We start from the raw sequence: 54,821 nt of genomic DNA, 5'->3' as shown, positions 1-54,821 counted from the left end.
TACAAGGCCGGGACCAACCCGATGCCGCGCGGGGCCGCCTGAGCGCTCGGACTCACCGCTTGCGCTTGCTCCACAGCCAGCCCTTGCGGTGGAACCAATAGGTCAGCGACAGCGCCAGTATCCCCATCAGCGCCATGGCAATGGGATAGCTCCATTTCCAGTGCAGTTCGGGCATGTAATCGAAATTCATCCCGTAGACGCCGACGATGAACGTCAGCGGAATGAATATCGTGGCGATCAGGGTCAGAACCTGCATCACCTCGTTCGACTTGTTCGACTGGCTCGACAGCAGCAGATCGACAAGGCCGGTGGCGATTTCGCGGTAAGTCTGGATCGTTTCGATCAGCTGCACCGTGTGATCCTGCACGTCGCGCAGATACAGGCGGGTATTGTCGGAAAAGCGCTGGATCTCTTCGCGCTGCAGCGTCGCCACCACGTCGCGCATCGGCCAGACGGCGCTGCGCACGCTCATCAATTCGCGTTTATGGGCGTGGATCTGCCCCATCTCGACCTCGCCCGTCTCGAAGACGATGTCATCTTCGAGCGCCTCAAGCTGGTCGCCCAGATGCTCGATCACCGGAAAATAGGCGTCGATCAGTGCGTCGATCAGCGCGTAACACAGGTAATCGGCACCCCGTTTGCGCATCTGCCCCACGGGGTTGCGAAGCCGCGCGCGCACCGGGTCGAACACGTCGCCGGGCTTTTCCTGAAAGGTGATGACATAGCCATCGCCCAGAAAGATCGCCACCTGTTCGGTTGTCAGCTGACCCGTGCCCCGGTCCGGCATGCGCAGAACGATGAAGTGATGCGCCTCGTATTCTTCGGCCTTGGGGCGCTGGTGGACGCTGACGACGTCCTCCATCGCCAGCGGATGCAGACCGAAGGTCGCGGCGATATGGCTCAGCGTCTTGTGGTCGCCCAGACCGTCCACGTTGAGCCACAGCACGCTGTCCTCTTCGGCGGCGAGGATATCGTCCTTCTCTTCCACGTTCTCGGCCGAGAAGCGGAACGAATGGACTCGGGTGGCGCGCGCGCCGGGATCGACGGACAGAGTGCCCGGGGGTGCGCCCGGGGGCGTACGACTGCGGCGGGAGTAACGCGGTTCCTTGCTCATGGCGGGTCAGATAGGCCGGGACGGCGCTTTGGAAAGTTGCACGGCAAGGATCCCGGCCATGATGATCGCAACGCCGATCACGTCGGTCAGGCCCAGCCCCTCGCCCAGCAGCGCCGCCGCGATGGCCACGCCGAAAAACGGGTTGAGAAAGTGAAAGGTCGCGCCCCGCACCGCACCGATCCGCTGTACCAGCATGAACCAGACCCAGGTCGCGGCCAGACCGGGCACCAGCGTGGTATAGAGGAAGGCAAGGATCAGCCGCGGCGTCCAGTGGACCTCGAAGGTCTCGAAAGCCAGCGCGGGGCCGATCAGCGCGACGGCGCCGACCAGCATCTGAAGCCCCACCACCATCATCACGTTTCCGCCCGACGATGCGCCGCGCAGGGCGAGCGTGGCAATCGTCAGCGCCATGGCCGCCAGCACGCACAGCGCCACGCCGAACGGGTCCAGCCCGCCGCCGAAGCGCGCGCCCATGATCAGGATCACGCCGCCGAACCCGGCAACCAGCCCCGCCACCGCGACGGGCTTGAGCTTGTCGCCCATGAACAGGAACCCGGCCGCAGCCACCATCAACGGCAGGGTCGAAGCGATGATCGCGGCGGCCGAGGCCTCGATCCACTGCATGGCGATGAAGTTGAGCCCCAGATAGGCCGCGTTCTGGCAGATGCCGAAAATGATCGTCGCGCGCCACTGGCCCCGCGTCAGGTTCCACGTCTCGCCCAGCATGCGGGCGATGGTGACGCCGATCAGGCCCGAAATCAGGAAGCGGAACGACAGCGAATAAAGGGGCGGCGCATCGGCGACGATCATCCGCGCCGAGGTGAAGGCCGAGGACCACATGAAGGCGAAGGCGAGGCCCATGAAGAGCGCTTTGAAATCCATGGGGACCCCTTGTTTCATTGGCCGGTTTCCCGGGGACCGGCGCGCCCCGACCGTTTGGATAACGGGGAAAAGCAGGCAGGGAAAGGGGTGTCCCGCGATGGCACGACGATGCCGGGAAAGGGATTTCAAAGGGTTCGCGGGATGGTGCCCGGGCCGGTCGAGCCGATTTCCGCCCGCTATCAGAATACCCGGCGCGAAGAATGCCGGACGGGCGGGTCGTCGTCGCCTGCCTGCGCGCTGTCAGCCAAGCTCTGCGCGCGCGGCGCTTCGGGCCAGCGTGGCGATCAGATCGGTGCGCGTGACAATGCCGATGATCCGGTCCCGATCGAGCACCGGAACCGCATCGGTGTCCCCATCGGCCATCATCGGCAGCAAGGCACCTACGGGCGTGTCGGCGTCAGCGCGAGGCCCCGCGACGCTCATGATATCGGCCGCCGTCATCGGCCCAGCCTGCCCCCTGCGCAACCAGTGGCGGACACTGCCTGTAAAGCCGCGATGGGCGGAAAGGGCGCTGGCGCGGGTTTCGCTGATAAGGTGGATTTGAAAGATAACCCCCTGAAACCCCTGATCTGCCCCGACGACGGGCAGGGACGTGAAGCGATGGTGCCGAAACAGATCGGCGATCTCGCTCAACGGTGTCTCAGGCCCGATGGTGACAAGGTTGCGCGACATGATATCCGCCGCGACTACCCGGCCCCCGGATTGCGCTGCGGCCTGAAGCTCGGCGGCGCCGATCAGCCGCGCCAGATCTTCGACACCGATGTTGAAAGACTGCCGATAGCGGTCGAGGATCGCGGTCAGGTCGTCCTCGGACAGCCCCAGCCGCTCGGTCGGGTTCCGATCTTCGGTGCCGTGCTTGCCGGGTGCGTCGAATTGCCGGAACGGATAGCGGCGCCCCGTCAGCCGGGCATAGAGGGCCGCGATCAGAACCAGCAAAGCCGTGCCCAGCGCGATGGGTGTCAGGGCGAACCAGAACCCCAGATCGGCGATCGCATCCGGGGACATCGCCGCGGTCATGGCGACCGCGCCCGCCGGCGGATGGATCGCGCGGCACAGAATGGTGGCGGTGATCGCAAGACCCACGGCCAGAGCGATGCGCAGGACGGGGTCGGTCACCAAAAGACACACCGCAACCGCGACAAGGGCCGCGACGGTATTGCCGACGATGGCCGACCACGGCTGCGCCAAGGGGCTGTTGGGAAGAGCGAACAGCAGGACCGACGTCGCCCCGAACGGCGCGACGAGATACAGGCCCAGATCCGCATCGACCGTCGGGGACAGCACGAACAGGCCTGTCAGCCCCAATCCGATCAGGGCACCAAGCCCAGCGCGCAGGGCCTCAATGCCCGAAACACGAGCAACCGCCGGGCCGATTGATCCTAGTCTGTGCACGATGGGGCCTTTGCGTGAGATCGTGCTGAAAATTCCACCAGCGGGGCGAAAGATCAACCGGATGATTGCGCGGCGTTGCCGGGGTCGGTCGGTCAAAGATTTCGGCTGGCCCGTCGTTTGCCGCGACCGCTACATCCTGCGTGTCAGGCCCAGGGGTTCGTTGCAGGACCCGTTCGAAGCGCGCGGGCGCGACAACGCGGACTCGACGCCCTGTTCCGGCTACGCAATGATGACGGCACCGCCAAGAGCAACCGCCAGAGCCGGGGACAGCAGAGCCGCATGGAAACCTCGCGCAGCGATCGCCTGAAGACCGTCATCCTGCTTTGGGCCGCAGCCGGGCTGACATCGGGGCTTGCGTTCTACTTCGCAGGCCGCACCGGCGTCGCCGATCTTCTGTGGGTGGCCGGTGTCGTTCCCGCGCTTGTCGCGCTCGGGGTCGAGATCCTGCGCAGCCTGCGTTCGGGCGAGGTCGGGCTGGATATCGTCGCCGCGCTTTCGATGGCGGCAGCGCTGGTATTCGGCGAGACGCTGGCGGCGGCGGTCGTCGCGCTGATGTATTCGGGCGGCACCTTCCTTGAAGCCTTTGCCGAGGGACGCGCCCGGCGCTCGATGCGGGACCTGCTTTCGCGCGTACCGCGCACCGCGACCCGGCACCGCGACGGCGGGCTTGAGGACGTGCCGCTCGACGACCTTGCCCCCGGCGACCGGCTGCTGATCCGGCAGGGCGATGTGGTACCGGTCGATGGCACGGTGGCGTCCGAGACCGCCTTTCTGGACACCTCGGCATTGACGGGCGAATCCCTGCCCGTGCGGCTGGCGCGCGGGGCCGAGGCGATGAGCGGCTCGACCAATGCGGGCGAGGCCTTCGAACTGACAGCAACGCACGAGGCCAAGGACAGCACCTATGCCGGGATCGTCCGGCTGGTCGAAACGGCGCAGGCATCAAAGGCGCCGATGTCGCGGCTGGCGGATCGCTGGTCGCTGGGGTTTCTTCTGGTCACGCTCGGCATCGCCTTGGCCGCGTGGTGGATCACCGGAGATCCGATCCGCGCGGTCGCCGTGCTGGTCGTGGCCACGCCCTGCCCGCTTATCCTTGCCGTGCCGGTCGCTCTGGTTGCCGGTCTGTCGCGCGCCACGCATTTTGGCGTGCTGATCAAGGGGGCCGGGCCGCTTGAGACGATGGCACGCATCCACACGCTGATCCTCGACAAGACCGGCACGCTGACCGATGGCCGCCCGCAGATCGTGTCGATCAACAGCCAGAATGGGATGGCCGAGGACGACATCCTGCGCCTTGCCGCCTCGCTCGATCAGGCCTCGAAACACCCGGTAGCGCAGGCCATCGTCGAGGCGGCAAAGGCGCGCGGCCTCGCGCTGCCCGTGCCGTCAGAGGTGGCGGAATTTCCGGGCGAAGGCCTTGTCGGCCATGTCGAGGGCCGCGACGTGGTTGTCGGCGGCGACGACTTCGTTGCGGCGCGGGTGGGGCGGCGCCCCGGCGACCGCACCAGCATCGCGGCGGGGTCGGTCCTTGTTGCTGTGGCAATCGATGGCCGCATGGCCGGGTATCTCGTCATGTCCGATCCGCTGCGCGAGGGCGCGAGCGCCATGCTCGACGGGCTGCGTCGCGAGGGGATCGCGCGCATCCTGCTGGCCACCGGCGATCGCGCGGATGTGGCCGAACGGGTGACCGAAGGGCTTGGCCTTGACGGTGTGCGGGCGGGCCTGACGCCGGATCAGAAGGTTCTGCTTGTGTTGACCGAGCACAAGCACGGACCCGTCATGATGGTGGGCGACGGCGTCAACGACGCGCCCGCGCTTGCGGCGGCCGATGTGGGCGTGGCGATGGGCGCACGCGGCGCGGCGGCCTCGGCCGAGGCGGCGGATGTCGTGTTGCTGGTCGACCGGATCGACCGGCTGGGTCCGGGGATCGAGATCGCGCGGTCCGCGCGCCGGATCGCCGTCGAAAGCGTGGTCGCGGGGATCGGGCTTTCGGTGCTGGGCATGATCGCCGCCGCCTATGGCTACCTGACGCCGGTCGAGGGCGCGCTGCTGCAGGAAGTCATCGACGTCGCCGTGATCCTGAACGCCCTGCGCGCCCTGCGCATCACGCCGCGCGAGACGGCGACGACCGCCGGGGCCGCGTAAGAGCCGCGCTCTCAGAACAAGGCCAGCGTCAGCACGGGGAACGCCGCGATCAGCGCGACCACGAGTATGGTCAGAGCGACGAAGGGTGTGATGTCCCGCACGATCGTCATCATCGGCAGCCCCGAGATCGCCGCCGAGATATACAGCCCCAGCCCCACCGGCGGGGTCAGCAGGCCGATGGCGAAGGTCATGCAGACGACGACGCCGAAATGCACCGGGTTCACGCCATAGACCCCGGTCGCCACCGGCAACAGGATCGGCACAAGAATGATCATCGCCGCGATCCCGTCGAGGAAAGCGCCCACCACTAGACAGAACGCAAAGACCAGCAACATGAACAGCGTGGGATCGGTGGTCATCATCTGCAGCGCCCCGGCGATCGCCTGCGGGACGTGGTAATAGGTCAGCACCCAGCCGAAGACCTTGGCCGCCGCGATCAGGATCAGCACCAGCGCCGATCCCTGTGCGGTGCGGCTCAGCATCTGCGGGAAGTCGCGCCATGACAGGTCGCGAAAGATCAGCCCGCCCACAACCAGCGCGATCGCCACCGCCAGAACGGCGGATTCGGTGGGCGTGACGATGCCGAAGGTGATGCCGATCACGATCACCGCCGGGATGCTCAGCGCCGCCAGCGCTTCGAGAAGAACGCGCATAGCGGGCACAGCCGGATCGCGCGCTGCCGCCTGCAAAGCCTTCAGATCCGCGTCGCGACGGGGGCGGCGCAGGGTAATCAGCAGAGCCAGCCCGGCGAACAGCAAGATGCCGGGCAGGATGCCCGCAAGGAACATGTCCGCCACCGAAACCTGCGCGATCACGCCATACAGGATGAAGGGCATCGAGGGCGGGATGATCGGCCCCAGAATCCCCGCCGCCGCCGTCAGCGCCACCGAGAAGCCCTTGGGATAACCGTCGCGCTCCATCTCGCCGACCATGGTCTTGGTCATGATCGCGATCTGCGCGGTGGCCGAGCCGACGATCGAGGCCAGCATCAGGTTCGCCGTCAGGCAGACATAGGCCAGCGCGTTGGGGATGCGGCCCAGAAGCAGGCGCGCGGCGTCGATCAGTTTCCGGGTGATGCTGCCCGCGTTCATGATCTCTCCCAGCAGGATGAAGAGCGGGATCGCCAGCAGGTCGAAGACCTCGAGCCCCGAGAACATGACGCCGGGCAGCACCGCCAGAACGCGGAAATTGCTTTCGAACAGCATGAAGGCGAAGGTCGCACCGATCAGCACGAAGGCGACCGGCATGGCCATGGCGATCAGGATCGCGAAACTCAGCCCGGTTTTCATTGCGAGACTCCGAGATTGGATGCGCCGGGTTCCGGCTCGCCGCGCAGCAACCGCAGCGCGCCAAGAAACGCATGGGCAAGCGCGTGCAGGCTTACGAGCGCGAAAAAGATCGCCATGATCGCGTAGAAGGGCCGCTTGGGCAGACCCAGTGTCAGGGCAAGGTCAAAGGCCGTGCCGGGCGCGTTCAGCCAGTTGATCGTCGCGTCGAGCAACACCACGCACATCGCCGCGATCAACAGGTTCACGACGATCTTCAGCACCTGCTGCAAACGAAGCGGCAGCTTGTCGGTCAGGATCGTCAGCGCGACCATATCGCCCCGCGCAATGGCGGCGGCGGCCGCCAGATAGGTCATCCAGATCAGCATGTAGACCGCAGTTTCCTCGGCATAATAGAGCGGCGCCGAGAACGCGTAGCGCAAGGTGACATTCACCAGGAGCAACAGCGCGAAACCGGCGACCAGAAACTGGCACACCAGCAGCTCGATCCATGCCAGTGCGCGGTTCACGCGTTCGACCTGCCGTCCCGTTCGCTCCAACATCGCCAAGGCTCGTCTCCATCCGCGGATCAGGAAGGGGGCGGCACGCTTTGCGCCGCCCCGGGTTTGTGTCAGCGTCCGGTCTGGGTGCGCAGCGCCTGCAGCAGCGGAAGCGCGCCGAATTCGGCCTCGTAGGCGTCGTTCGCCGGGGCGAAGATCTCGCGCGCATTGTCCAGCCGGGTGATGGCGATCTGGTCTTCAAGCGCGGCGAGGTTCGCGGCCTCGGCCTCGACCTGCAGGGCGTTACCCCAGTCGAAGCTTTCTTCGAAGACGGTGGTGATCGCCTCTTGCTGTTCGGGCGTCAGGCCGTTCCACGCGCTGTCGGACATGACCACCACACCCGGAAACGCGATATGGTTGGTTAGGATCAGATGCTCGGCCGCCTGCTGCATCGAAAACCCGACCAGCGCGTCGAGATCAATATCGACCCCGTCCAGCAGACCCGAGCTGAGCGCCTGATACACATCACCCAGAGCAACGGGTGTCGGCACCGCACCCGCCGCGCGCCACCATGTCAGCGCCGCCGGGAAGGGCAGGATGCGGATCTTCTGGTTGGCGAGATCCTCGAGCGAGGTAACGTCGCGGTCGGCCATCAGGATGTGGCGCATACCCGCAAAGATATAGCCCATGCCGCGCATCCCCTGCGGCGCGAGAGCGTCGAGCATCTCTTGCGCGGCCTCGGTATCGGCGGCGGCGATGGCCTCGGACACATCGTCAAAGGCGAAGGGGTCCTGCCACGCCGCGAAATTGGGCTCACGCAGGCTCATGGTGCCGGCGGTCATGATGCCCATTTCCAGCACGCCGGCGGCGAGTTGCTGCAGCATCTCGGCCTCGTTGCCCAGCTGACCGGCGGGGAAGACCGACACGGTGATCTCGCCCCCGGTCGCCTCGGCCACGCCTTCGGCGAAATGGTTGGCGAACTGCGTCCAGACATGCGAAGGCGGGGTCACCATCGCGAAGCGCATTTCCTGCGACTGGGCCATGATAGGCGTCGCGCCCAGAGCCAGCAGACCGGCTGCCGTTGCGGCCTTGAGATGCCTCGAAATCATCATGTCGTTCTTCCTTCTCTGTTGGATGTCAGTTTTGCCGGTCGGCGTAGACCGGGCGTTCCAGTTCGAACATCTGCGGCGCATGGGCGTACCAGCCCGCACCGTGCATCCGGGCGATCAGCTTGAGCGCGGGCGTATCGACATGGCCGCGCTCAGTGTTGAGCAGACAGGAATCGGCGATATGGATCGCCTTGACCTCGCCGATGATCAGGTGCTGCGCGGGGCCGGTATCCACGACCTGCTGCAACACGCATTCGATCGACACCGGCGCCGGAGCGATCCGAGGGGCCGCGACATGCACGCCGGGAAGGGTTTCGAGCCCGGCCAGATCGATCTCGCTCACCCCGGGCGGCGCGTCGATGCAGGTCAGGTTCATCGCCTCGGCCAGATCGCGGCTGACAAGGTTGACCACGAAGTCGCGCGTTTCCCGAATGTTGCGCGCGGTGTCCTTGGGCGCGCCGTCGGGCTTGCCCATGATCCCCAGCGCGACCACCGGCGGGGCGTCTCCCATCACGTTGAAGAAGCTGTAGGGCGCGGCGTTGACGATGCCGTCGGACGACACGCTGGTCACCCACGCGATGGGCCGGGGCGTCACCGTCGCGGTCAGCAGCTTGTATCCCATCGCGCGGGTATCGGGCGTCAGATCATACCGCATCGTCACGCTCCCCCCACGGCGTCGCCGTCACGGCCTTCTGCGCAGCGATATTGACCCGCAGGGCGAAGACATCGGGGCGGGCGTAATGGCCTGTGACGTCGAAATCGAACTTCCCGCGCGCCACTTCGGCGGGGTTCACCTGCGCGTAAAGCACCGTCTCGCCGTCGAAATCCGGCCCCGCCAGAACCTCGCCCAAGGGCGAGACGATGGCCGATCCGCCCCGCATCATCACCGTTTCGGGTGCGTCGCCGAGAGCGCTTTCATGCGCCTCGCCATAGGCGGCGCGGGTGATGTGCTGGCAGGCGGTCAGCACGTAGCAGCGGCCTTCGAGCGCGATGTGGCGCATCGAGGAAAGCCACGTGTCGCGGTCATCGGCCGTCGGCGCGCAATAGAGCGTGACGCCCTGATCGAACATGTGCATCCGAAGCGCGGGCATGTAGTTTTCCCAGCAGATCACCGCGCCCACGACGCCCAGATCGGTCGTCACGGCCTCAAGCGTCGAGCCGTCGCCAAAGCCCCAGATCAGCCGCTCGCCCGCCGTCGGCATCAGCTTGCGATGCTTGCCGACGATCCCCTTGGCGCCGTCGAGATAGACGACCGTGCAATAAAGCGTCGCGCCGCCGCGTTCGATGATCCCCACCACCGCGACCATCCCGGTTTCCGCGCAGGCATCGATCAGCGGGTCCAGCGCGTCGCCCGCCAGATCCACCGAGGCCGCGTAATACTGCGCGAAGGCGTCGCGACCCTCGGGTTTACGAACACCGATCGGCGCACCAAAGCTGGCGCCCTTGGGATAGCCGCCGATCACCGCCTCGGGAAAGACGATGAGGCGCGCCCCCTCGGCAGCCGCTTCGCGCACCGTGTCCGCCACCTTGCGAATGCTCGCCCCGGTATCCGTGGGGACCGAGGCGATCTGCGCCACTGCCACGGTGAAGGGGGCAGTTCCTGTCGCGCTCATGGTGTGATCTCCCTGATCGCTGCGGCCATCGCCCGGGTCAGCGCCCCGTCGGGGTCGGCGAGCGTGCCGGTGATGTCGAAATGGTTGTGCCCGGGCATTGCGACAGGCTGAACGTCATGCCCCGCTGCGGCGAGCGCGGTTTCGAACCGCGCGGTCTGATCGCGGAAAGCATCGGTCTCTTTGCCGCCGACCGACAGCAGGATCGGAGCCCCCGGCGCGGCGGGCAGATGATGGATCGGCGACAGATCCCGTGCGTTGTCGGCGGTCAGGCCGAGCCACCCGTTCACCTTGGTGTGTAAGAGCGGCTCAAGGTCATAGAGCCCGCTCAGGGCCAGCACCGCCCCCAGCCGCCCGGCATCGAGACCGGCTTCGGTCTGCCAGCCCGTGGACAGCGTCATCGCCGCCAGATGTCCGCCCGCCGATGAACCGCCGACATGGATGCGCCGGGTGTCGAGCCCTTGCGCCGCGCCGTTCTGTGCAAGCCAGACCACGGCCTGTCGGACCTGCCGCACGATTTCAGAGAGGGGGACGTCGGGCGACAGGGAATAATCCATCACCGCCACCGCGACCCCGTGCGCCACCAGCCCCGGCGCGGCAAAGCCGTTATCGGCCTTGTTCCCTGCCCGCCAGTACCCGCCATGGATCCACAACATGACCGGCCGTCCCGGCGCCGCGCCGTAAAGGTCTAGCGCCATCCCCGAGGATGGATCGAACACCAGATCGCGCAGCACCGGGATGTCGCGGCGCGCGGCCTCGCTCAATCTGACGAGCGAAGCGTATTCGTCCTCGAACGAGGCCACCGAACCGCGCGCATCGTAGTCGCGATCAAGATGCGGATCGACCTTTGGGGCGGGCGTCGCGCTCATCTCAGGAACCCGACGGGGTGCTGTCGACGACAGGATGGCGCAGGGTGCCCACACCTTCGACACAGGCCACGATAACATCGCCCGGCCACATCCATTCCTGCGGATCGCGGCCCGCGCCGACGCCCTCGGGCGTGCCGGTGGCGATGATGTCACCGGGCTCAAGCGTGATGCCGCGGCTGATATCGGCGATCAGTTCATCGACCTTGAACAGCATCTTCGCGGTGCTCGACCGCTGCTTTTCGACGCCATTCACGGTCAGCCACAGATCCAGCGCATGAGGATCAGGGATTTCGTCGGCGGTGACGATGCAGGGCCCGAAGGGCGCATAGCTGTCCATGCCCTTGGAAAAGATCCACTGCCCGGCCCGGCGGTTGTCACGCGCCGAAACGTCGATCATCACCGAATAGCCGAAGACATGCTGCAGCGCCTCGGCCCGGCTCACGCGCTTGGCGCGGGTGCCGATGATCGCGGCCAGCTCGACCTCCCAGTCCAGTTGCTTGGTCATGCTGCTGTCGTGCAGGATCGGCTCGCCCGGGCCGATCACGCTGGTCGGAGGTTTGGAAAACACCACCGGCTCGCGCGGAAGGTCGGGATTGGTGTCGAGCGTCTTGGCGCTTTCGGCCACGTGTTCGGTATAGTTCAGGCCGATGCCGAACACGTTCTTGCGTGGGCGCGGGATCGGCGCCAGCAGGGTGACATTGGCCAGCGCGGTGGCAGTGCCGGCGGGCAAGGCGTCGCCCACGCGAGCCATCAGAGCCCGCAGCGCGTTCAGCCCCGCCTGTCCGGCGTCGATCAGCCCCAGCATCGTGTCGGGCAGGCTTTCCCCCTGCGCTTCGGCCAGCGCGGCCACGTCGATCACCTGATCCCCTTGGCACAGCCCCAGCCGCGCCGCGGCTTCGACACCGCTGCGATACGTTACGAGTTTCATTAGTCTTTCCTTGAAGTAAGCGCGTCAGAGGATGGGCTGATGGCCGTCATTCTCGCCAAAAGCCTGTTCGCGATAGAGGCCCATGGCCCGCATGACCGGCAGGTCGTTCAGGCAGAACAGCACCGCGTCGTCGCGATCCGAGGCATTGGCATGTTCGTGCCATGCCCAAGACGGGACGCAGAAGATGTCGTGCTCGTTCCAGTCGAACCGCTTGCCGTTGATGATCGAATGGCCGCTGCCCTTGGCGACGTGGTACAGATAGCTGCCGGTGTGCCGGTGGGCCTTGGTCCGTTCGCCCGGACGCAGCATCTGCATGCTGGCGCCCAGCGTTTGCATCACCGGCCCATTGGTGACCGGGTTGACGTAATCCATCAGGATCCCGTCGAAGGGCGATCCGTCCGAGCAGCTGGCGAGCTTCGACAGTGCCTCGTAGGTCGGCGCCCATTCGTATTTGAACATCGGGCTGTAGCCCTTGGCCCAGTCGCCGCCGCGCGGGGTCAGGCCCGGATTGCCCCAGGTCTTCGTCATGTCATCAACCGGATAAGCGACGGCCTGCGTCAGGTCCGGATGAACCTCGTAGAAATTCGCCTCCATCGCGTTGACGAAGGGGATATCCAGCCCGTCCTGCCAGATACAGGGCGAGCCGTCCGACGACACCGCATGCTCGTGCCAGGTACCGTTCGGCGTCAGCACGAAATCATTGTGGCCCAGCGTCATCTTGTGGCCGTCGACCACGGTATAGGCGCCCGTGCCCTCCATGATGAAACGGATCGCGCTGGCGGAATGACGGTGCGCGCTGGCCTGCTCGCCGGGATGCATCACCTGCAGGCCCGCATAGATCCAGCCGACCGCCGCTGCGACATCGGTGCGCCCGGGATTGTTCAGATAGATCACCCGCCGCCCTGCCTTTTCGGGCGTCACCAGATCGACCGAGCGCAGCACGTGATCGCGCAGATCCTTGAACCGCCACAAGACCGGCTGCGAGCTGCTCTGCGGCTCCCACGGTTCGATCTTGTTGGCCACCGTCCAGAGCGCGCCCGCGTCATAGCTTTCAAGCTCGTCGTAATAGGCGAGAAGCTCGGGCGTATCCTCGACATTCGCGCGTCCGGCAACGTCTTCGCGGTAGCTGTCTCTTGGCTTGCTCATCGGATCCTCCAATCGCGTCCTGTCATGGACCATACCCACGCCTCATACAAAATCAACAGATTTTCGAAAATTTGTCATTCTTGCTATTTTTCTCTGAAGCGGCGAAAATATGGGCATCTTTCCGCGTTGACCGTTAGAATGCGGGCGTTGCGCAGGACCGAGCAGAGGGGGCCCATCGTGGTCAGAACGGCGAGTAAGTCTTCCAAGTCGCTGGGCGAGCAGGCCTATTCCATGCTGCGGCACGAGATCATCAGCGGCGTTTACGCGCCCGAACAGCCATTGCGGCTGGCTCAGCTGCAAGAGCGTAGCGGCATCGGGTTTTCCCCGCTGCGCGAGGCTTTGACGCGGCTCACGGCCGAAGGCCTCGTCACATCCGAATCAATGCGGGGGTTTCGCGTGGCGCCGCTGTCGCTGGACGATCTGCGCGACACGATGGAGACGCGGATCTTCGTCGAGACCGAGGCCCTGCGCCGCTCGATCGAGCGGGGAGACGACGATTGGGAAGCGCGCATCGTCTCGAGCCTGCATGCGCTGGGCCGCCAGAACGAGCGCAGCCATCCCGATGATCCCGATAGTCTCGCCGCGCTTGAAGATCGCCACCGCGATTTCCACGTAGCGCTGATCTCGGCCAGCGGTTCGCGTCGGCTCGAACAGATCGTCGATAACCTGTATCTCGGTTCCGTGCGCTACCGAATGCCCAGCCTGAGCAACCTTTCCTCGACGCCCGCGCGCGACCTGATGAACGAACATGGCGCAATCGCGGATGCCGCACTGGCGCGCGATGCATCGCGCGCGGTCGAGCTTCTGACCGCGCATTACCGCCTGACCGCAGATCTTCTGAGCCTCGCCCATTCCGACCGGATGGCCCGCTCCGCCGACGGCGCTGGGCGCTGGGCGCTGAGAACCCCGCCTTCGGCCGAACCCTAAAACGACAAAAGCCCCGCATTTGCGGGGCTTTTGTTTTGTCGATTTCCATGGATTGTTTGGTTGCGGGGGTAGAATTTGAACCTACGACCTTCAGGTTATGAGCCAAAATCGCAGCGATTCCAATTGCTTAGAAAATTCAACAACTTACGCAGTAAGCCTCTGATTTCGCCAGTTTTCCTTGATCGGATCGGTCTACTTTCAGCGAAATTGGGCAGCAAACTCGGTGCGAAACAGGCACTCGCGGGTTGATGTGACGTTGATGTAAGCCAATCAACAGGTTCATGAACTTAATCGCTTCCGGCCCAGATCTGTCGTTCACCTCATCCGGGATCACGGCTATGCCGCTTCACCAAAACGGCCATCCCTGCATCGTGCAGCATTCCCACCCATAGTATGACCGCAGTGCGTGTCTTCCTGCCGTTCGGCTACTCAGCGGTTAGCAACATGGAGAATCTTCAGTCTGGCGGCGTAGGAGCAACGACGCTCACCAATCGGGGGCTAGCAATCCTGTCGCCAACACTTCACCCCGACCCTTCCGGGCCCGCCGAACAAAGGCTAGATCGGCGTTCGCCCAGTCTAGAAGATGATCGGGGCGTTGATCGAGACTTCGCTCGACACCGATATCCCCGTCGCGACGCGGCTTTTGACTTCGCTCAATTTCATCAGCAATTGGCCTACCCAGCGGCGGTCGCCTACGATTGCTCGAAGGTGTACATTGAGACCTATTATTGACGGTCGATGAGCGCAGTCATCCCAACTGCTCGTAATTGGCGAACACCTCACCAGTCCCGTCATAGTTGATGAGGAGCACTTCGTAGGCTTCGCGCTCCTCTTCCGGCCCCATCCCGGGTGACCCATACGGCATTCCTGGCACGGCAAGCCCAATGACATCGGGGCGCTCCTCGAGCAGGCGGCGGATCTCCGTAGCTGGGACGTGCCCTTCGAGCACATAGCCATCGACCATGCCGGTATGGCAGGAAATCATCCGTGGCGGAACGCCGACTTCGGATTTGAAGGCCGTCAAAAGAGCGCCGTAGCGTTCCTCGTCGGTGACGCTGAATCCTTCTTCGCGCAGATAGGCGACCCAGGCGTTGCAGCATCCGCATCCGGTTCCCTTGACGACATGGATTGCAGGAACCTGAGCCCAACCGGGCGCGGCCGAGGCTGCCAGCATGGCAAGGCTGGACGACATCATGGATCTGCGGGAAAGCTTGTATGCGTGTGTCATGACTTTTTCCTGTTCACGTGTTTTCGGTGATATTTTGTTCGGTTACGGTCAAATCATCAGCCTATCGCTCTACGAATCTTCGGCACCGCGAAACGCCGGTCCTCATGATAATCGATGATGCTCGCAAACTCACCGTCCGACCGGAAAAGAAAAACCCCGGCCGTGTGGTTCATGGTGTAGTCGTCATCGCGGGCCAACTTTTCGAACCGGGCGCGAAAGCCTGATGCCGCGCGTTCAATCTCGTCCAGAGTGCCGGTAAGGCCGATAATGCGGGGATCGAAAGGCGACAGGTAGTCGCCAAGCACCTCCGGCGCGTCTCGCTCTGGATCGACGGTGATCATCGCAACATTCAGCCGGTCGGCATCGGTGCCAAGCTCTTCCAGCCAGCCAGAGATATCGCTCAACGTGGTCGGGCATACGTCCGGGCACCAGGTAAAACCAAAGAACACCATCGTCGGCCGCCCGATCCAGTCCTCCGGGCGCACCATGTTGCCGCGTTGGTCGGTCAAACTGAAAGACATATCTGCAATGGGCAATGGCAACAGATCTGCGCCCGACTGGCTGCGGTTGCGGGTTCGCCACCAACCAAGGCCGAGCGTGAACGCTATTGCGCCCGCCACGCCGCCAAGGCCAAGGATTACTGCCCGTCGGTTTCGCAATCTGGCCCCTCCGCTCGGATAGACAGCACCTCGACATTGATCGTGACGTCGCCGGCGTTCTGAAACGTCAGGGTCATGGGGAAATTGCCGCCTACTTTCAGCGCCTCCGTCAGACCCATCAGCATCCCATGGTAGCCACCGGGCGCGAGTTGAACAGACTGACCTGCGGCAATGGGAATGGACATGGCATGCGGCATAGAGGCTATGCCTTCGTTAACCACGGTTTGGTGCAGCATCGGCATGCTGGCCGCGGGGGTCGCGATCCCGATAAGGGCGTCATCGGAACTCCCGGCATTGGTAATCGCCACATAGAACACAGCGGGGCGGTTGGCGCCGATTGTCGCGCGAGACCAAGCGTTTTCGATGGCCATCTCGCCGGATGTGACGGTCTCGCATGCCAAGGTAGGCGACGCCAAAGTCAGAATTAGCGCAGTAAAGACTAGTAGTTTCATGGGTTTCACAATCTCGATTGTAGGTCGTCAAGGATTTCTGCAGCGGGGGTTCCGTACGTGAACTGGCGCAGCCAGTCGCCGTCCGGACCGATCAGGTAGAGCGCGGGACTGTGAGACATGGAATAGCCGTCCGGCGCTGTGACGTCGTCCTCACGTTCGAAAAATATGTGGAAGCTGTTGGCCGCCGCACGTGTCTGCGCGCCTTCCCCGGCCAATCCGATGATGGACGGATGGAATGCCGCAGTGAATTCGGCAAGGCCAAGCGCCCGGTCCCGTTCAGGATCAATTGAGATGAACAAAGGTTGCACCTCAACGGATTGAGCACCCAAGTCGTCCATGATCTGTGCGACTTCGGCAAGCGTCGTCGGGCACACGTCCGGGCAATTGGTGAAGCCGAAGAACACCAAAAGATATTTGCCCGCAAAGTCGGCAGGCGTTCGCATTTGCCCTTCCGCGTCCGGAAGGGCAAAGGTTGGGCGGAAGGGCGCTTCATCGACGCCCGATGGCGCGCGGGCGCCCGCAAACTGCCAAGCCCCAAAAGCCAGCGAGGCCAATGCGGCGGCAGCCCAGAGGATTTTCTGCAAATATGTCAGTCGCATTCGATTGTACATTCCAAGTATCTTGTTCGGCCTAAACCCTCTAGCAGCTTTAGCTTCAAGCCCATCATTTCGAATTCACGAAAGAATGAGCCACTTGGCTGCCCAAATAGGGGCAGCGAAAATCTTGGTCTCTCCGTAGACGCGCAGGCCGATTTCTGGTGCCGGTCGACCGCCCCCTAAGTCCGAGACAACCGACCTCCGGCTCAAATCTTGATCAATGCTGCCGTGGCGTACATGAAAGCGACCCCACCCAAGAACCCTCCAAGGACGGCCGGTGACATCAACGTCGCCTGCCTGTCAGCGTTCTGTCGCACAAGATAGGCGCTGACTTCGACCATGACTTGCAAGATTGCACCTGCCCCGACGGCCAGCGCCAGCGCGGACCATTGCGGTGCGTAGGCAAGGCTGCCCGCCCACATTCCAAGGATCGCCGGGCCACCGGCGAGCAGAGTCAGGGCCGCGAAGGTCCAGAGCGCAGGCCGGGCCCGAAGCATCGGGGCGGCGATGCCGATGCCCTCGGTGACATTGTGCAGGGCAAAGCCGAGGACAAGGAAGGTGCCAAGCCCGGCCGATCCGGCGGCGAATGCACCGCCAATCGCCAACCCTTCGCCAAAGTTGTGAAGCCCGATGCCGAGGGCGATGTAGAACGCAAGTGCGATGCCTTCCGGATTGCCGCGCCAACGCCCTATCGCCATCAGCAAGAGAAAGCTTGCCAGCGCCGCCAGCCAGACCATTGCGGAGCCCTGGAAAATCGCAGCCGCTTCTGTAGAAAGCTCCAGCGCCTCGGAAATAGTGTCTATCAGTAGGAAAGCCAGCAACCCGACCGTCAGAGCCAGCAGAAAGTTCATCCCGCGCCGACCGACTCCCTTCATGGCTGGATAGAACATCAAGCCAAGCGCCACTGGCAGAAGGCCGACGATCGCCCCGATCACCGCCTGGAGCCGAAGTTGCCCCCAGGTGGCACTTGGCGTCGACACAGCGACCTCGATCTCGTGCCCGAAGGTCGCACCGGAGTTGGACAACAAGTTGACATGATGGGCCTCGCCAAGAACCCACGGATAGGGAATTCGCAACCAGACTGCGTCGCCCCGGGCTATCGGCCCCGCCGGTTCCTGCGTGAAGCTCCAATAGGCATCATCCACGGCAACCTGCGCGACCACCATTGCATCCGATCCGCCAGCACGCACTTTGAGCGATATTCCCGACCCGTCTAGGATCGCCCGTTCGACCGTCAACGCCTCGACCGGCGGAGCGCCGTTGTTAAAACCGCGCAGGGGATCGAGCGAGGCAATCCAGACAAAGGCACCCAGCATGGCGGCCAGTGGCACGAGAACCAGAAGCAGCCGGATCAGTGGCGGGCGGCGGGTTTGGCTTTGGTCGGTCATGCCCCCGCCTCCTGGACGTCGAAAAAGCCCATCCAACCAAGTTCGGTAAACTCGGCCTGGTGGGCATGGAACATGTACAGCCCATCCTCGTGGTCGGCGAAGCTGAACTCGAGGATGCCGCGTTGCGCCTGACATTGCATGATCACATCGACCGTACGCAGGGTGGGCGTAAGTTGGGTGCCAGTGTCGTAATAGTCGAAGAAATTACCGTGCAGGTGGAACGAGTTGATCGGGTCGAACTCGGTCGCGTTCATGAGATAGATGCGTACCGGGCGCGACTTGTCGATCCGGATCGGCTCGTTCATGTAAGCTTGACCGACCGTGTTGACGGCATAGACCTCGTTGGCGCCATCGAAATTGGTGTCGAAGCCATTCATCACCATTGCCAGTTCCTGCCACTCGGCGTTTTCTGGACTGCCGAGAACGCGCGACGCCGCAATAGACGCGTGTTCGGGGTGGCGGGCCGGATCGGGGTCGACCACGAACAGGCCGTACATGCCCTTGTGCATATGCCGTTTCAGCGGCAGTGCGTGGCAATGATAAAGATGACAGCCGAAGGGCTTGGCATCGAATTCGTAGACAAACTCCTCGCCCGGGTCGATCAATCCAGCGCCTTGAATTCCGTCCATTCTCGCCGAATGAATGCCGTGAAAGTGCATGGAATGTGGGTGTGAACCGAGGTTACGAAAGATGATCCGCAGCCGCTCACCTTCCTTTGCGCGCAGCGCGGGGCCGGGCACGCGACCGTTGAACGTCCAGGCGGGAAAGAACACGCCGGGAGCGATCTCGATTTCCATGTCGATGGCTTCGACCTCGAAGGTACGCAACGTGCGGCCATCCGGAAGGATTTCGGTGCGGCCAGTATCCCAATCGGTCAACATGGAAATCGGGTCGAACCCGTTCCGGTCGTGATCGACGCGGCCGACCATCGTCATATTGCCGTGCGCCATGCCACTGCTATGGGCCGAATACGGATCGGGCGCCCCGCCGGACATGGCATGCCCCGCCATTGGGCCCTGCGTCGCCTGTGGTTGTGCGCGGCTCGCGGCCACGGCTGCCCCGCTGGCAGCCGCCAAACCGCCGACCAACAGCGCACGTCGCGACGCCGAAACTGGCTCCGCACCTATGACAGGTGGCGCTGTGGGTCGCGTTTTCTCCACGGCGGGCGATGTATCGCGCGCCCACTTCCCGGTATCGATTGACATAGGCGTGGTCCCTTCAGGTGAAACGCAGGCCAAAGCCCTGGTGCAAAAAGTTAGCTTAGGCTAATAATCAAGGCTAAGACTTTACGAGTCAATCCCGATCATGCGAGGGTGACGACATGACGAATGATCAGAACCTTGAAACAGCACCACAAGAAGTCGAGGCACGTGCCGTTGAAGCCCGCGTAGAGGCATTCATCGGCGTGCGCGAGGCGCGTCGCAGCGAAGTGGCGGAAGACTATGTCGAACTGATCGCCGAACTGATCCACGACAACGGCGAGGCCAGGCCGGTCGATATCGCGACCCGAATGGGTGTGACCGCGCCGACGGTCGCGAAAACTCTTGGCCGTCTGGCCCGGGACGGCCTGATAACCCGCGCCAAATACCGCTCAGTCTTTTTGACCGAGGAAGGCCGGGCGCTCGCCAAGGAATGCAGGCACCGCCACGAGATTGTCCTGCGGTTTCTCCTGAGCCTCGGACTTGACCCAGAGACGGCGGAACGCGATGCCGAAGGCATCGAGCACCACGTCAGCGAACGGACGCTTGCCCTATTCGCTGACTTTGCAGACCGGTCCTAAGCGCCGATCAGGCGTTTTCGACCGCGAGACGGACTTCGGCGATCAAGCTGTCGCGACTCAAATTCTCGATCCGCCGTCCGTCGAGGTAGAACGTTGGTGTCTGGCGAATTCCCAATGCTTCGACATCGGCTGTGTCTTGATTGATTGTCCCAGTGATTCCCGGAAAGAGCCGATCGTTTTGCGCGCGCTGGAGAACAAGGCCAGCAGCCCCCGCGATGTTCCAAGCCACATCCATCCTCGGCGTGCCATGCACGGCCCAGTTCGGCTGTTGCTCCAGCAAGGCATCCAGAACGGGTTCAAAAACGTCCTGCATCCGCGCGGCCTCGAGGATGCGTACCGCCTCATCCGACCCCTCGTGGAATATGGTATAGCGCAATACAACCCGTACTTGCGTCGGGAACTGTCGCCGGATTCCTTGGACAACCGGATGATAAGCGCGGCAGGCTTCACAGGACGGATCGAAAAACTCCACCAGCGTGACCGGTGCATCCACCGGTCCAAAACTCGGCGAATAGGCGCGAATCAAAAGCGCCGGGTCAGCACGGGGGATGGCCGCAGCAGCGGCCTCAGCTTCGGCCTCGCGTCGGCGAGACAAGAATACATAGCCGCCACCAAAGGCTGCTGCCCCAATTGCCGACGCCCCCAACAACACAGTACGACGATTCATGTCTGATTTCCTTTCGGTACAAGTAAGCAAGTAAGAATCGCGGCAAAAGCAGCCAACGACAGATAAGGGATGGGTAGCCCGAATATCATCTGCGACGGGCCACTGCAGGATGGTCCATCTGTTGTGCAGGGAACGATCGCCTCGGGCACGATCCCGAGATAAAGACCCGCGTGCCACCCCGCCAATGCAAGACCTGCGAGCGTCATCGGTACGGCGTAAGGTCGTGCTACGCCGTCGCCGCGCCACATCGACAAACCAAGGATCGGCACAAGTGGAAACATCGCGATGCGCTGATACCAGCACAGGGTACAGGGCATCTGGCCCATCACCTCGCCAATGAACAGCGCACCCAGTGTGGCTGCAAGCGCGATCAGAAACGCGGCAAGGAGGAGAATGTCTTCGCATGAAAGTGCCTGTGATTCAGGTTTGGCCATCGGCGGATCCCTTTCGGCTGCGTAAGGGGACGGCCGTTGCGATGATGCACATTGCGCCCAGAAAAATTGCGATATCTGCAAGGTTGAACGTCGGCCAGTGCCAGTCTCGCCAATAGAAATCAAGGAAGTCGGTCACTGCCCCCTGTCGCACCCGGTCAATGATATTGCCAAGCGACCCGCCGACGATCAGCGCAAAACCCGCGCGCTCCAAGGGATGCCGCGACCGAAACGCCACAACAGCCAAACCCAGCGTCAACACGCCCGTCAGTCCGGCCATGACCAAGGGCTTGCCAGACATGACGCCCGACAACATGCCGAAGCTCGCTCCTTCGTTGAAGCTAAGCGTGAGGTTGAAGCCGGGTAGAATCGAAAAGGGCATGCCAGCCGAAAGCAGCGACAATGCAAGAGCCTTAGTCACCTGATCGGCAACCGCAGCGACGGCGATCACAAACAGCATCAGGGGCGTTTTCATGATGCCTCCTTTCGGGGCAGCCCGATCCATCGCGGTACGGACCTCATATAGGCATCGTATTCGGACCCGATCGCCGCGCGCAGTGCGGTTTCTTCGGATCGGACCTGTGCAGAGGCCAACCGGATAAAGAGCAGCGGTGCCACGGCCGTTGGCAGTGATGGGATAGCCAAGGCAACACCGATTAGCAGTAAGAATTGTCCGACAAAGGTCGGGTTGCGGCTGAACTTGAAGATACCACCTGACACGAGATCTCCGGTTGCACCTTCTTTGACACCCACACGCCAAGAGGCACCCATCGAAAGCTGTGCCACCACAGCAATCAGGCCACCGCTACCCGCGAGAGTGATACCCAGAGTGCCGAGCACAGGAAAGCGGCCTTCCGTCCAAAGCGGGTCTAGTCTTTGCAACAGAGGTAGGGTCATCCAGACGAGCGGTCCAAAGAGGGCCATGGAGAAGGCAGCACGGTAACCCAGAGCGGCTAGTCGGTCGTGACCACCAGACTGTCCGATGAGCCAGACCGGCTTTCCAGCGGCCTTGGCTGCGCGATAAGTGCCCCAGTAGAAAAGCGCAAGATATGCGAGCAGAACAGCAAGCGCCGCCCAGCCAAACCAAGTGTTCATGTCAGGATCCTTGTCTTTCGTCCACGCGCGGCCATCCGAGAAAACGCGCGGTTCTTAATTTATAGGCGGCGAATTCGGCGCCGTGGCTGCGCTCGAGAGCGCGCTCCTCGAGAAAAACAGCGAAAATGTAAAACCCGGCCCAGACGGCGAGGGCCGCCATAATCGGGGCTTTGGGCAACAAGATTGCCCAACCGGCGAGACCCATCCAGGTAGCGACATAGACGGGGTTACGACTGAACCGAAACCAACCGCCTTCTTGCAATGCCCCGTCCTGGCCAAAGGCTACGCTCCAGCCAAGTTGCAGAGTCGCATGCACCGCGATCCCAAATCCGAGGATCAGCAGGACAATACCGATCCAGAAGCCTGGCATGCCGGGGCTAGGCGCGACCTCTGGAATGACCAGCAGCGAGACAACGATCAGGCCCCAAAACAAGATCCTGAACGGCCAGATGAACTTCGCGTATACAGGGCCATTGCGGTTCTTTGGGGGCCACAATTGCGCGGTGGGATCAAGCATTGCGCGAACCGAACGCACCAGCAAATAGGCGCCTGCAACGAAGGGAATCCATTCCAGTTCCGTTGGCAATTGCAGCATCTCTTAACTCTCGCCTTCCGGATTGAAACGCAAGAGCCGCAAGGCGTTCAGCGTGACAAGAACCGTTGCGCCGGTATCGGCCATGATCGCCAGCCATAGGCCGGTGAGGCCAAAGACCGAAGTCACAAGGAACACGGCTTTCAGCCCTAGCGCGATGGTCACGTTCTGGCGGATATTGGCCATCGCCCCACGGGCCAACCGGATCGTGGCGGGGATGTCCGTTACCTTGTCGCGCAGGATCGCTGCGTCAGCGGTTTCCAGCGCCACGTCAGTGCCCGATCCCATCGCCACGCCGACGCTGGCCTGTTTCAGTGCCGGGGCATCGTTGATGCCGTCGCCAATCATCATCACGCCGCCATTGGCGCTCATGGTTTTGATCGCGTCCAGCTTGTCCTCGGGCATCATGTCGGCTTTGAACTCCATGCCCAGCCCACCCGCGATGGCGGCGGCGGTCCGCGCGTTGTCGCCCGTCAGCATGACCGAGGTGACGCCAAGCCGCTTCAACTGCGCAACCGCCACGCTGGCATCCGCGCGCGGTTCATCGCGCATGGCAATCAGGCCCAATGGCTTGTGCTCACGGAACACCGCAACAGCCGTCTTGCCTTCGGTCTCAAAAACCGCTGCCTGCTGGACGCCCTTGTCATCCAGTCCACCGTTTTCCGAAGCATGGCGCGGCGACGCAACCCAGGCAAGTGCACCGTCCACCTCGGCCGAGACGCCCTTGCCGATCAACACCCTCGCGTCTTTGGACGGCAGCAGGGCAATGCCTTCATCCTGCGCCTTGTTTAGGATCGCCATGGCAAGCGGGTGGCTGGACCCAGCTTCGACACCGGCGGCGACGGCCAGAAGCTCGGCCTCGGAGGTCGTCCCAAAGGGGACCACATCTGTTACCACGGGCCGCCCGTGGGTTAGCGTACCGGTCTTATCAAAGGCCACCTGCTTTACGCTGGCCGCTGCCTCGATCACCGCGCCGCCCTTCATCAAAAGCCCGCGCCTTGCACCCGTTGACAGCGCCGAGGCGATGGACGCCGGGACCGAGATTACCAGCGCACAAGGGCATCCGATCAGCAATAGCGCCAAGCCACGATAGACCCAGGTATCCCATGGCTGACCGAACGCCAGCGGTGGCACCAACACTACCAGCGCGGCGACTAAGACGATGGCGGGCATGTACCAGCGACTAAACCGGTCAATGAACCGCTCGGTTGGGGCGCGTGCCTCTTCGGCGTCCTCGACCAATCGGATGATGCGGGCGATGGTGTTGTCCTCGGCTGCCTTGGTCACGGTTACCCGCAACGCGGCCTCGGTGTTGATGGATCCGGCAAACACGCTATCGCCGGGGCCTTTGGTGACTGGCACGCTTTCGCCGGTGACCGGGCTGTCGTCGACGCCCGAGATTCCTTCGGCGATCTCGCCATCCGCCGGAACGCGGTCACCAGGGCGCACCAGCACCGTCTGACCAACGCTCAAGCTGGCGGCAGGCACTTCGCGTGTCACGCCGTCGACCTCAAGCAGCGCTGTCTTGGGCACCAGATTGGCCAGCGCCCGAATGCCGTCGCGCGCCTTGCCAGCGGCGACGCCTTCCAGAACCTCGCCTACCGCAAAGAGGAACACGACAAGCGCCGCTTCCTCGGCCGCACCGATGAATAGCGCACCAATCGCAGCCACGGTCATCAAGCTTTCAATGCTGAAAGGCTGGCCAAGTCGCAGCGCGGCGAAAGCGCGTCTGGCTACGGGTGCGACACCGATCAGGCAGGCCGCGATGAAAGGCCAAGCCCCAAGCGCCGGGGTCAAGAACTCTACGATCCAAGCCAGCCCCAGAAGCATCGCCGTGAAGATCACCAGCCTGCCCTTGCCTGTCTGATACCAGCTTTTTCCCTTATCGGCAGGATCATCATGAACATGGCCGGGACTGCCGTGGCCGGAATCGGATTTGACAGACGACTTGGGCGAGTGATCATGTTCGTGATCATGAGACTCCTCGGACCCGGCACCCGGCAGAACGAATTCCTTCTTCGCTCCGGCAGTGCGTGTCGCGATCCCGTAGCCAAGAGACTTTACAACACCCTCGATCTTGTCACGACCGGTCTTCGTTTCGTCCAGCCTCAGGCGCAGGCGTTCAGACATCAGGCCCACCTCGACATCGCTGACACCGGGTAGCCGTCCGACAGCGTCCTTGACCTTGCTGGCACAGGATCCGCAATCCATCCCAGAGACCGTCCAGTCGCAGGTTGCTTCGTTCTCAGGGTTTGTCATCGCAGTCCTCTTAAACGGGTCATTGCCTTCATCGAATCAGATATCTAATGTCTCTAGTAACTATAGCTTCAAGGGGAAATTGATGCTGACCATCGGAAAGTTGGGTGCAAAGGCCGGGGTGAAGGTTCCGACCATCCGTTACTATGAACAGATCGAGCTCTTACCAGAGGCGGAACGCAGTTCGGGCAATCAGCGGCTTTATGGCCAGAAGGCATTGGAACGGCTGGCCTTCATCCGACACGCGCGTGACCTCGGCTTCACGCTCGAGGCAATCCGTGACCTGCTCAGCCTGTCGGACAATCCCGACCAGCCCTGCGCCGCCGCAGATGCCATCGCCAAGGCGCAATTGCTCGAGGTGGAAAGCCGCCTTGCACGTTTGACGGCCCTGAAGGGGGAGTTGGAGCGCATGATTGTGCAATGCGCGGGCGGGCGGATCGCCGATTGCCGGGTCATTGAGATCCTTGGCGACCATTCCTTGTGTGCGACCGACCATCGCCATCCAAGAGGCGATGAGACGTCATGACGTTGCCAGGAACCCTCGCAGTCTACGCTGCCGCTGCACTGACCGAAATCGCCGGTTGCTTCGCGGTGTGGAGCTGGATGCGGCTCGGCGCAAGCGCGCTGTGGCTCATTCCCGGTCTGGCCAGTCTTGCAGCCTTCGCCTGGCTCCTGACGCTTGCCCCTTCGGATCTCGCCGGACGTGCCTATGCCGCTTATGGTGGCGTCTACATCGCCGCCTCACTGCTCTGGCTCTGGACCGTGGAAGGCCGTCGCCCGGATACATGGGACCTAACTGGAGGCGTGATCTGCCTGATCGGCGCTGCGATTATCCTGTTCGCGCCACGGACTTTTGGGCACTAAAGAACAAGCGAGCGGCGAAGATGAGGGGCATCCCGCAATAGCTTTGAGGCTGGCGCGGCTGTTCCGACCTCGTGAATTGTCCTTTTGAGAGTGGAGGAAGGTCGACCCGAGCATCGTCGCCTTCATGGCTCGGTTCGAAGGAAAAGTTTCCATGGCTCTCGTGTCAGCATGTGGAGGATCAGACCTATATGTTGGCTCGGCCAGTGCGCTATTTGTTTACATTGTGTACTCTGCGTGCAGTCGGGCCAGAAAACCAGAATGCCAGAAAGTGCAGTGGCGCAATCCTCGTAGCCGCCAACCGTACGGTAGGAAGGCCGGTACAGGGGACACAGACAACGAGCGTAGCAAGCGACCATTCCCGCCCGATGCGACATCAGTCAGCGTGATCATCTCCCAGTTGCTCGACCGCGCCACCAGATTCATCTTCACTTGTCCACAGGATCGTGAGCGGCCCTCTCTTGCCTCGAATCGGAACCCGATGCAGTTTGCACGCAAGAGGCGAGCAGGCTTCAACCAAAAGCGAATCAGGTCTACCGGAACATCAGTTTAGGCGACGAGAGGCGTTTCAACGCCCGATTCGTCGCTGTGTCCGATCACTTACCCCGCACCGTCAAGGCGCGGGCCGCAAGCGGTTTGAACACAGAAAATCCTCGCTTCTTTTGAGGATGTTTCAGCCATGGCATTGCCCCCCCGAGTCTATTTTACCCTTCACGAAGCCTCCGCGCGTTGGGGCTGCAACATCGCCGACGTCGCCGGTTGGGCAGATATCGGCAAGTTCCGGATCCTGACCGGCATCACAGCCGTACGCTGCGGCGACGAGATTGTCGCGGGCAAGGTCGTTCTACCCCCTATGGAACTGCTCCCGCTATTCCGCAGGTGTGGGACGGGTCCCACTGAGGGGATCATACGAAGGATCCAGCCGCTGAACCGACAAGACTGGCTCCTGATTACCGATCCCGCAGGCGGCATCCCAGTAGCCATCGCAGACATGCTGATCCTGGCCGACGAGGTTCATGCCTTCGAGGACGAGCATGACATGGTGCGGCGGGTCGCAACGGGGCCCGGCGTTTCGTCTCCCTACGATTGGGAAGGAATGAACGTCGCCTTGATACAGCGCATCCATGACAGCGGATTGCCCGCCACGCAGTCAGAACTGGTCGCCGAGATGCAGGACTGGTTCGACGAACGCTCAGATGGTGCCAAGATCCCCGACAGCCGCACCATCCGGCGACGGATCACGCCGGTGTGGAAGGCGCTGCGACGGGAAGAGACGTGACAAACAAAGCCCGCGCTGGGCCCTAGGCTGCTCGCAACGCGCTGGGCCGGATCATGCGGAATACCTGTCGCCCCGCGCATCTGCATCATGAACCAGCCTGGGCTTGGGTCGGAACGCGCTGGCCACAGCGTCAACACCCGCCCGCAATGGCGAGTCCATCAAGTGTGCGTAACGCAAAGTGGTCTGTGTCTGGCTGTGGCCCAGCAGCTTGCCGATCATTTCCAGCGACGCCCCGCCACTGACCAGCAGCGATGCAAACGTATGGCGCAGATCGTGGATGTGCACGTCCAGCAAGCCCGTCTGCTTTTGGATCTGCGCCCAGAACCGGCGCACTTCCTGAACCGGCTGGCCCGGCGTGTCACCCGGGAAGAGCCACGGCGTGCCGCTCGGCACTAAAAGCTGGCGCTGACGCACAATGGCGGCAGTCTCATCAGAGATCGGCACACGATGCACGCGCCGCTGTTTGGTCATGGTCGGCGGCTTCGACCAACTCAGGTGCTCGAGGTTGAACTGCTCGAACCGGGCCTGCCGCGCCTCGCCCAGCCGCGCGCCCGTCAACATACACACCCGAATGATATCGGCAGCGCGCCGATCCTCGGCGGCATCCAGCGCGGCGGCAAGGCTGGCGATTTCCGCCTTGGACAGAAACCTCTCACGCGGGGTTTCAATGCGGCGGTGGAAGCGCTGGGCAGGGTTGTCCTCGCACCAGCCCCACTCCATCGCCAGCGTAAACATCTTGCGCAAGATTTCCCCGATGCGGTTGGCCCGCACCGGCGTGGCCTTCGCCCCCTGCAATTTGCGCGCCCGGTTGTTGGGCTTTTCCTTATGGGGCCGCGCCCGGCCCTCAGCCACTTTGGTCAGCAGCTTGTCGACATCAGTCGGCGTGATCTCCGTTACCAGCTTTCGGCCCCAGACTGGGGCCACCATCTTTGCCAGCGCGGATCGTTGATCGGCGGCATTGCGTTCGGCCAGTTTCGGCAGGTGCTGGGCACAGTAGCGCTCAATGAGGTCGTCGACGCGCGGTGCCTCGCGCATTGTCCCCCGCTCCGCCAGAGGGTCACCTCCGGCGTCAATCTCGCGGCGCAGTTCCTTGGCGCGCTCCCGTGCTGCCGCGACCGACCAGTCCGGCCAGCGGCCGAAAGTCATCCGGCGCTGGCGGCCGGCATGACGGTAGTCGAGCGTGAAGGCGCGGCCACCGCCGCGGTAGATGCAGACGGCGAACCCGCGCAGGTCCGTGTCAAAAATCTGGTAGTCTCGCCCGGCAACGGGTTCGACCTCGCGGAGCAGTTTCTCGGTCAGCTTTTGGCGCTCGGGCATGGTTTCCGTCCTGTCTTGCATCCGACATGAGGCGTGGTTTCGCCTGGACTGCAAGGCAAGCATGGGGACGTGGGTGGCGGGGAGGCAGAGAGTGGCGCAAAGGTCGCGGCCTTTGTGCCACCCCTTGTTTTACAGGCGTTCCCGCGCGGGGCGAAGTGGACGCGGGCGACAGCCAACTCGATTCCTGGTCCCGATTTCTCGAGACTCAGTGCCGAAATTTCCGGAACCAGCGCGCCTGACCGCACCCGGTTTGTAAATTCCCAATAAATTCAAGGGGTGGCGCGGTGGCGTGCCGGGTGCCACCCCCTCTTTGCCCGCCAATGCAGGCCAATCACGTGTAAATCCGGCTGTTCGCAGGTGTTTGCCGTTTTGGCGCAAAAGTCGACCACAGGACCGCGCCCTGCGCATTATCCGCCGCCTCCCTTTCTGATGCCAAATTCCCAATAAACTATGGGGTGGCACAAAGGTGGCGTCCTTTGCGCCACCCTCCGCCTTCCCGCCACCCCTGCGCCTCTGCGCTCACTGGTCTCTGCAAACGCCCCCCGACACCAACCGTCACGGGGCCAGGACAGGGAGACCCACATGCTGCATCTCGGATCGATGCCAGACCCGCAAGAAAAACCCCGCACGCTTCTGGTCGGCTGGATCAGCCGCATAGACCTTGCGCTGGAATTCGGCCTGTCGGTCGACACATTGCGTCGCTGGGAGGCCCAGCGGACGGGCCCGCCCTGCATCCGTGCCGGGCGCAAAGTCTATTATCGCCGCACTGCGGTCGAGCAATGGCTGGAAGAGCAGGAGTTGAATGCGCCGCGACGCCGCCGTGCAGGAGGCCGCCGTTGATGCGCGCCCTGCCCCATCAAGCCGCCTGGCCCGCCGACCGTCTGGCCGAGGCCCGTGCCATCATCGCCGACGCCGCCAATCATTCTGATCACCTGATCCGGCTTGCTTGCCATGTCCTCATCACGCATGGCGAAACGTCCGCCGAGCGCAAACAGGCTCGCATTCTCCTGGTGGTGATCGACGCGCGGCGGCCGCTGCGCCAAGCCCAGCGCCAGAATGACGATGGGAGGGCCAAGCTATGAACAGGCGCGGCACTCCTGAGGCGGATCTGCAGCGCGTCGTGGTGCAGGCCTTGCGCCTCGCCCTGCCCCGCACGGCAATCATTCATCACTGCGCCAACGAGGTGACTGAGCCTGGTCCCCGCGGCGCAAAACGCCAGGCGATCCTCGTCGGCATGGGCATCCATCCGGGCTTTGCCGATCTGATGGTCCTCTGCGAGGGGCGAATTCTGTTCCTCGAGCTGAAGGCCCCGAAAGGGCGTCTGCGCCCGACGCAGGAGGCGTTTCGCGATGCCGTACTGGCGCAAGGTTTTGGTTGGGCCCTGGTGCGCAGCCTCGACGAGGCGCTGGGCGCCCTGGCCGATCACGGGTTCACCACGCGTATTGTGCCGCCCGTGCGGAGGTCCTTGTCATGAGCCATGACGCCACCAACTGGGCCATCAAACAGCGCGGGTTGAAGCCGACCACCAAGATCGTGCTCTGGCACCTCTGCGACCGGTTCAACCCGGATTACGGCTGCTTCCCCTCACAGCTGCGGCTGGCGCATGATTGTGAGATCAGCCGCTCGACGCTGAACAACCACATCGGCCAACTAGAAGCCGCAGGCCTTCTGCGTCGCATCCCGCGCATCGACCCGGTGACCAAACGACAGCTGCCCACCCGCTACATCTTGGGCTTCGAGCCGGGCTTCACACCCGCTGATGCGGTTCCATGTCCGGAAATAGGACACAGGGGTTCGGCACTCGGCGTTGATGCTGAAGCGGCCCCTGAAATCGACCACACAACCACCTTACCGGTCGAGCCGTGTCCGGAATTCACACACGGGATCGACGCGAAAGCCGTGTCCGGATTTTGCCCTGACCCGTGTCCGGAAAATGGCCAAAGCCGTGTCCGAAATCCGGACACTAACCTTGTAAGAGAACCTTTAAGGAAACCAGTAAAGGAGGAGGAGGACGCGCAAGCGCGCGAGATCGACTTTGATCGATTTTTCGCAGAGCTGCTCTCGGCGCTGGGCCTCAAAGCCAACGCCACCCTGCCCGCTTGGTGGCAGGGCTGGCCAGCGCGGAAGCACGTGCGCCGTTGGGTCAATGACCTCGGGTTGTCTGAGGATCGGATCCTTGAGGTTGCGGCCGAGAGCCGGGCCGATCATCCCAACCCGCCCGATGGGCCCAAGGCGCTGGATCGTTTCATGGAACGCGCTGCTGGGCGCGATGCGCAATCGATTGCGGCCGATGCCAGCAGAGCGAAAGCCAAGCGGCAGCGCAAGGGCGATATTGGCCCGCAGCCGAGCAAGGATGAGTTGGCAGCCTTCTACGCCGCCAAGGTGAACTCCGACGCCTACCTGCCCCAGAACATGATCAGCACCGCCATGTGCGGATTGATGCTAGCGCGCGGCCTTGTCACACCCGAACGCCTCCGGATGCGAGGTGTGCGATGACCTTTCAAAGACCGATCAACATTCGCGGCGGACGCACAAAACGTGCGCTGGGCGTGCAGGCGGCGCTGGAATGGGCATTCCGGATCGAGAAGGCGCATTTGGAACTGCCGCCTCGCATGGACGTGCCGGAGGAAGGCTTCGGATTCGGGCTCGAATATGTCCTGCTGCAACGGGCAGCGCTGGGCTGCAAGATCGACGGCGGCCAGCACAAGTTGGGCAGTTACACCCATGCAGATGCGGAGGTTATCGCTGCCACCGTTGCCGGGATACCAGACAGCCTCGGCGGCTTTCGTATGGCGATCAGCGTGGCCGAACTTGCCCGCGCGGGGCTAACGCCCGACTGGATGCCCGGCGTGGTACCCCGCTGTGTGCCGGTAGAGACCAAGCGCAATCAGCACGGCGAGCGGGCGACCACGGTGGTGGTCGGCACCGAACGCGTGCTGACCCGGGGCAAATGGCGAACGGTGGAGGTGTTGGCCTGCCCCGTCACCTGGCGGCCGCATCCAGAGCAGATCGCATCCGCCCGACGCGGTTATGAGGATTGGTGGCAGGCCTTGGACTGGTTGCGGGATGGGTTGGTGGCGGGCGAGATGCTGCGGGAGGTGGAGGTGACGACGGCGATGCCTAAGGTGCGGCCGTGGGAAGTCAAGTGATAACGTCGTACTGGACGGGAAACGGCCGGAAGAAGCCGCGACATCGCGCCCTCGTATTCAGTTGAAGCAGCCGTTCCGGGCAAGTCTCTCGAAAATGATCGGGCACCCTAAGCTGCTGTTGACGTACTTAAATGGGTAGATTACCCATTTGCTATGGAACCTGTCCAATTCTCTGATGCACTGCGCCTGACTGAGCTGTCTGAAAGCCAGCTTCGCGAATGGTGTGGCAAGCGTAGTCTTTTTCAGCCCACTGTTCCGGCACGTGGGCCGGGTCGGGTTGCCCTGTACTCATGGCAGGACTTAATCGCTCTTCGCGTTTTCCGCGATATACTTCAAGATTTTGGCGGAAAAGCTAGCAGTTGGTCAGTAGGCATTGCCGAGTTCAGGGTGTGCTTGTCGGGTCAATTCTTCCCTAATCTGTGGGGTCGAAGTGCCGTGTTTCCCAACCAGCATTCGGCATATCTCGGTTCAATCTCGACGTTGCCTGCGGTCGGGGCCGCCCTCTTCGTGCCCTTGAGCCCGCATCTAGAGGTTATTGCCAATCTGGCTACCCCTGAAGAAATGCAGGGTCAGTTGCCTCTGGTTACGCAAGTGGGGGCATCGCGATGACGGATGTCTCAATGGGCAAGGTGTGGAGTGAGCGCTTCGGGCTCGCAAGGTCGCCGATGTTTGAAGGCGAACAAGATGGTGCCGAGGGGCAACACGAAGTGCTTCTCGATGGCGGCAATGGCTCATTCGGCCTCTCAATAGTGGATGAGTTGAGTGCCCCAACCAAGGCAGCAGGCTGGGCGTGGTCGAGCGACCTACCTCACCATGTCGCGATCACGAAAAAGGAAGTTCAGGTTGTACGTTGGGACGCCGTCCAGGCCGCGCAAGTCTACTCTTTAGAATCCGTGTCCCGCGATCTCGACGGCTTTTACAAATTCTCTGCCGAGATCGTCTGCGCTCAAACAGGACCGTTGTCCAACATCTGATCAATCTGTTTGGCCGAGTGAGAGCACTGGTTGCCTACGCGCGCTTGCCGGATGAGCGATCAATCGATGCATTTGTCACGGTTCTGGCCGACCTAATCGCCGGAGATGACGGCCCCGCCCAGCCAGACGCTTTTGGGCTTCCCCAGGATGCATCCGATCTGCGACGATCACTCGCTGGTGCTTCGCTTGACGAAGCACCAGCGATATCCGCACGGCGCCAACGACCCTTTCCGCTTTGACCCTGCATCCAAACCTTGCGATCCGTCATGCAGGTGGACAGCTCTTTCAAGAAGCCCACTTTGATCTGGTGCGGGCGCCCGCTCCGGACCTGTTCGGCTTCGTCGAGCCCGCGACTTTGAATCGCGTCACACGTGGAGGTACGCACTTTACACCACCTGCCCTGGCCCGCAGCATAGTAGACTATACGCTTGCTCAATTCAGTGATCTCTACGGCCGTCCGACGTTAGTGCTGAGCGATCCGGCATGCGGTTCGGCCGCATTTCTTCACGAGGCGCTACGTGGCTTGCGCAGAGCGAATTTCGACGGTGCCCTTAAAATCGTCGGGCGAGATATCTCGGCTTCAGCAATTGCAATGGCCCGATTCACGCTCAAGCTGGCTTTGAGGGACTGGACCCCGAAGGGGGGTGCGGAACTCGACCTCGCCATCGCTGATTCTATGGCCGACCCAGAATTTCCTAGATCTGACGTTACGGTCATGAACCCACCTTTTATCTCGGTGATCGCCCAAACACCGGAGCCGCATGTCAATCGGCCTGCAAAACTGACCCCGTATCGGCGTCCAATTTTGACCCCCTGCGGTGTCGCGAAGAGGGCCTGAGCCGACGGAACCGATCACAGAGTGGAGGCGGCTCAGGCCCTCTTCGCCATTTTTCCAGACGGATCAGGCGCGGTTCTTGAAGCGCCAGGACTCGTTTCCGGTCTCGATGATTTCGCAGTGGTGGGTGAGGCGGTCGAGCAGCGCAGTGGTCATTTTGGCGTCGCCGAAGATTGTGGGCCATTCGCCGAAGGCGAGGTTGGTGGTTACGACGACCGAGGTGCGCTCGTAGAGGCGGCTGATCAGATGGAACAGCAACTGGCCGCCGGATTGCGCGAAGGGCAAATAGCCGAGTTCGTCGAGGATGACGAAGTCCAGTCGCGTGAGATACTCGGCCATCCGGCCCTGCTTGCCGCCGCGGATCTCGGTTTCCAGGCGGTTCACCAGATCGACGACGTTGAAGAAGCGCCCGCGAGCGCCGTTGCGAATGAGCGCCCGCGCGATGGCGATGGCCAGGTGGGTCTTTCCAGTCCCGGTGCCGCCGACCAGAACGACGTTGCGCTGATCGGCCACGAAGCTGCCGGTGACCAGATCTTTGACCAGACCTTCGTTGATCGGCGTGCCAGCAAAGTCGAACTCTTCGATGTCCTTTGCCAAAGGCAGCTTGGCGATTGTCATCTGGTACCGGATGGACCGCGCCTGTTTCTCGGCAATCTCAGACTGCAGCAGATCGCCCACGATGCGCGGGGGTTCGTGCTGGCGCTTGATGCCAGCGGCCATGATCTCGTCATAGGAGCTGCGCATTCCGTAGAGCTTGAGTGTTCCCATCAGGTCGAGGATTTGAGTGCGTTCCATGTGAGTTAGTTCTCCTGAGACTGTCGTAGCGCGCGCAGTCGGCCACGGGTTCGTGGGTCAGGCGCAGAGCGATAGGGGTCAGTAGGAAGGGCGGTGGCGTCGGATCGCGACGTCGGGCGAGGATGTTGATGATGACAGAAGCAGAATGGACGCCCTGATCGAGGGCTTCGCGGCAGGCCGCCTCGAGCGCCTGAAGTCCGTCATCGCGGACGCAGCTCAGGATCTGGACCATCCATTGCCCGGCAGGGCATTGCGGCACGCAATGTCCCGAGAGGAGGCCGGTCGCCGTCATCGCTGCCCTTCAGCTTGCGCCGGATTGCGGCCATGGCTGGTGGCAGCACCCAGTCCTTGAACGGCGCCCCGTTCCGCAAGGCTCCGGGTTTGCGGGCCAGAACAGGCACATAGTGCCAAGGATCATAGATGGTCTGGCCGCGGCCGAAGGCACGCGCATGCTCGCCGACGATCACCCCGTCCTGCCGGATGACGATCCGCTCGGCATAGGCATGCACATCGACGGGTCGGCCGACTGCCGTGGCCAGCACCGAGTATTTGTTGTTGTCGAAACGCACAGTGCAGGTCTTCGATACCGAGGCCGGCACGCTGTGGAAGCCGTCGAAGGGACCGATATAGGGGATGAGCTGCGGCCGCTCGGCCTCGAACATCTCCCAGATCGTCTTGTCGCTTTCTTCCGGGTGACGATGCGCCTTGGCATAGGCCACGCATTTGTCGAGCAGCCAGGCGTTGAGTTCGTCGAGGCTTTTGACCCGCAGCCGCGGCGTGAAGAATCGTTCCCGCACCAGCCCAACTTGGTTCTCGACCTGGCCCTTCTCCCAGCCTGATGCCGGGGTACATGCCACCGGCTGCACCAGATAGTGACTGCACATCTGCAGGAAGCGGCGGTTGTAATGCCGCTCCTTGCCGATGAAGATCGCCTCGACCGCCGTCTTCATATTGTCGTAGATCCCGCGGGTGCAGATGCCCCTGAAGAAGGCGAAGGCCCGATCGTGCGCGTCGAAGACCATCTCCTGGCTCTCGCGCATGTAGGCTCGGGCAAACATCATCCGGCTGTGGCAAAGCCGCACATGCGCGACCTTCACAGTCAAAGTGACTCCACTGATCACGATGATCTCGTGGCTCCAGTCGAACTGATAGGCTTCGCCGGGCGCATAGTAGAGCGGGACATAGGCCTCAGCGGTGACCCCGCCGCGGTTCTGCGACCATGACTTGGCAAACCGGCGCACCGCATCGTAACCGCCCTCATAGCCGAGACCGCGCAGCTCCTCGAAGATGCGGATCAGCGTCAGCCGTTCCCGCGACGGCTTGTCCGCATTCGATGACAGCAACTGCTCGAGCTGATCTTGCCACGGCCCGATCCGAGGCTGGGGCTGGCGGCTCCGTTCATAGCTGAAATCCGTCTCGCCTGTTCGCAGGATCTTTCGCACGGTGTTCCGCGACACGTGCAACTCCCGGACGATCTTCTTCATCGACCAGCCCTGAACGTGAAAGGCCCGTCGCACCCGCGCAATCGTATCCACCCGTTTCAACTCCCCCTCCGTTCGCTGTCTCGCAACGAACGGTCTGACAGAACAACTGGGGGGTCAAAATTGCACGCCGATCGACCCGCCTAGGGGGTCAAAATTGCACGCCGGAACACAGCAGAAGGCGCAACTCCGTTCAGTGGTCGGCGAAAAGGCGGGCAGCCGCGGCGATTACAGCATGGCGTTTGTCACCCGCGCATTGGAAGCGTTGAAAAATGGTGGAGCCATGGGGGCGCTGTTTCCCGCAAATTTGCTTACCCATGAATCTGCCACGCCGTGGCGCGAAAGTCTCGCCGCCGCGGGAGATGTCCGTTTGATCGCCAGAATTGGCGACTTTGGCCTTTTCAGCCAAGCGTTGGTTCACGTCGCTTGCATTGTTTTGACCAAAGGGGGAGCACCCAGTCGCGAGTTCACCGCGCTTGTAACAGGAAACGAGCCTGGAGTTACGGGTGATGCATTGCGCGAATTGCGTAAGACACATGGCTCACCACCCGCGCGTGCCACCGGTGATAAACAGTGGAACCTCTTTTCGGCTGACACCTCCGTACTTGGCCGCAAGCTTCCGTGGCGTATTCTGACGCCTGAACAGCGCAGTATCATCGATGCACTTGAAGCCGCACAGACGCCCACTGTTGGCAGTTTGTTTAACATCGCCCAAGGTGTTCAGACAGGGAACCTGAAGCTGTTCCTCTTTAATGAAGAGGAGTTTCGTCACCTCAAGCTGCCCGCCAAAGAGAAGCGCTACTTTCGAGATGCGCTGATGACTGACTCCATTGACGATGGGCGCATCTTAAAAAAGTACCATATGTTCTTTCCTCATGGTAAGAATGGGCCCATTTTCGAAGACGAGGCGGCGCTGTCGGAGGCAGTGCCGACTTTCTACAAATTGGTTCTCAAGCCGAACGAAGCGCTTCTGAGGAGTCGCGCGTCAATCGTGCGAGCCAACCGGCAGGATTGGTGGGGGTTGATGCGCCCCCGTACCGGTAGTTTCGCGCTTTCAAATGAGCCGAGGATCGTCTCCAAGTTCTTTGGTGCCGAAGGTAGCTTCGCCCTCGATGAGGTTGGTAGATATCTACCTTCTACGGGCCATGTATGGACACCAAAGCGAATCCTGAACTTATCGGTCGAAGAGCATGAGGAGGAATGGAGTGAAGGGGTTGCTGAAGCAGCTTCCATCGAAGTTCTTCGAGCCTATGTGACGCTGCTAAATTCCCGTGCGTTTGTTCGTCTGGTGTCGTTTCGCTCCGTCACAATTGCGGGCGGACAGCTCGATCTGAGCAGCCGCTTTGTCGCTCCAGTTCATATTCCGGATCTTTGGGAGAAGTCGCAGACCCCCCTGTATTCAGAACTAGTGCGAGCTTTGGCGAGTGCTGCCGTGAAGCGCGAGGCCAACTCAGGAGGCGATATCGATCGTATCGTTGCTTCACTTTATGGGGTTCCTGAACTTGGCAAAAGCTGAGGTCCAGGAGCCCAACCTTTCATTTGGCGCTTTTTCGAAGCGGGCGCAAACGCTCGCCGTGCGCTTTGGAGCTGCGATCGGATTGAAGACAGGAGAACTCGCCTTCGCACCAGAAATCAGCAGCACATTAGCCACTATTACCCTTGCCGGCCGCGCTAGTGAAACGATTACCCGTAATCGAGGCAAACCACATCGCGTAGTACCGATCGCTTCGTTAAACCATGAGGTGTGGATCTGGACAGGATATCGCGAGAATTGGCTAAAGCAGGGCTCGGAACAGAACTTCCGGTTCGTTGATGCGGGCTTCACGCTTCACATCGGGCGCATCGGGGAGTTGTCCAAGCCCCAATTTCTACGGAGTGAATGGGTCGGGCGGCGCAGTCGAGCTTTCGTAGAATTGGCAGGGCATCCACATTGGCAACTCGACATCCTCGAAAGTGCTCGCGCTAGCCCACCGCCGCCAATCCGGTTCGGCGGACCAGTTGAGCAACAAGCGATCTTGGAATTCGCCGCTGGAGGAGCTGTAGAACCGTCGGAACTGCTTCTTGGCCTCACAGTTGAGAACATGCACCTCGCCAGCGCTGCGTTATGGTGGCAGAGTTCTGGCGCTAAAGTGGCGCACGTGCCGGTTTCTGTTGAAGAGTTGGACCGGTGGATTCTCGGTTGCATCACATATCTTCGGCAGGAGGCAAATCGCTGCAAGATCGCGACGTAAACAGGCAACTCAAAAGTCAGGCATTATGTTCATTTCGATCACCTATCCGGTTGCTGATTTCCGCAACTTGCATCGAGAAAACGCCGGGCGCCTTGAACGACCGGCGTGGGGACGTGCTGACCCACAAGCGCATTTTGCTAGGGGGCTGGGCAGCATTCATACCCGCACCAAGTCAGCTAATGGATTTACCGGAGAAAACTATTATGCCGATTGTGACAATTTAGTTCGATATCCCAAACAGTTTTTCCTGACGCCAATTCCAAACCTCAATCGCACGGTTTTGGCATACCCATTCTATCGGCGTTTTTACTTTGATGGGCTGATGGCGGGGAGGTTTGAACTTGGCTTTCGGCTTAACGAGGGATCAATAGAGCACATCGCCGCTATCAACGGCAAGGTTGACTACAGTGCATCTACTGTAGCAAGGCAGATTTTGGAAAACGATCTTCGCGTGGAACTCACCGATGGGAGGAAGCTGACACAACCATTCTGGAATTCAATGGATGCACTGCGCGACGGTTGGCTATTAAGCAGCACAAAAACACAAGCCCTCAAAACCTTTGATATTGAAACCGTAGGGTCGAATTACGTGGGCGTCGGGCGCCCCTTTGCTTTTATTCGAGCAGGTCGAGAAACCACGCTCAGCAAAGAACACCAGATGCGAATGCTGTTAAAGCGGGACGATCTAAAGCTCTTTGTAACTAGATCGGGGGTGCACGGACAGCACTTTGATACGGCAGCAAACCCGTCCCTTATGGGTTTAGACAATGAGACGGCCAAAGAGCGCCTCGCCCGGCTTTTCTATTCCCAGATTAGGACTCTCGCGTTTGCCCACTCATTCTACCTGCGCCAAGTGTCGTCGGGCAAGATCGCTGGCCCGAAGTCCTTGGAACCGGCAGTACAATCGCTTCTTGATCGTCTGGCGGATTTGGAGCCTTTAGAAGGACAAGAAAGTGACGAGCTGACCTGTGAAGAACTGCGAAAGATACTAATAAGTGCGGATATCGATACCGGTCGCCTGACCCGCGAAATTGAAGAGCAGGTGAATCCGGGATGGTTTCGGCGCAACCTCGGATTTCTCCTCGGATATTTCGATCAAAAGGCCGATATAGCAATTGAGGCCGCCGCAAGCGCTGCCACTAAGCAACTCTTGTCTGGCGGCCCCTAAAATATTGGGCAGCACCGAATGCTCAGCCCGTCTATGCCGTTGAGGGGGTGTCCCCTCTTGCAGCAAAGATAATGGCACTCGTTTGCCTTTGCAAGTCCATTCGGAAATGACCTTGAGGGCTGGAAAGCCCGCGGTGCAGAAATTCGATATACTACCGGCGCTGCGCTGCACCTAGGTTGGTATTGCCGCTCTAGAAAAGCTGCAACCCAGCACGGCGCATAGGCAGAACGGCAATAATGGGCCGATGATGACGCGCAAGCCCCCCTGGCATGGTTCCTCCCCGGCCTCAAACGTATGCGGGGGGGCGCAGCGCGGGAGTTTCCTAGCGACTGGCCTTTTCACCGGGGAATCCACTTGGAATCCACCTCGCCGGCGACACGCGAAATTCTGACTCAAAATCAAACGCTTGCGCAGCGATGCCGTGGCCAAGGTGGATTCCTGCGCGGAATCCACCTTGGCCACTTTGGGGAAGCCACCCTGGCCAAAAGACACCGCCGCAGGCCACCTGCGTGAGTGGCCTTCGCGGTGTCCCCGGAACGCATTGATTCAAAGCACAAAAATGGTTTGACAAAGCTGCCCCCCTTGACCTATCCCTTGATCATCGAAGAGTTGCGCCCGCAGGATCCCCCTCGCGGGCGCTTTTGTTTTCCCGACATCATGGACCGTTTTTCAACCGCTCGCCGTGCCGGTGCAGCGTTGGGCCAGACACCTTTCACCTCATAGAGACTTGCCCCATGGACCTCGTCTTCGTGCCGAGCCAGATCGAGACGTGGTCGATCGATCGGCTGCGCCCCTATGCAAGCAATGCCAAGATGCACGGCGACGACCAGGTAGCAAAGATCGCTGCCAGCATGGCGAAGTTCGGCTGGACCGTGCCCTGTATGGTGGCCGACGATGGCGAACTGATCGCCGGGCACGGCCGCGTGCTGGCCGCCACGATGCTGGGGCTGTCCGAGGTGCCGGTGATCCGGCTCGGTCACCTCGATGAGGCCGAGCGGCGTGCCTACCGGATTGCCGACAACAAGCTGACGGAACTCGGCGACTGGGACGAGGCAATGTTGCGTGACGAGATCGCGGGGCTGCTGGCGGAGGATTTTGATCTGTCGCTGCTCGGCATGAGCGACGAGGATCTCGACGCCCTGCTGCGGGATCCCGAGGCGCTGGGCGGCGATGGCCCGATCGAAGGCGAGGACGAGGTCCGCGAGCTCCCGGTCACGCCGGTGTCGGTGCCCGGCGACCTCTGGCAGCTCGGCGCGCACCGGCTGATCTGTGGCGACAGCACCACGGCCGACGTGGTCGGGCGACTGCTCGGGGGCGTAAAGCCGATGCTGATGGTGACCGACCCGCCTTACGGTGTCGAATACGACCCGTCCTGGCGCAACCAAGCCGGTTCTGCCAAAACCAAGCGCACCGGCAAGGTTCTAAACGATGACCGTGCCGACTGGCGCGAGGCCTGGGCGCTGTTCCCGGGCGATGTCGCCTATGTCTGGCACGGCGCGCTGCATGCGGCGACTGTGGCTGAGAGCCTGATCGCCGCGGGCTTCGCCATCCGGTCACAGATCATCTGGGCCAAGGACAGGCTGGTGCTGAGCCGCGGCGATTATCACTGGCAGCACGAGCCTTGCTGGTACGCGGTGCGTGCCAAGGGAAAGGGTCACTGGGCGGGCGATCGCAAGCAGACAACGCTGTGGCAGATCGCCAACCGCGATCAGGATGCCGACACCGTGCATGGGACGCAAAAGCCAGTCGAGTGCATGCGGCGCCCGATCCTGAACAACTCCAGTCCCGGTCAGGCGGTGTACGAGCCGTTCATGGGATCCGGCACCACGCTGATCGCAGCCGAAACGACTGGTCGCGTCTGCTTCGGGGTCGAACTGAACCCAGCCTATGTCGATGTGGCCATCGAGCGCTGGCAATCCTTCACCGGGAAAGAGGCCTTGTTAGTGGAAACCGGCGAGAGTTTCGCGGCGCTCAAGGCCGAACGGCTCGCGGCATGAGCCAGTCCCGCCTCCTGTCTTTGGTTGAGGCTGCCACCAATGTTGCGGTCGGCTACGCGCTGGCGGTCGTCACACAGATCGTGGCGTTCCCGTGGTTCGGCCTGCATCCGAGCCTCGGCGAGAACCTGTCGATCGGCGCGCTGTTCACCGGGATTTCGCTTTTGCGCACGTACACGCTGCGCCGATTGTTCGAGCGCTGCCGTTGACGCTTAAATGCTCAGGCGTCGTCGAGTTTGTAGACAGTGCCTCTCCCCTCAACCTTCTCCGACGTGACGAGCAGGCCCAGCTTCTTCTTCAGCGCACCGGAGATGGCGCCGCGCACGGTGTGAGCCTGCCAGCCCGTCTCGGCAGCGATCTCGGCGATGGCCGCACCTTCGGGACGCTGAAGGAGCGCAATGATCTGCGCCTGCTTGGTGCCGCTGCGGATGGCCACTGGCTTCGCGGCATCGGAGGCCCCAATCGCGGTGGGTTGGCGCTGCGCCGGTGGGTTCTCCCCGCGCAATCCGGCCACGGCCTTCAGCACGACCGGCTCGATCCCGATGGCTGCGAGCCCGGCCTCGGTGGCGATCAGCGTGGTGCCATGCCCATCGCCGGTTTCGCGCCAGAGTGGTTCGCCCCGGCGGATGTCAGCGTCGACCTCCTCTAGCCAGCCGAGCTCGAGCATCCGCGCGACAGCCATGTTGGCGGCGGCACCGGCCAGCCGCTCGGGGAGCGGCAGGGCCAGATTGCCCGGGCGGGCTGCGGCGCGGCCGAGGATGGTGGTTTGGGTTGGGGTAAGTTTGGTCATGACGTCCTCCGGGCTCAGGCTTCGCGAGAGGCCGCTTGGCCCGCGGCGTAAGCGGCCTCCAGCGCGGCGCGGATCGACCAGACCGCAACATCATGGAAGTCGAGGCTGTCAGCGTTGCGCGTGTCCAGCGTCTCCAGGAAGAGATGCCTGGCGGCGATCTCCTGCAGCAGGGCTTGCGTGGCGGCGGTGGCGGCGGCTTCGGCGGGGGCTGCGGTTTTGGTGGTCATGGCGTCTTCTCCGGGGCTGAGTTGTTTCGTTTTGGTACAGTCAGAATCGCTCTTACCCGGAACTCAATCAACTGAATAACAAGCAATATCATTGCCTTAACCGGAACTGTCAGTGCCATGGAGGGAATGAGTGAGCGAGCCTACGCTGCCCATTCCGGGCTCTCGCGCGGGGCGGTGCAGAAGGCCCGCAAGAACGGCCGGTTGGTGCTGTTTGCCGATGGGTCGATCGACGCGGCCGCCTCGGATGCCCGGCGCGGTGCGATGACCGATCCGGATCAGCAAATGCGGTCACGGGGCGGGTTGGGCAGCAGCAGCGATAGCGTTGGCCTTGGCGGCAACAACGTCTCGGGCCCCGGCGAGACCTCGTCCTACCTCAAAGCCCGCACCGCGCTAACCGTCTACCAGGCGCAAGAACGCCAGCTGTCGATCCAGAAGAAGAAGGGCGTGCTGGTTGATCGGGCGCGGGCGGAAACGCTGGTGTTTCGCCTTGCGCGCCAGGAGCGCGACGTCTGGGTCACCTGGCCCACCCGCGTGGCGGCGCTGATGGCGGCGCAGCTGTCCGCAGAGATGGAGAAGGCCTCAGGCGCACCCGTGACACTCGAGACTGCGATCCTGCAGAGGGTGCTGGAAACCCATGTCCGAGAGCAGCTCGACGCCCTGGCAGACCTCCGGGTCAGCCTCAGTTGATAGTTATAGTGATCTGACAGAGGATCTCGACCTCGGCTTTGACGGGGCCGAGGATATCCTGCGCGCGTGGCGCCGCGGCATGCGGCCCGATCCGGACCTCACAGTGTCGGAGTGGGCGGATCAGAACCGGTGGTTGTCGTCGCGGGCCTCGGCCGAACCGGGACGCTACCGCACGGCGCGCACGCCTTACCTGCGCGCCATCATGGACGCGCTGTCGCCGAGCCACCCGGCGCAGCGGATCTCGTTCATGAAGGCCGCGCAGGTTGGTGCGACCGAAGCTGGGAACAACTGGATCGGCTTCGTGATCCACCACGCGCCGGGGCCGATGCTCGCGGTGCTGCCGACGGTCGAGATGGCGAAACGCAGCTCGCGCGGGCGGATTGACCCGTTGATCGACGACAGCCCGGCGCTGAAGGAGCGGGTGAACCCTGCCCGCTCGCGCGATGCCGGCAACTCAATGCTGTCAAAAGAGTTTCCGGGCGGTATCCTGGTGCTCACGGGTGCCAATTCGGCCACCGGCCTGCGCTCAATGCCCGCGCGCTATGTGTTTCTCGACGAGGTCGATGCGTATCCGGCCTCGGCCGACGAGGAAGGCGACCCGGTTACGCTGGCCGAGGCCCGCACCACGACCTTTGCGCATCGGCGCAAAGTGTTCATGGTCTCGACACCGACGATCCGGGGACTGTCGCGCATCGAGCGGGAATTCGAAGCCTCAGATCAGCAGCGCTACTTCGTGCCCTGCCCTCATTGTGGTCATCAGCAATGGCTGCAATTCGAGCGCCTGCGCTGGGCCAGGGGGCGCCCGGAAACGGCGGCTTATCATTGCGAAGGCTGTGAGCACCCCATTGCCGAGCACCACAAGACCGAGATGCTGGCACGGGGCGAATGGCGGGCGACGGCGGTGCCAACCGACCCCAAGGCGCTGGGGTTCCACCTCTCTGCACTCTACTCGCCGATCGGCTGGAAGAGCTGGGAGCAGATCGCGCGCGACTGGCTGGCCGCGCAGGGCTCGGACGAGATGCTGCGCGCCGCGCGCAACACGCTTTTGGGCGAGACCTGGATTGAGAGCGGTGAGGCGCCGGAATGGCAGCGCCTGGCGGATCGGCGCGAAGCCTTCGCAGCGCAGATCCCGACAGACGGGCTGTTCCTGACGGCGGGCGCCGATGTGCAAAAGGATCGCATCGAGGTTGATGTCTGGGCCTGGGGCCGCGGTCTGCAAAGCTGGCTTGTCGATCACATCGTGATCCCGGGCGGGCCGGACGATCCGGACTGCTGGAACGCGCTGACCGCGCTGTTGGGACAGACGTGGACGCACGAGAACGGCGCGATCATGACGATCGCCAAGCTCGCCATCGACACTGGCTACGAATCCGCCGCCGTCTATGGCTGGGCGCGCCAGCAGGGCATTGCGCAGGTGGCACCCGTGAAGGGGCTCGAGGGCTTCAACCGGGCAACGCCGGTGTCGGGCCCGACCTTCGTCGATGCTACGGTGAACGGGCGGAAGCTGAAACGCGGCGCCCGGCTCTGGACAGTGGCCACCGCCACCTTCAAGGCCGAGACCTATCGGTATTTGCGGCTGGAACGCCCGCCTGAACCAGACGCACCCATCCCTGCCGGCACGATCCACCTGCCGGACTGGGCGGACAGCGAATGGCTCAAGCAGCTGGTGGGCGAGCAGCTGGTCACGATCCGCGACCGGCGCGGCTATGCCCGCCAGGAATGGCAGAAGCTGCGCGAGAGGAACGAGGCTCTCGACACGCGGGTCTATGCCCGGGCGGCCGCCTGGATCCTCGGCGCCGATCGCTTTGACGAGCGGATGTGGCGGCAGCTCGAGAAGCAGGCCGGGGTGGAGACCGTCGCAGTTGCGCCGAACCCAGAGCCAGAGAAACCGTCCGAACCGCAAGCCGGGCGCATCGCAACCCCGCGGCGGCGCAGCTGGAAGATCAGCACGCCGCGATACATGGACTGACCGGATCCCCGATGACCCTTGATGAGCTCAAATCCCGCCACAGCGCGCTGCTGGCCGCGCGCTACAGTGGCACACGCTCTGTGAGCTATGACGGCAAGACGGTGACCTATGGCTCGGACGTGGAACTGGCGGCAGCCCTCTCCGATCTCGAACGGCGTATTGCAGCATTCGACCGGCCGCGCCGCAGAGTGCTGCGCCCCTTTGCGTCGAAGGATCTGTGATGAGCTGGCGGCAACGTCTCGGCGCCTTCATCGGCGGGTTCGATGCCGGCCAGCACCACCGTCGCCTGCGCGGCTTCCGCGCCACGCGCGCCCATGTCAACGCGCTGATCGCGGCCTCGGGGCCCGACATTACCGCCCGCGCCCGCTGGCTCGTACGCAACAATGGCTATGCGGTGAACGCGGTCGAGAGCTGGGCCGCCAATACCGTCGGCGACGGGATCAAGCCGATCTCGAAGATCGCGGACGCGGCCCGCAAAGAGGAGTTGCAGCGCCTGTGGCTCGCCTGGACCGACGAGGCCGATGCCGAGGGGCTCACGGATTTCTACGGACTGCAGCGCCGCGCGGCCCGCGAGGTGTTCATCGCAGGCGAGGTGTTCTTTCGGATCAGACCCCGCCGAGCGAGTGACGGGCTCAGTGTACCGTTGCAACTGCAGATGCTACCCGCGGAGATGCTGCCCCTCGAGCAGACCAGTGTTGCTGCCAATGGCAATGCCATCCGCCAGGGGATCGAGTTCGACCGGATCGGTCGGCGGGTCGCCTATCACTTCCTGCGCCGCCATCCCGGTGACAGCACCGATCCGGGGCTCGCCGGTGACATCGTCCGCGTGCCCGCCGCCGAGGTGATCCATGTGATCGACCCGGTCGAGGGCGGTCAGCTGCGCGGGGTCTCAAAGCTGGCACCGGCGATCGTGAAGCTGTTTCTGCTCGATCAGTATGACGACGCCGAGCTTGACCGCAAGAAAGTGGCGGCGATGTACGCGATGTTCGTGACCTCGCCCGCGCCTGAGAACCCCCTCGCCCCCGCAGACGACGAGGACGGCCCCGCCGGTGTTGAGATCAGCCCCGGTCAGATTGTGCGCCTTGATCCGGGCGAAGATGTCACCGTCGGCCAACCCGCGGATAGCGGCGGGACGTATGAGCCGTTCCAATACCGAACCCTGCTGCAAATCTCGGCAGCGCTCGGCATTCCCTATCCCTATCTTGCCAATGACATGGTGAAGGGCAACTTCTCGAACTCGCGCCTGGCCCTGATCGAGTTCCGCCGCCGGGTCTCGGCCTGGCAGCATGCGGTCATGGTCTGGCAGCTCTGCCGACCGGTCTATGCGCGCTGGATGGATGCGGCGGTATTGTCGGGGGCGTTGTCCTTGCCGCGCTATGAGGCGGATCGGTCGCGTCTGCTCACGGCGGACTGGCTGCCCACCAAATGGGACTGGGTTGATCCGCTAAAGGACGCCAATGCCGAGATTGCCCAGATCGAGGCGGGGTTGAAGTCCCGCACGCAGGCCATCGCTGAGCGCGGCTATGACGCAGAACAGGTCGACCGTGAGATTGCCGCGGAACGCGCCCGCGAACGAATCCTCGGCCTGGACTTCCGCCGGCCCGGTTCGCCTGCTCAGGGCGTGCAGGCTGTGCCGGCAGAGGGAGATGAGCCTTACAAGCCAGATGAAACTGACGGCGCAGACGACCGGCCGCGCGAGGAAGAGGACCAACCGTGATGCTCCATGCCCGCATTGCCGCGCGCGCCTTCAACACGCCGTTGCTGGTTGAGCCGTCCAAGGCCATGGCCTTCCTCTCAGGTCTCGGGCCGCGCATCCTCGGGCGCCGCGTCGAGATGACAGGGTTGAGCGGCGAGGCAGAAGTGCTCGGCGCCGCAAACCTGCCCCCACGCGCCAGCATCCTGGCCGGTGGGCTGGCCGATAGCTTGCACCAGCATGGCGACGCGCCCTTCCCGGTCGTGGACGGCATCGCCGTGATCGAGATCTCCGGCGTGCTGATCCACCGCGGCGGCTGGATTGGCCAGTCCTCGGGCCAGACCAGTTACGAGGGGATCGCCGCACAAATCGAGGTGGCCGCCAGTGATCCCGCGGTGCGCGGCGTCGCCCTGGAGATCGACAGTTTCGGCGGCGAGGTAGCCGGAGTGTTCGACCTTGCGGATCGGATCCGCGCCCTGCGGCGCGCCAAGCTGGTCTGGGCGTTCGTTGCGGAACACGCCTTCTCGGCGGGATATGCCCTGGCCTCCCAGGCGGACCGCATCCTGCTGCCCCGCACCGGGGCGGTGGGCAGCATCGGCGTCGTGGTGATGCACGCCGATCTGAGCGGCCAGCTCGATCAGCAGGGCGCGCGCGTCACCCTGATCCATGCGGGATCCCACAAGATCGACGGCAATCCTTATGCCCCGCTGCCAGTCGCGGTACGCGACGACATCCAGCGCGAGATCGATGTGCTGCGGTTTCTCTTCGCGGAGACCGTGGCAGCGGGGCGCGCCGGTCGGCTGAGCCAGGACGGCGCAATGGCGACGGAGGCAGCAACGTATCGCGGGGCTGATGCCGTCGCTGCCGGGCTTGCTGATGAGGTCACCGATCTGGCGCGCGGCCTTGCGGCGTTCCGGCAGCTGGTTGCGGGCAAACAGCGGCCGGCGATTGTGCGCGCCAGCACAAGTGCACAGCGCCAGACGTTCACGCAAACCGGCCCACAAAAGGAGAGAGCCATGACCCATGCGCCTGACCATGAAGATGCGACACAACAGGGCATCGATGATGTGCAGCGGGATGGTGCACGCGACACCGCGGGTGCTGCGCCAGCCGATGATGACGATCGAGCGCCGGACACCGCGCCAGCAGCAACCGCACAACCACCAGTCCCCGCGGCCGCATCTGCGGCGCCTGTCCCTGCAGCGGCACAACCGGGCAATCTGGCGGAGATCTCGGCGCAGGTACGCGAGGCGGCGGCGGAGATCGCCGAGATCGCGGCGCAAGCGGGCCGGCTCGGCATCGCCATCGACGCGGCCAAGGCGCTTCGCGAAGGCACGATGCCGGAAGCGCTGCGCCGCCTCGTCCTCGAGCGCGCCAGTGCCGCGGCCGATGCTCGGGACGTGATTGCTGCCGCGCCCTCACCAATCCTGCCGCCGTCGAAGGAAAGCCCCATCGTCGCGGCCGCAAAGCGCGCCGCCGCAACCGGCACTCGCGGCTGACGGCCGAGGCGTCACCGCGCCTCAACGACCGATTGCCTGACTGATCCCCCGCCGCGGTGCGCCCGGCGGGGGCTGTCCATTTGCACCTTTTGCACACGGAACCCTCACCATGACAGTCCTGACCCAGCCCGCCACAATGGGCGATGTCCTCAAATATGAGGTCAACCCGAACTACACCCGCGAGACCATCACCCTGCTCGCCGGCACCGCCTATCCCGTCGGTTCCGTGCTCGGCCGGATCACCGCAAGCGGCAAATATACCCTCTCGCCTGACACCGGAGCGGACGGTTCCGAAACCGCGCTGGGCGTATTGCTCTATGCCGTCGATGCCACCGGTGGCGATAGCATCGGCATCCTGCTGGCCCGCGGCCCCGCCATCGTCTCGCGCGTGGCCCTCGCCTTTGATGCCAGCGTCGATGACGCGCCCAAGATTGACACCAAGCTCGGGCAACTGACCGCGCTGGGCATCATTCCGCGCGACACCGCCTGATCAAACCCATCGCGCTGCGCATCGATCCTTTGTCCCCGATCTGACCTCTTCGCCCCGGAGTTCCTCATGACCATCACCCGCAACCCGTTCGACGCGGGCGGCTACTCGCTTGCCGAGATGACGCAGGCCATCAACATCCTGCCCAACCTCTATACCCGCCTCGGCCAGCTCGGCCTCTTTCGCTTCGAAGGGGTTTCCCAGCGCTCCATCGTCATCGAGCAGCGAGAAGGCGTGCTGAGCCTCCTGCCCTCGGTACCGCTCGGCGCCCCTGCGACTGTCGGCAATCGCGAGGCGCGCTCGATGCGCAGTTTTGCGCTGCCCTGGATCCCGCATGACGACGTCATCCTGCCCGCCGACATCCAGGGCATGCCCGCGCTGGGCCTGTCCGACGCGGCCGATCCTCTGGTCGAGGTGATGAACCGCAAATTGACGCTGATGCGGCGCAAGCATGCCCAGACCCGCGAGTACATGGAGATGAACGCGCTGCGCGGCATCGTGAAGGACGGCGCGGGCACCACGCTTTACAACTACTTCACCGAATTCGGGCTGGCGCAGATCGAAGTCGACTTCGTCTTTGGCACCGCGACCACCAACGTCCAGGGCAAAGTTCGCACGACACTGCGCGCGATCGAGGACAATCTGATGGGCGAGACGATGACCACGGCTCATGCCCTGGTCAGCTCCGAGTTCTTCGACAAGCTGATCAGCCACCCCAAGACCGAGGACGCCTACAAGTTCTTCTCCGCCACTGGTGGCCAGCCGCTGCGCGACGACATGCGCCGCGCTTTCCCCTTCGCCGGGATCCTGTTCGAGGAATACAACGGCTCGGTCACGCTCTCAAACGGCACCTCGGAACGGCTGATCCCGACCGGCGAGGGCATCGCTTTCCCGATGGGCACGTTTGATACCTTCACCACCTATGGCGGGCCGGCAAACCTGCTGGAAACCGCCAATACCATCGGCCTGCCGCTCTATGCCCGCCAGATGATCGACGCCAAGGGCCGCTGGATCGATCTGATGACCGAGGCCTCGATCCTGCCGGTCAACAAACGCCCGCGCCTCGCAATCCGACTGCACAGCTCGAACTGACGGGCACGCGCATGTCCATCTTCGCGGCGGCGATCGACAATCTCTTCGCCGATCCCAACATCGCCCGCGACGCGGTCTACATCGCGGACGGGGGTGCGCCGGTCCTCATTCGCGTCGTCATGCGCCGCGCGGATGAGATCACCGGCTTTGGCGAGGCAAGGCTCTGGTCGGAGACGACCCGGGTTGACCTGCGCGTCGCCGAAGCGGCGAACCCGCGCCCCGGCGACCGGATCGAGATCGATGGCGAGGGGTTTCTGATTCAGGGCGAGCCGGTGCGTGATCGCGAGCGGTTGGTCTGGACGGTGGATTTGAGGCCTGTGTGATGGCGATGAGGCTGAAGCTCGACATCGACCCCGACATTGTCGCGATGATGGCGGCCGAGGTGGCGGCAGGAGAACGCGCCGTGACCGCCGCGATGCGCGAGGCGGGGACCGGGCTGAAGACCGCCTGGCGCGCGCAGATCACCGGCGCGGGTCTGGGCCAGCGGCTTGGCAACTCGATCCGCAACCAGACATTCCCGAGGTCAGGTGACAGCATCGAGGCAGCGGCCCTCGTCTGGTCCAAAGCCCCGGTGATCATCGGGGCCCACGATACCGGCCCGCTGATCCGCTCGAAGACCGGGTTCTGGCTGGCGATCCCGACCCCGGCAGCGGGAAAGTCCAGCCGCGGAGGTCGGATCACGCCCGGCGAATGGGAACGCCGCACCGGGCTGCGCCTGCGCTTTATCTATCGGCGGACGGGGCCAAGTCTGCTGGTGGCCGAAGGACGGCTGAACACCAAGGGCCGCGCCGTGGCGTCGCGGTCAAAGACCGGGCGCGGGCTGACCACCGTGCCGATCTTCCTGCTGGTACCGCAGGTCAAGCTGAGCAAGCGGCTGGATCTGGCGAGGGAGGCCGCGAGGGCGCATGAGGCCGTGCCGGGGTTGATCGTGGCGAGGTGGGTGGAGGGGCGGCTGGGTTGAAAAACAACGGCGCAGTCTGTTGCGGCAGTTTGCCTCTTTTCGCTATAAGGTCGGCTTTCGATCATCGCGCGGTTCGGTCGCGTTCAGGGCCTTACTAGGGGCGGTGGGGATCTTCTCCGCGTGCTATCATCATATGATGTGCTCGGTGATGATCTTGGCTCGCCATCAGACCGAAAAAGCCCAGTCCCTGAATCCGCGCTGCGACGGAGGAATCTTCACTTGTGACGCTCAGCGTAACGCTCACATCGTCCTCGGAAACAGCGACGATCCAACGGCTATCAGTTGCCAGTTGTGCCGCATGGGCAGGCACCATCCGGTGAAGGGTCGCCAGTGTATCCGGGTCACCGGTGGCGACGGCGCGAAGGCCGTCTTGCAATTCGGTTTCTTCCACCACCGTGCCGCTAATCAGGCGATCCATATCGACCAGATGATAGCGCAAGGCGCCCAGATCGACCCGTGACCAGTCAGTCTGGGGATCGGCTTCAAGAACGCTCACGATCTCGGACAAAGCGGCGAACGCACCCTGCCCCGGTTCGGTCAGCACCGAGCCGCCCGGTGTCGCGCTCTGCATATGCGCGTTGTGATCCATTGTAGGCGAGTGACCCATCTGGCTCGTCTGAGCAAAGCCAGTGGTGGCTGTGCCAACAAGAATGGTCAGGGCAATGGCAGTCTCAAATCGCATTGGAATCTCCGAAATGTGTTTTCAGGTTGACCCTATGACCTGCCAACAAAACCAAGTATGATTTCTATCATGTCGAGTTGGCAGCAATCCTTTGATGGCGCCCCGGTGCGCAGCATTGATGAAGGCGCAACACTGTTCCGGCGAGAAGATCCCGTGCGGTCAATTTATCTTGTGCGGTCAGGACAGATTGCCTTGGAGCGACCGTTGGCAGACGGCACCACGCTGACGCTGCATATTGCATCAGCTGGCATGATGCTTGTGGAAGCCTCGATATTCGCGGACGCCTACCACTGCGATGCGGTCGTCCGGGAACGGGCTGTCATCGCATGCATGCCCCGCTCGGCTTTCCTAGCGTCACTCCGAGAATCGCCAGATTCAGCTCTTGCTCTGATCAATGCCAATGCCCGCGAGATTCAGAGCCAAAGGGCACGTATCGAAATACTGCGGCTGCGTCGCGTGGCAGACAGGCTGGACGCATGGCTAGACCTTTACGGTGAGCCAGCGAAGGGCGAATGGATTCGGGTCGCAAACGCGATTGGAGTTTCGCAACCCGCGCTATATCGAGAGCTTGCTCTTCGGCGAAAGCACTAAAGTCAGAAATCGCTTCGACACATCAAGTCGGTGGGTTTGGGCTCTGAGCCGGCCGTCGCTGCGTTTTTCTTCAATGGCTGTCCTCGGATAATAACCCCTACCTTTAACATCGTGGTCAAGAACAGTCGTTCCTGACTGCGCGACCAATGTCACCAAGTCTGCTCGGTCAGAATCCTTGGCAAAACCTCTCAGGTTGCCGGTTCAGCGTATCGGAGCGCGAGCGGTGCAGCAGGCCGCAGCATGACGAACGGGCAAAAATACTCCCGTAACCTCGGCCAGCCCCTCCCTGTTGGAACAGACAATGCCCTCCCGCGAAACCATACTGACCGCGCTGCACGCCCTGCTACAGGCGTCGTCCGCCACCGTCCTGCGCGGCGATATCCTGCCCGAGCGTGTCCCACCCGCCGGTCTTCTGATCCTGCGCGATGGCGATCCGGGCGATCCCGGCGTGACGCTTTCGCCCTTGCGGTATCACTACCAGCACCGCGCCGAGATCGAGGCGGTCGTGCAGGGTGCTGCGCGCGACGCGGCCTTCAGCACACTTTGCGCGGGCATCGGCGTGGCTCTCTCGGCCGACCGCACGCTGGGTGGCCTGTGCGACTGGGTCGAGGCCGAAGCGCCCCGCCCGGTCGATCTGCCCGTCGAGGGTGCGGCGGCTCTGAAGGCCGCGGTGATCCCGGTGCTGCTCCATTATTCCACGGCCGATCCGCTGGCCTGACACGCTCCAACAAACTGAGGAAATTCCAATGGCACGAGCCCAGGGGGCGCGGGCGCAGATGGCGCTTGCGTTCGAGACGACCTATGGCACCCCGCCGGTGAGCGGCTTTACACGGATGCCGTTTGCCAGTGCGACGCTGGGGGCCGAGCAGCCGCTGCTGAACAGCGAGTTGCTGGGTTACGGCCGCGACCCGCTTCCGCCGATCAAGGATGCGGTGACGGTCGATGGCAACGTCGTCGTGCCCATCGACGCCCAGGCCTTTGGCTTCTGGTTGAAGGCGGCGTTCGGGCAGCCGGCCACCACAGGCATCGCACCGGGGCCCTTCACCCACGAGTTCCGCACCGGCGGCTGGACCCTGCCGTCCCTGTCGATCGAGACCGGCATGCCCGAGGTGCCACGCTATGCGCTCTATTCTGGCTGCGTGCTCGACACGCTCAGCTGGCAGATGCAGCGCTCTGGCCTGCTGACCGCAACGGCAAGCCTGGTCGCGCAGGGCGAGAGCGTAGCAACAAGTTCTGCCGCGGGCACGCTGGCCGATCTCGGCCTGCAGCGGTTCGGGCATTTCAACGGCGCGATCACCCGCGACGGCAACCCCCTCGGCAACATCGTGTCGGCCGAGATCACCTATGCCAACAGTCTTGACCGGGTGGAGACCATCCGTTCGGACGGGCGCATCGACGGCGCGGACCCCTCGATTGCTGCTCTTACCGGTCGGATTGAAGTGCGCTTTGCCGACCAGGTGCTGGTCGACCAGGCGATCAGCGGCGATCCCTGCGAGTTGACCTTTGGCTACATCCTGCCCTCCGGCGACAGCCTGACGCTCACCGCCCACGCGGTTTACCTGCCCCGCCCGCGCATCGAGATCTCCGGGCCACAGGGCGTGCAAGCCACCTTCGACTGGCAGGCCGCGCGCGACGCTACGCTGGGCCGGATGGCCACCGTCACTCTCATCAACTCTGTTGAGGAATACTGAGCATGCTGCGTCTTAACCTCGCCCGCGAGCCCGGGTGGCTCGATCTTGGCCTCGGCGTGCGCGTCCGTGTCGAGCCCCTAACCACCGCGCTGATGGTCGCCAGTCGCAGCGACCCCGCTGTGCGCACCCTGCCTGAGGGCACCAGCGACGACGAGATCGCGGTGATCTTTGGCAAGGCACTGGCCGAGCGCGCGATCACCGACTGGGAAGGTGTGGGTGACGCGGAAGGCGTGCCGGTACCTGTGAGCCCGGAGGGGATTGCTGCTCTTCTCGACATTTGGCCGATCTTCGAGCGTTTCCAGCTGGCCTATGTCGCCAAGGGGCTGGAGCTGGACGCAGAAAAAAACGCCTCCGCGCCCTCGCCGACTGGGTCTACGGCGGGGGCGATCGCTATTGCGCCGCCTGTCAGCCCTGCGAACCATGCGAGGGCGGCGGGCCCTGCGAGGGCTGCGAGCCCCGCGGCGCCACGTGCAAAGACTGCCCGCAAATCCTGAACGCCCCCCAGACCTGGGAAGGCTGGCAGGTCTGGGATCTGGCTGACCGCCTCGGGGGTCAGATCCGCGCTCTGCCCGGGGTGGTGCTGGGGTGGGATATGAATGCAGCCCTCGCCATGGCCGAAGCGCTGGGCGTTGATCGCCGTGCCGCCGCCGAATTCCTCCCCGTTCTTGAAGCGGTGATGGCGCGCAAACTCAACGAACAAATGGAAGACAGCAGGGATTCTGACCGATGAGCGAGAAACGCGTTTCCGTCCGCCTCTCTGCCGTCGGCGGGCGCCAGGTTCGCGCGGAGCTGGAAGGCGTCGGCGAGGCCGGCTCGCGCGGCTTTGGTCGTCTGGGGCGCGAGATGGAAGCAGCCAACGCCCGGCTCGCAGCCTTCTCGCGGCGCGTGCGGTTGGTGGCGGCTGCGGCCGTCGCCGCTGCCGCAGCGACCGGCGGGGCGATGATCCGCTCCGGACTTCAAACTGTCGATGCGCAGGCAAAGCTCGCCCAGTCGCTCGGCACCACGGTTGCCTCCATCCAGACGCTGGAGCGCGCCGGCGAACTGGCAGGCGTGTCGATGTCCGGTATCGAACAGGCGACGAAGGATCTGACCCGGCGGCTGAGCCAGGCCGCGGCTGGGACAGGACCCGCGGCTGATGCGCTGGAGCGGCTTGGCCTCACGGCCAGCGGATTGATGGCCCTGCCGCTCGATGAGCGCGTCGGCGCGATTAATGCGGCTATTGCGGAGTTTGTGCCGGTCGCCGAGCGCGCGGCCGTCGCCGGTCAGCTCTTCGGCGAGGAAGGCTCGATCGCTATGGCGCGGATCGATACCGCCACGCTGCGCCAGGCGACGCAGGA

62 protein-coding genes and 1 pseudogene (2 of these 63 cut by a window edge) are annotated in these 54,821 nt (G+C 63.0%); 34 read left to right on the top strand and 29 right to left on the bottom strand.

Annotation, left to right across the window (positions count from 1 at the left end; all coding sequences use genetic code 11):
• On the top strand, positions 1-42 hold the final stretch of the coding sequence (locus JI664_RS08175; RefSeq protein ID WP_207013223.1) for an alkane 1-monooxygenase. It extends 1,107 nt beyond the left edge of the window; the window shows 42 of its 1,149 coding nt (coding positions 1,108-1,149); the start codon falls outside the window, past its left edge; its stop codon occupies positions 40-42.
• 10 nt (positions 43-52) lie between these two features.
• On the opposite strand, the gene corA is transcribed toward JI664_RS08175, so the two are convergent.
• The 3 genes from corA to JI664_RS08160 form a co-directional block, all read right to left on the bottom strand.
• A complete protein-coding gene (gene corA / locus JI664_RS08170) occupies positions 53-1,114 on the bottom strand; it encodes a magnesium/cobalt transporter CorA (protein WP_207013222.1) in 1,062 nt (353 codons plus the stop codon).
• A gap of 6 nt (positions 1,115-1,120) precedes the next feature.
• Positions 1,121-1,996 carry a DMT family transporter gene (locus JI664_RS08165; protein ID WP_207013221.1) on the bottom strand — a complete coding sequence of 292 codons (876 nt, stop codon included), beginning with the start codon at positions 1,994-1,996 and terminating at the stop codon, positions 1,121-1,123.
• Between the two features lie 240 nt (positions 1,997-2,236).
• Positions 2,237-3,388, bottom strand: coding sequence for an HPP family protein (locus JI664_RS08160; protein ID WP_207013220.1), 1,152 nt, complete (start codon positions 3,386-3,388; stop codon positions 2,237-2,239).
• A 279-nt stretch (positions 3,389-3,667) separates the two neighbouring features.
• Here JI664_RS08160 and JI664_RS08155 point away from each other — a divergent pair, with 279 nt between their 5' ends.
• Positions 3,668-5,533 (top strand): heavy metal translocating P-type ATPase, encoded by a 1,866-nt coding sequence (locus JI664_RS08155; RefSeq protein ID WP_207013219.1) that lies wholly within the window; start codon positions 3,668-3,670, stop codon positions 5,531-5,533.
• Between the two features lie 11 nt (positions 5,534-5,544).
• Here JI664_RS08155 and JI664_RS08150 read toward each other — a convergent pair whose 3' ends face one another.
• The 8 genes from JI664_RS08150 to JI664_RS08115 all read right to left on the bottom strand — a co-directional run bounded on the left by JI664_RS08150 (position 5,545) and on the right by JI664_RS08115 (position 12,960).
• Positions 5,545-6,822 carry a TRAP transporter large permease gene (locus JI664_RS08150; protein ID WP_207013218.1) on the bottom strand — a complete coding sequence of 426 codons (1,278 nt, stop codon included), beginning with the start codon at positions 6,820-6,822 and terminating at the stop codon, positions 5,545-5,547.
• Complete coding sequence (locus tag JI664_RS08145) at positions 6,819-7,361, bottom strand: TRAP transporter small permease (protein WP_207013217.1); 543 nt, start codon at positions 7,359-7,361, stop codon at positions 6,819-6,821. The genes JI664_RS08150 and JI664_RS08145 overlap by 4 nt, the downstream gene beginning before the upstream one ends.
• Positions 7,362-7,429: 68 nt before the next feature.
• A complete protein-coding gene (locus JI664_RS08140) occupies positions 7,430-8,410 on the bottom strand; it encodes a TRAP transporter substrate-binding protein (RefSeq protein ID WP_207013216.1) in 981 nt (326 codons plus the stop codon).
• A gap of 25 nt (positions 8,411-8,435) precedes the next feature.
• A complete protein-coding gene (locus JI664_RS08135) occupies positions 8,436-9,062 on the bottom strand; it encodes a flavin reductase family protein (protein ID WP_207013215.1) in 627 nt (208 codons plus the stop codon).
• Positions 9,052-10,020, bottom strand: a complete 969-nt coding sequence (locus tag JI664_RS08130) for a carbon-nitrogen hydrolase family protein (RefSeq protein ID WP_207013214.1) — start codon at positions 10,018-10,020, stop codon at positions 9,052-9,054. Before JI664_RS08130 ends, JI664_RS08135 begins: the two co-directional genes overlap by 11 nt.
• Positions 10,017-10,886: an alpha/beta hydrolase gene (locus tag JI664_RS08125; protein WP_207013213.1), complete on the bottom strand. Its 870-nt coding sequence runs from the start codon at positions 10,884-10,886 to the stop codon at positions 10,017-10,019. Before JI664_RS08125 ends, JI664_RS08130 begins: the two co-directional genes overlap by 4 nt.
• Before the next feature lies 1 nt (position 10,887).
• Positions 10,888-11,814, bottom strand: a complete 927-nt coding sequence (locus JI664_RS08120) for a fumarylacetoacetate hydrolase family protein (protein ID WP_207013212.1) — start codon at positions 11,812-11,814, stop codon at positions 10,888-10,890.
• 24 nt (positions 11,815-11,838) lie between these two features.
• Complete coding sequence (locus JI664_RS08115; protein WP_207013211.1) at positions 11,839-12,960, bottom strand: cupin domain-containing protein; 1,122 nt, start codon at positions 12,958-12,960, stop codon at positions 11,839-11,841.
• 177 nt (positions 12,961-13,137) lie between these two features.
• On the opposite strand from JI664_RS08115, the gene JI664_RS08110 reads away from it, so the two are divergent.
• The gene (locus tag JI664_RS08110; protein WP_207013210.1) at positions 13,138-13,887 is read left to right on the top strand and encodes a GntR family transcriptional regulator; all 750 of its coding nucleotides are present in this window, start codon (positions 13,138-13,140) and stop codon (positions 13,885-13,887) included.
• 748 nt (positions 13,888-14,635) lie between these two features.
• On the opposite strand, the gene JI664_RS08105 is transcribed toward JI664_RS08110, so the two are convergent.
• The 6 genes from JI664_RS08105 to JI664_RS08080 all read right to left on the bottom strand — a co-directional run bounded on the left by JI664_RS08105 (position 14,636) and on the right by JI664_RS08080 (position 19,415).
• Positions 14,636-15,115: a DUF411 domain-containing protein gene (locus JI664_RS08105; protein ID WP_207013209.1), complete on the bottom strand. Its 480-nt coding sequence runs from the start codon at positions 15,113-15,115 to the stop codon at positions 14,636-14,638.
• Positions 15,116-15,171: 56 nt separating this feature from the next.
• Positions 15,172-15,774: an SCO family protein gene (locus tag JI664_RS08100; protein WP_207013208.1), complete on the bottom strand. Its 603-nt coding sequence runs from the start codon at positions 15,772-15,774 to the stop codon at positions 15,172-15,174.
• Complete coding sequence (locus JI664_RS08095) at positions 15,753-16,145, bottom strand: copper chaperone PCu(A)C (protein WP_286173958.1); 393 nt, start codon at positions 16,143-16,145, stop codon at positions 15,753-15,755. Before JI664_RS08095 ends, JI664_RS08100 begins: the two co-directional genes overlap by 22 nt.
• Positions 16,146-16,231: 86 nt before the next feature.
• Positions 16,232-16,837 carry an SCO family protein gene (locus JI664_RS08090; protein WP_246022527.1) on the bottom strand — a complete coding sequence of 202 codons (606 nt, stop codon included), beginning with the start codon at positions 16,835-16,837 and terminating at the stop codon, positions 16,232-16,234.
• Positions 16,838-17,028: 191 nt separating this feature from the next.
• Positions 17,029-18,210 carry a metal transporter gene (locus JI664_RS08085; protein ID WP_127110165.1) on the bottom strand — a complete coding sequence of 394 codons (1,182 nt, stop codon included), beginning with the start codon at positions 18,208-18,210 and terminating at the stop codon, positions 17,029-17,031.
• Positions 18,207-19,415: a multicopper oxidase domain-containing protein gene (locus tag JI664_RS08080; RefSeq protein ID WP_286173957.1), complete on the bottom strand. Its 1,209-nt coding sequence runs from the start codon at positions 19,413-19,415 to the stop codon at positions 18,207-18,209. The genes JI664_RS08085 and JI664_RS08080 overlap by 4 nt, the downstream gene beginning before the upstream one ends.
• Positions 19,416-19,531: 116 nt before the next feature.
• On the opposite strand from JI664_RS08080, the gene mntR reads away from it, so the two are divergent.
• On the top strand, positions 19,532-19,990 hold the full coding sequence (gene mntR, locus JI664_RS08075; protein ID WP_127110167.1) for a manganese-binding transcriptional regulator MntR: 459 nt from the start codon (positions 19,532-19,534) through the stop codon (positions 19,988-19,990).
• 7 nt (positions 19,991-19,997) lie between these two features.
• On the opposite strand, the gene JI664_RS08070 is transcribed toward mntR, so the two are convergent.
• Genes JI664_RS08070 through JI664_RS08045 form a run of 6 tightly spaced genes read right to left on the bottom strand, consistent with a single transcriptional unit; the run spans position 19,998 to position 25,034 of the window.
• Complete coding sequence (locus tag JI664_RS08070; protein ID WP_127110169.1) at positions 19,998-20,657, bottom strand: DsbA family protein; 660 nt, start codon at positions 20,655-20,657, stop codon at positions 19,998-20,000.
• On the bottom strand, positions 20,654-21,091 hold the full coding sequence (locus tag JI664_RS08065; RefSeq protein WP_207013206.1) for a disulfide bond formation protein B: 438 nt from the start codon (positions 21,089-21,091) through the stop codon (positions 20,654-20,656). Before JI664_RS08065 ends, JI664_RS08070 begins: the two co-directional genes overlap by 4 nt.
• On the bottom strand, positions 21,078-21,563 hold the full coding sequence (gene lspA / locus JI664_RS08060; protein ID WP_207013205.1) for a signal peptidase II: 486 nt from the start codon (positions 21,561-21,563) through the stop codon (positions 21,078-21,080). Before lspA ends, JI664_RS08065 begins: the two co-directional genes overlap by 14 nt.
• A complete protein-coding gene (locus tag JI664_RS08055) occupies positions 21,560-22,183 on the bottom strand; it encodes a methyltransferase family protein (RefSeq protein ID WP_207013204.1) in 624 nt (207 codons plus the stop codon). The genes lspA and JI664_RS08055 overlap by 4 nt, the downstream gene beginning before the upstream one ends.
• A gap of 1 nt (position 22,184) precedes the next feature.
• Positions 22,185-22,778: a methyltransferase family protein gene (locus tag JI664_RS08050; protein WP_207013203.1), complete on the bottom strand. Its 594-nt coding sequence runs from the start codon at positions 22,776-22,778 to the stop codon at positions 22,185-22,187.
• Between the two features lie 3 nt (positions 22,779-22,781).
• On the bottom strand, positions 22,782-25,034 hold the full coding sequence (locus JI664_RS08045; RefSeq protein ID WP_207013202.1) for a heavy metal translocating P-type ATPase: 2,253 nt from the start codon (positions 25,032-25,034) through the stop codon (positions 22,782-22,784).
• An 82-nt stretch (positions 25,035-25,116) separates the two neighbouring features.
• Here JI664_RS08045 and JI664_RS08040 point away from each other — a divergent pair, with 82 nt between their 5' ends.
• The 3 genes from JI664_RS08040 (at position 25,117) to JI664_RS08030 (ending at position 27,171) form a co-directional block, all read left to right on the top strand.
• A complete protein-coding gene (locus JI664_RS08040) occupies positions 25,117-25,557 on the top strand; it encodes a MerR family transcriptional regulator (protein ID WP_207013201.1) in 441 nt (146 codons plus the stop codon).
• The gene (locus JI664_RS08035) at positions 25,554-25,895 is read left to right on the top strand and encodes a YnfA family protein (protein WP_414707726.1); all 342 of its coding nucleotides are present in this window, start codon (positions 25,554-25,556) and stop codon (positions 25,893-25,895) included. Before JI664_RS08040 ends, JI664_RS08035 begins: the two co-directional genes overlap by 4 nt.
• Before the next feature lie 676 nt (positions 25,896-26,571).
• Complete coding sequence (locus tag JI664_RS08030; RefSeq protein WP_207013200.1) at positions 26,572-27,171, top strand: hypothetical protein; 600 nt, start codon at positions 26,572-26,574, stop codon at positions 27,169-27,171.
• Between the two features lie 51 nt (positions 27,172-27,222).
• Here the strand turns inward: JI664_RS08030 and JI664_RS08025 are convergent, their stop codons facing one another.
• Positions 27,223-28,488, bottom strand: coding sequence for a tyrosine-type recombinase/integrase (locus JI664_RS08025; RefSeq protein ID WP_207013199.1), 1,266 nt, complete (start codon positions 28,486-28,488; stop codon positions 27,223-27,225).
• Between the two features lie 582 nt (positions 28,489-29,070).
• On the opposite strand from JI664_RS08025, the gene JI664_RS08020 reads away from it, so the two are divergent.
• The 7 genes from JI664_RS08020 (at position 29,071) to JI664_RS07990 (ending at position 33,449) form a co-directional block, all read left to right on the top strand.
• Positions 29,071-29,328: a helix-turn-helix transcriptional regulator gene (locus tag JI664_RS08020; RefSeq protein ID WP_207013198.1), complete on the top strand. Its 258-nt coding sequence runs from the start codon at positions 29,071-29,073 to the stop codon at positions 29,326-29,328.
• Entirely contained in the window at positions 29,328-29,570 is a 243-nt protein-coding gene (locus JI664_RS08015) for a hypothetical protein (protein ID WP_207013197.1), read from the top strand. Before JI664_RS08020 ends, JI664_RS08015 begins: the two co-directional genes overlap by 1 nt.
• The gene (locus JI664_RS08010; protein ID WP_207013196.1) at positions 29,567-29,962 is read left to right on the top strand and encodes a VRR-NUC domain-containing protein; all 396 of its coding nucleotides are present in this window, start codon (positions 29,567-29,569) and stop codon (positions 29,960-29,962) included. Before JI664_RS08015 ends, JI664_RS08010 begins: the two co-directional genes overlap by 4 nt.
• Entirely contained in the window at positions 29,959-30,984 is a 1,026-nt protein-coding gene (locus JI664_RS08005) for a helix-turn-helix domain-containing protein (RefSeq protein ID WP_207013195.1), read from the top strand. Before JI664_RS08010 ends, JI664_RS08005 begins: the two co-directional genes overlap by 4 nt.
• On the top strand, positions 30,981-31,637 hold the full coding sequence (locus JI664_RS08000) for a hypothetical protein (protein ID WP_207013194.1): 657 nt from the start codon (positions 30,981-30,983) through the stop codon (positions 31,635-31,637). The genes JI664_RS08005 and JI664_RS08000 overlap by 4 nt, the downstream gene beginning before the upstream one ends.
• A 605-nt stretch (positions 31,638-32,242) precedes the next feature.
• Positions 32,243-32,611 carry a hypothetical protein gene (locus tag JI664_RS07995; protein WP_207013193.1) on the top strand — a complete coding sequence of 123 codons (369 nt, stop codon included), beginning with the start codon at positions 32,243-32,245 and terminating at the stop codon, positions 32,609-32,611.
• Positions 32,612-32,846: 235 nt separating this feature from the next.
• Positions 32,847-33,449, top strand: a complete 603-nt coding sequence (locus tag JI664_RS07990) for an N-6 DNA methylase (protein WP_207013192.1) — start codon at positions 32,847-32,849, stop codon at positions 33,447-33,449.
• A gap of 63 nt (positions 33,450-33,512) precedes the next feature.
• Here the strand turns inward: JI664_RS07990 and istB are convergent, their stop codons facing one another.
• Together istB and istA are read right to left on the bottom strand one after the other, a co-directional pair.
• Positions 33,513-34,241 (bottom strand): IS21-like element helper ATPase IstB, encoded by a 729-nt coding sequence (istB, locus tag JI664_RS07985; protein ID WP_207013191.1) that lies wholly within the window; start codon positions 34,239-34,241, stop codon positions 33,513-33,515.
• A pseudogene (gene istA / locus JI664_RS07980) lies at positions 34,174-35,785 on the bottom strand (IS21 family transposase). Before istA ends, istB begins: the two are co-directional and overlap by 68 nt.
• Positions 35,786-35,879: 94 nt before the next feature.
• Between istA and JI664_RS07975 the strand changes: the two are divergent.
• From JI664_RS07975 to JI664_RS07955, 5 genes are all read left to right on the top strand, one after another.
• A complete protein-coding gene (locus JI664_RS07975) occupies positions 35,880-37,238 on the top strand; it encodes a hypothetical protein (RefSeq protein ID WP_207013190.1) in 1,359 nt (452 codons plus the stop codon).
• On the top strand, positions 37,225-37,953 hold the full coding sequence (locus tag JI664_RS07970) for a hypothetical protein (protein WP_207013189.1): 729 nt from the start codon (positions 37,225-37,227) through the stop codon (positions 37,951-37,953). Before JI664_RS07975 ends, JI664_RS07970 begins: the two co-directional genes overlap by 14 nt.
• Before the next feature lie 25 nt (positions 37,954-37,978).
• Complete coding sequence (locus JI664_RS07965; RefSeq protein WP_207013188.1) at positions 37,979-39,121, top strand: hypothetical protein; 1,143 nt, start codon at positions 37,979-37,981, stop codon at positions 39,119-39,121.
• 734 nt (positions 39,122-39,855) lie between these two features.
• Positions 39,856-41,118, top strand: a complete 1,263-nt coding sequence (locus JI664_RS07960) for a site-specific DNA-methyltransferase (RefSeq protein ID WP_207013187.1) — start codon at positions 39,856-39,858, stop codon at positions 41,116-41,118.
• A complete protein-coding gene (locus JI664_RS07955) occupies positions 41,115-41,324 on the top strand; it encodes a DUF7220 family protein (protein WP_207013186.1) in 210 nt (69 codons plus the stop codon). The genes JI664_RS07960 and JI664_RS07955 overlap by 4 nt, the downstream gene beginning before the upstream one ends.
• Before the next feature lie 11 nt (positions 41,325-41,335).
• On the opposite strand, the gene JI664_RS07950 is transcribed toward JI664_RS07955, so the two are convergent.
• A complete protein-coding gene (locus JI664_RS07950; RefSeq protein WP_207013185.1) occupies positions 41,336-41,905 on the bottom strand; it encodes a DUF3489 domain-containing protein in 570 nt (189 codons plus the stop codon).
• A gap of 14 nt (positions 41,906-41,919) precedes the next feature.
• Complete coding sequence (locus tag JI664_RS07945; RefSeq protein ID WP_207013184.1) at positions 41,920-42,132, bottom strand: DUF6900 domain-containing protein; 213 nt, start codon at positions 42,130-42,132, stop codon at positions 41,920-41,922.
• Positions 42,133-42,249: 117 nt separating this feature from the next.
• Between JI664_RS07945 and JI664_RS07940 the strand changes: the two genes are divergently transcribed.
• The 9 genes from JI664_RS07940 to JI664_RS07900 all read left to right on the top strand — a co-directional run bounded on the left by JI664_RS07940 (position 42,250) and on the right by JI664_RS07900 (position 50,520).
• Entirely contained in the window at positions 42,250-42,819 is a 570-nt protein-coding gene (locus JI664_RS07940; protein WP_207013183.1) for a hypothetical protein, read from the top strand.
• Entirely contained in the window at positions 42,767-44,788 is a 2,022-nt protein-coding gene (locus JI664_RS07935; protein ID WP_207013182.1) for a phage terminase large subunit family protein, read from the top strand. The genes JI664_RS07940 and JI664_RS07935 overlap by 53 nt, the downstream gene beginning before the upstream one ends.
• A gap of 11 nt (positions 44,789-44,799) precedes the next feature.
• Positions 44,800-45,009 carry a phage head-tail joining protein gene (locus tag JI664_RS07930; protein WP_207013181.1) on the top strand — a complete coding sequence of 70 codons (210 nt, stop codon included), beginning with the start codon at positions 44,800-44,802 and terminating at the stop codon, positions 45,007-45,009.
• The gene (locus JI664_RS07925) at positions 45,009-46,505 is read left to right on the top strand and encodes a phage portal protein (RefSeq protein ID WP_207013374.1); all 1,497 of its coding nucleotides are present in this window, start codon (positions 45,009-45,011) and stop codon (positions 46,503-46,505) included. The genes JI664_RS07930 and JI664_RS07925 overlap by 1 nt, the downstream gene beginning before the upstream one ends.
• Positions 46,505-47,980 (top strand): S49 family peptidase, encoded by a 1,476-nt coding sequence (locus JI664_RS07920; RefSeq protein WP_207013180.1) that lies wholly within the window; start codon positions 46,505-46,507, stop codon positions 47,978-47,980. The genes JI664_RS07925 and JI664_RS07920 overlap by 1 nt, the downstream gene beginning before the upstream one ends.
• A gap of 109 nt (positions 47,981-48,089) precedes the next feature.
• Positions 48,090-48,470: a head decoration protein gene (locus JI664_RS07915; RefSeq protein ID WP_207013179.1), complete on the top strand. Its 381-nt coding sequence runs from the start codon at positions 48,090-48,092 to the stop codon at positions 48,468-48,470.
• A 66-nt stretch (positions 48,471-48,536) separates the two neighbouring features.
• The gene (locus tag JI664_RS07910) at positions 48,537-49,559 is read left to right on the top strand and encodes a major capsid protein (protein WP_207013178.1); all 1,023 of its coding nucleotides are present in this window, start codon (positions 48,537-48,539) and stop codon (positions 49,557-49,559) included.
• A gap of 11 nt (positions 49,560-49,570) precedes the next feature.
• On the top strand, positions 49,571-49,882 hold the full coding sequence (locus JI664_RS07905) for a head-tail joining protein (protein ID WP_207013177.1): 312 nt from the start codon (positions 49,571-49,573) through the stop codon (positions 49,880-49,882).
• A 5-nt stretch (positions 49,883-49,887) separates the two neighbouring features.
• On the top strand, positions 49,888-50,520 hold the full coding sequence (locus JI664_RS07900; protein WP_207013373.1) for a DUF6441 family protein: 633 nt from the start codon (positions 49,888-49,890) through the stop codon (positions 50,518-50,520).
• Positions 50,521-50,614: 94 nt separating this feature from the next.
• Here JI664_RS07900 and JI664_RS07895 read toward each other — a convergent pair whose 3' ends face one another.
• Positions 50,615-51,202, bottom strand: a complete 588-nt coding sequence (locus JI664_RS07895; RefSeq protein ID WP_127110229.1) for a hypothetical protein — start codon at positions 51,200-51,202, stop codon at positions 50,615-50,617.
• A gap of 69 nt (positions 51,203-51,271) precedes the next feature.
• On the opposite strand from JI664_RS07895, the gene JI664_RS07890 reads away from it, so the two are divergent.
• From JI664_RS07890 to JI664_RS07865, 6 genes are all read left to right on the top strand, one after another.
• The gene (locus JI664_RS07890; protein WP_207013176.1) at positions 51,272-51,793 is read left to right on the top strand and encodes a Crp/Fnr family transcriptional regulator; all 522 of its coding nucleotides are present in this window, start codon (positions 51,272-51,274) and stop codon (positions 51,791-51,793) included.
• Positions 51,794-52,094: 301 nt separating this feature from the next.
• Positions 52,095-52,511 (top strand): acyl-CoA transferase, encoded by a 417-nt coding sequence (locus tag JI664_RS07885; RefSeq protein WP_127110233.1) that lies wholly within the window; start codon positions 52,095-52,097, stop codon positions 52,509-52,511.
• A gap of 28 nt (positions 52,512-52,539) precedes the next feature.
• Positions 52,540-53,484 carry a phage tail tube protein gene (locus JI664_RS07880; RefSeq protein ID WP_127110235.1) on the top strand — a complete coding sequence of 315 codons (945 nt, stop codon included), beginning with the start codon at positions 52,540-52,542 and terminating at the stop codon, positions 53,482-53,484.
• 2 nt (positions 53,485-53,486) lie between these two features.
• Positions 53,487-53,978, top strand: a complete 492-nt coding sequence (locus tag JI664_RS07875) for a hypothetical protein (RefSeq protein ID WP_127110237.1) — start codon at positions 53,487-53,489, stop codon at positions 53,976-53,978.
• 80 nt (positions 53,979-54,058) lie between these two features.
• Positions 54,059-54,214, top strand: a complete 156-nt coding sequence (locus JI664_RS07870) for a DUF7697 family protein (RefSeq protein WP_422662635.1) — start codon at positions 54,059-54,061, stop codon at positions 54,212-54,214.
• Positions 54,211-54,821, top strand: partial view of a phage tail tape measure protein gene (locus tag JI664_RS07865; protein ID WP_207013175.1) — the start only. 1,840 nt of this gene lie beyond the right edge of the window; the window shows 611 of its 2,451 coding nt (coding positions 1-611); it begins with the start codon at positions 54,211-54,213; its stop codon lies off the right edge, out of view. Before JI664_RS07870 ends, JI664_RS07865 begins: the two co-directional genes overlap by 4 nt.

It is taken from the genome of Rhodobacter sp. NTK016B (genome assembly GCF_017303295.1).
Taxonomy (GTDB): Bacteria; Pseudomonadota; Alphaproteobacteria; order Rhodobacterales; family Rhodobacteraceae; genus Pararhodobacter.
Note: the sequence above shows the minus strand (reverse complement) of the source record. Positions and strands in the feature narration are given on the sequence as shown.

Coding starts and splice junctions, on each gene's coding strand:
- corA (WP_207013222.1), bottom strand. CDS start 1,114: ATGAGCAAGGAACCGCGTTACTCCCGCCGCAGTCGTACGCCCCCGGGC.
- JI664_RS08165 (WP_207013221.1), bottom strand. CDS start 1,996: ATGGATTTCAAAGCGCTCTTCATGGGCCTCGCCTTCGCCTTCATGTGG.
- JI664_RS08155 (WP_207013219.1), top strand. CDS start 3,668: ATGGAAACCTCGCGCAGCGATCGCCTGAAGACCGTCATCCTGCTTTGG.
- JI664_RS08150 (WP_207013218.1), bottom strand. CDS start 6,822: ATGAAAACCGGGCTGAGTTTCGCGATCCTGATCGCCATGGCCATGCCG.
- JI664_RS08145 (WP_207013217.1), bottom strand. CDS start 7,361: ATGTTGGAGCGAACGGGACGGCAGGTCGAACGCGTGAACCGCGCACTG.
- JI664_RS08140 (WP_207013216.1), bottom strand. CDS start 8,410: ATGATGATTTCGAGGCATCTCAAGGCCGCAACGGCAGCCGGTCTGCTG.
- JI664_RS08135 (WP_207013215.1), bottom strand. CDS start 9,062: ATGCGGTATGATCTGACGCCCGATACCCGCGCGATGGGATACAAGCTG.
- JI664_RS08130 (WP_207013214.1), bottom strand. CDS start 10,020: ATGAGCGCGACAGGAACTGCCCCCTTCACCGTGGCAGTGGCGCAGATC.
- JI664_RS08125 (WP_207013213.1), bottom strand. CDS start 10,886: ATGAGCGCGACGCCCGCCCCAAAGGTCGATCCGCATCTTGATCGCGAC.
- JI664_RS08120 (WP_207013212.1), bottom strand. CDS start 11,814: ATGAAACTCGTAACGTATCGCAGCGGTGTCGAAGCCGCGGCGCGGCTG.
- JI664_RS08115 (WP_207013211.1), bottom strand. CDS start 12,960: ATGAGCAAGCCAAGAGACAGCTACCGCGAAGACGTTGCCGGACGCGCG.
- JI664_RS08105 (WP_207013209.1), bottom strand. CDS start 15,115: ATGACACACGCATACAAGCTTTCCCGCAGATCCATGATGTCGTCCAGC.
- JI664_RS08095 (WP_286173958.1), bottom strand. CDS start 16,145: ATGGCCATCGAAAACGCTTGGTCTCGCGCGACAATCGGCGCCAACCGC.
- JI664_RS08090 (WP_246022527.1), bottom strand. CDS start 16,837: ATGTACAATCGAATGCGACTGACATATTTGCAGAAAATCCTCTGGGCT.
- JI664_RS08085 (WP_127110165.1), bottom strand. CDS start 18,210: ATGACCGACCAAAGCCAAACCCGCCGCCCGCCACTGATCCGGCTGCTT.
- JI664_RS08080 (WP_286173957.1), bottom strand. CDS start 19,415: ATGTCAATCGATACCGGGAAGTGGGCGCGCGATACATCGCCCGCCGTG.
- mntR (WP_127110167.1), top strand. CDS start 19,532: ATGACGAATGATCAGAACCTTGAAACAGCACCACAAGAAGTCGAGGCA.
- JI664_RS08070 (WP_127110169.1), bottom strand. CDS start 20,657: ATGAATCGTCGTACTGTGTTGTTGGGGGCGTCGGCAATTGGGGCAGCA.
- JI664_RS08065 (WP_207013206.1), bottom strand. CDS start 21,091: ATGGCCAAACCTGAATCACAGGCACTTTCATGCGAAGACATTCTCCTC.
- lspA (WP_207013205.1), bottom strand. CDS start 21,563: ATGAAAACGCCCCTGATGCTGTTTGTGATCGCCGTCGCTGCGGTTGCC.
- JI664_RS08055 (WP_207013204.1), bottom strand. CDS start 22,183: ATGAACACTTGGTTTGGCTGGGCGGCGCTTGCTGTTCTGCTCGCATAT.
- JI664_RS08050 (WP_207013203.1), bottom strand. CDS start 22,778: ATGCTGCAATTGCCAACGGAACTGGAATGGATTCCCTTCGTTGCAGGC.
- JI664_RS08045 (WP_207013202.1), bottom strand. CDS start 25,034: ATGACAAACCCTGAGAACGAAGCAACCTGCGACTGGACGGTCTCTGGG.
- JI664_RS08040 (WP_207013201.1), top strand. CDS start 25,117: ATGCTGACCATCGGAAAGTTGGGTGCAAAGGCCGGGGTGAAGGTTCCG.
- JI664_RS08035 (WP_414707726.1), top strand. CDS start 25,554: ATGACGTTGCCAGGAACCCTCGCAGTCTACGCTGCCGCTGCACTGACC.
- JI664_RS08030 (WP_207013200.1), top strand. CDS start 26,572: ATGGCATTGCCCCCCCGAGTCTATTTTACCCTTCACGAAGCCTCCGCG.
- JI664_RS08025 (WP_207013199.1), bottom strand. CDS start 28,488: ATGCCCGAGCGCCAAAAGCTGACCGAGAAACTGCTCCGCGAGGTCGAA.
- JI664_RS08020 (WP_207013198.1), top strand. CDS start 29,071: ATGCTGCATCTCGGATCGATGCCAGACCCGCAAGAAAAACCCCGCACG.
- JI664_RS08015 (WP_207013197.1), top strand. CDS start 29,328: ATGCGCGCCCTGCCCCATCAAGCCGCCTGGCCCGCCGACCGTCTGGCC.
- JI664_RS08010 (WP_207013196.1), top strand. CDS start 29,567: ATGAACAGGCGCGGCACTCCTGAGGCGGATCTGCAGCGCGTCGTGGTG.
- JI664_RS08005 (WP_207013195.1), top strand. CDS start 29,959: ATGAGCCATGACGCCACCAACTGGGCCATCAAACAGCGCGGGTTGAAG.
- JI664_RS08000 (WP_207013194.1), top strand. CDS start 30,981: ATGACCTTTCAAAGACCGATCAACATTCGCGGCGGACGCACAAAACGT.
- JI664_RS07995 (WP_207013193.1), top strand. CDS start 32,243: ATGACGGATGTCTCAATGGGCAAGGTGTGGAGTGAGCGCTTCGGGCTC.
- istB (WP_207013191.1), bottom strand. CDS start 34,241: ATGGAACGCACTCAAATCCTCGACCTGATGGGAACACTCAAGCTCTAC.
- JI664_RS07965 (WP_207013188.1), top strand. CDS start 37,979: ATGTTCATTTCGATCACCTATCCGGTTGCTGATTTCCGCAACTTGCAT.
- JI664_RS07960 (WP_207013187.1), top strand. CDS start 39,856: ATGGACCTCGTCTTCGTGCCGAGCCAGATCGAGACGTGGTCGATCGAT.
- JI664_RS07955 (WP_207013186.1), top strand. CDS start 41,115: ATGAGCCAGTCCCGCCTCCTGTCTTTGGTTGAGGCTGCCACCAATGTT.
- JI664_RS07950 (WP_207013185.1), bottom strand. CDS start 41,905: ATGACCAAACTTACCCCAACCCAAACCACCATCCTCGGCCGCGCCGCA.
- JI664_RS07945 (WP_207013184.1), bottom strand. CDS start 42,132: ATGACCACCAAAACCGCAGCCCCCGCCGAAGCCGCCGCCACCGCCGCC.
- JI664_RS07940 (WP_207013183.1), top strand. CDS start 42,250: ATGGAGGGAATGAGTGAGCGAGCCTACGCTGCCCATTCCGGGCTCTCG.
- JI664_RS07935 (WP_207013182.1), top strand. CDS start 42,767: ATGTCCGAGAGCAGCTCGACGCCCTGGCAGACCTCCGGGTCAGCCTCA.
- JI664_RS07930 (WP_207013181.1), top strand. CDS start 44,800: ATGACCCTTGATGAGCTCAAATCCCGCCACAGCGCGCTGCTGGCCGCG.
- JI664_RS07925 (WP_207013374.1), top strand. CDS start 45,009: ATGAGCTGGCGGCAACGTCTCGGCGCCTTCATCGGCGGGTTCGATGCC.
- JI664_RS07920 (WP_207013180.1), top strand. CDS start 46,505: ATGCTCCATGCCCGCATTGCCGCGCGCGCCTTCAACACGCCGTTGCTG.
- JI664_RS07915 (WP_207013179.1), top strand. CDS start 48,090: ATGACAGTCCTGACCCAGCCCGCCACAATGGGCGATGTCCTCAAATAT.
- JI664_RS07910 (WP_207013178.1), top strand. CDS start 48,537: ATGACCATCACCCGCAACCCGTTCGACGCGGGCGGCTACTCGCTTGCC.
- JI664_RS07905 (WP_207013177.1), top strand. CDS start 49,571: ATGTCCATCTTCGCGGCGGCGATCGACAATCTCTTCGCCGATCCCAAC.
- JI664_RS07900 (WP_207013373.1), top strand. CDS start 49,888: ATGAGGCTGAAGCTCGACATCGACCCCGACATTGTCGCGATGATGGCG.
- JI664_RS07895 (WP_127110229.1), bottom strand. CDS start 51,202: ATGCGATTTGAGACTGCCATTGCCCTGACCATTCTTGTTGGCACAGCC.
- JI664_RS07890 (WP_207013176.1), top strand. CDS start 51,272: ATGTCGAGTTGGCAGCAATCCTTTGATGGCGCCCCGGTGCGCAGCATT.
- JI664_RS07885 (WP_127110233.1), top strand. CDS start 52,095: ATGCCCTCCCGCGAAACCATACTGACCGCGCTGCACGCCCTGCTACAG.
- JI664_RS07880 (WP_127110235.1), top strand. CDS start 52,540: ATGGCACGAGCCCAGGGGGCGCGGGCGCAGATGGCGCTTGCGTTCGAG.
- JI664_RS07875 (WP_127110237.1), top strand. CDS start 53,487: ATGCTGCGTCTTAACCTCGCCCGCGAGCCCGGGTGGCTCGATCTTGGC.